This window comes from Sphingomonas glaciei (assembly GCF_023380025.1).
In the GTDB taxonomy this organism is placed as follows: domain Bacteria; phylum Pseudomonadota; class Alphaproteobacteria; order Sphingomonadales; family Sphingomonadaceae; genus Sphingomicrobium; species Sphingomicrobium glaciei.
The window spans coordinates 511403-569073 of record NZ_CP097253.1; the positions used below are offsets into that span (position 1 = coordinate 511403).

40 protein-coding genes, 3 tRNA genes and 2 pseudogenes (2 of these 45 running past the window's edge) are annotated in these 57671 nt (G+C 67.5%); 28 read left to right on the forward strand and 17 right to left on the reverse strand.

Features of this window, described 5'->3' with window-relative positions:
* The 3 genes from M1K48_RS02330 to M1K48_RS02340 form a co-directional block, all read right to left on the reverse strand.
* Window positions 1–1649 carry the 5' portion of a TonB-dependent receptor domain-containing protein gene (locus M1K48_RS02330; protein ID WP_249504280.1) on the reverse strand. It extends 1426 nt beyond the left edge of the window, so only the first 1649 of its 3075 coding nucleotides appear in the window; its start codon is at window positions 1647–1649; its stop codon lies beyond the left edge, outside the window.
* Between the two features lie 212 nt (window positions 1650–1861).
* Window positions 1862–3289, reverse strand: a complete 1428-nt coding sequence (gene ahcY / locus M1K48_RS02335) for an adenosylhomocysteinase (protein WP_406697019.1) — start codon at window positions 3287–3289, stop codon at window positions 1862–1864.
* A gap of 160 nt (window positions 3290–3449) precedes the next feature.
* Window positions 3450–6830 (reverse strand): TonB-dependent receptor domain-containing protein, encoded by a 3381-nt coding sequence (locus M1K48_RS02340; protein ID WP_249504282.1) that lies wholly within the window; start codon window positions 6828–6830, stop codon window positions 3450–3452.
* Window positions 6831–7078: 248 nt separating this feature from the next.
* Here M1K48_RS02340 and M1K48_RS02345 point away from each other — a divergent pair, with 248 nt between their 5' ends.
* The 5 genes from M1K48_RS02345 to addB are packed head-to-tail and all read left to right on the forward strand — an operon-like array spanning window position 7079 to window position 14542.
* Window positions 7079–9427, forward strand: a complete 2349-nt coding sequence (locus M1K48_RS02345) for a sensor histidine kinase (RefSeq protein WP_249504283.1) — start codon at window positions 7079–7081, stop codon at window positions 9425–9427.
* A 1-nt stretch (window position 9428) separates the two neighbouring features.
* Window positions 9429–9878: a tRNA (adenosine(37)-N6)-threonylcarbamoyltransferase complex ATPase subunit type 1 TsaE gene (gene tsaE, locus M1K48_RS02350; protein ID WP_249504284.1), complete on the forward strand. Its 450-nt coding sequence runs from the start codon at window positions 9429–9431 to the stop codon at window positions 9876–9878.
* The gene (locus M1K48_RS02355; protein WP_249505150.1) at window positions 9875–10864 is read left to right on the forward strand and encodes an aminoglycoside phosphotransferase family protein; all 990 of its coding nucleotides are present in this window, start codon (window positions 9875–9877) and stop codon (window positions 10862–10864) included. Before tsaE ends, M1K48_RS02355 begins: the two co-directional genes overlap by 4 nt.
* Window positions 10861–11625, forward strand: a complete 765-nt coding sequence (locus tag M1K48_RS02360; RefSeq protein ID WP_249504285.1) for a nucleotidyltransferase family protein — start codon at window positions 10861–10863, stop codon at window positions 11623–11625. The genes M1K48_RS02355 and M1K48_RS02360 overlap by 4 nt, the downstream gene beginning before the upstream one ends.
* Complete coding sequence (addB, locus tag M1K48_RS02365; RefSeq protein WP_249504286.1) at window positions 11612–14542, forward strand: double-strand break repair protein AddB; 2931 nt, start codon at window positions 11612–11614, stop codon at window positions 14540–14542. The genes M1K48_RS02360 and addB overlap by 14 nt, the downstream gene beginning before the upstream one ends.
* 16 nt (window positions 14543–14558) lie before the next feature.
* Here addB and M1K48_RS02370 read toward each other — a convergent pair whose 3' ends face one another.
* Entirely contained in the window at window positions 14559–14705 is a 147-nt protein-coding gene (locus M1K48_RS02370) for a hypothetical protein (protein ID WP_249504287.1), read from the reverse strand.
* Window positions 14706–14784: 79 nt separating this feature from the next.
* On the opposite strand from M1K48_RS02370, the gene addA reads away from it, so the two are divergent.
* The 11 genes and pseudogenes from addA to M1K48_RS02425 all read left to right on the forward strand — a co-directional run bounded on the left by addA (window position 14785) and on the right by M1K48_RS02425 (window position 32581).
* On the forward strand, window positions 14785–18177 hold the full coding sequence (addA, locus tag M1K48_RS02375; RefSeq protein ID WP_249504288.1) for a double-strand break repair helicase AddA: 3393 nt from the start codon (window positions 14785–14787) through the stop codon (window positions 18175–18177).
* Window positions 18178–18203: 26 nt separating this feature from the next.
* Window positions 18204–18521, forward strand: a complete 318-nt coding sequence (gene trxA, locus M1K48_RS02380) for a thioredoxin TrxA (protein ID WP_249504289.1) — start codon at window positions 18204–18206, stop codon at window positions 18519–18521.
* Between the two features lie 131 nt (window positions 18522–18652).
* Window positions 18653–21373, forward strand: a complete 2721-nt coding sequence (secA, locus tag M1K48_RS02385) for a preprotein translocase subunit SecA (RefSeq protein WP_249504290.1) — start codon at window positions 18653–18655, stop codon at window positions 21371–21373.
* Window positions 21374–21382: 9 nt separating this feature from the next.
* Window positions 21383–24502, forward strand: a complete 3120-nt coding sequence (gene putA, locus M1K48_RS02390; protein ID WP_249504291.1) for a bifunctional proline dehydrogenase/L-glutamate gamma-semialdehyde dehydrogenase PutA — start codon at window positions 21383–21385, stop codon at window positions 24500–24502.
* A gap of 48 nt (window positions 24503–24550) precedes the next feature.
* Window positions 24551–24985, forward strand: a pseudogene (locus M1K48_RS02395) (TetR/AcrR family transcriptional regulator); the annotation flags it as partial.
* Window positions 24981–25298, forward strand: a pseudogene (locus M1K48_RS02400) (aldehyde dehydrogenase family protein); the annotation flags it as partial. The pseudogenes M1K48_RS02395 and M1K48_RS02400, both read left to right, overlap by 5 nt.
* Before the next feature lie 60 nt (window positions 25299–25358).
* Window positions 25359–25958 (forward strand): TetR/AcrR family transcriptional regulator, encoded by a 600-nt coding sequence (locus tag M1K48_RS02405; protein ID WP_249504292.1) that lies wholly within the window; start codon window positions 25359–25361, stop codon window positions 25956–25958.
* 286 nt (window positions 25959–26244) lie between these two features.
* On the forward strand, window positions 26245–26673 hold the full coding sequence (locus M1K48_RS02410; RefSeq protein ID WP_249504293.1) for a hypothetical protein: 429 nt from the start codon (window positions 26245–26247) through the stop codon (window positions 26671–26673).
* Complete coding sequence (locus M1K48_RS02415; RefSeq protein ID WP_406697024.1) at window positions 26670–27947, forward strand: efflux RND transporter periplasmic adaptor subunit; 1278 nt, start codon at window positions 26670–26672, stop codon at window positions 27945–27947. The genes M1K48_RS02410 and M1K48_RS02415 overlap by 4 nt, the downstream gene beginning before the upstream one ends.
* 51 nt (window positions 27948–27998) lie before the next feature.
* Window positions 27999–31178 (forward strand): efflux RND transporter permease subunit, encoded by a 3180-nt coding sequence (locus tag M1K48_RS02420; protein WP_249504295.1) that lies wholly within the window; start codon window positions 27999–28001, stop codon window positions 31176–31178.
* 11 nt (window positions 31179–31189) lie between these two features.
* Window positions 31190–32581, forward strand: coding sequence for an efflux transporter outer membrane subunit (locus M1K48_RS02425; RefSeq protein WP_249504296.1), 1392 nt, complete (start codon window positions 31190–31192; stop codon window positions 32579–32581).
* Window positions 32582–32630: 49 nt separating this feature from the next.
* Here M1K48_RS02425 and M1K48_RS02430 read toward each other — a convergent pair.
* Window positions 32631–32705 (reverse strand) — tRNA-Asn (locus M1K48_RS02430).
* 66 nt (window positions 32706–32771) lie between these two features.
* Window positions 32772–33707 (reverse strand): NAD kinase, encoded by a 936-nt coding sequence (locus tag M1K48_RS02435; protein ID WP_257794160.1) that lies wholly within the window; start codon window positions 33705–33707, stop codon window positions 32772–32774.
* Window positions 33708–33724: 17 nt separating this feature from the next.
* Here M1K48_RS02435 and M1K48_RS02440 point away from each other — a divergent pair, with 17 nt between their 5' ends.
* Window positions 33725–34546, forward strand: coding sequence for an EAL domain-containing protein (locus M1K48_RS02440; RefSeq protein ID WP_249504297.1), 822 nt, complete (start codon window positions 33725–33727; stop codon window positions 34544–34546).
* On the forward strand, window positions 34543–35271 hold the full coding sequence (locus tag M1K48_RS02445; RefSeq protein ID WP_249504298.1) for a class I SAM-dependent methyltransferase: 729 nt from the start codon (window positions 34543–34545) through the stop codon (window positions 35269–35271). The genes M1K48_RS02440 and M1K48_RS02445 overlap by 4 nt, the downstream gene beginning before the upstream one ends.
* 1 nt (window position 35272) lies before the next feature.
* On the opposite strand, the gene mfd is transcribed toward M1K48_RS02445, so the two are convergent.
* Window positions 35273–38752 carry a transcription-repair coupling factor gene (mfd, locus tag M1K48_RS02450; RefSeq protein WP_249504299.1) on the reverse strand — a complete coding sequence of 1160 codons (3480 nt, stop codon included), beginning with the start codon at window positions 38750–38752 and terminating at the stop codon, window positions 35273–35275.
* Window positions 38749–39045 (reverse strand): succinate dehydrogenase assembly factor 2, encoded by a 297-nt coding sequence (locus M1K48_RS02455; RefSeq protein ID WP_249504300.1) that lies wholly within the window; start codon window positions 39043–39045, stop codon window positions 38749–38751. The genes mfd and M1K48_RS02455 overlap by 4 nt, the downstream gene beginning before the upstream one ends.
* A gap of 33 nt (window positions 39046–39078) precedes the next feature.
* Between M1K48_RS02455 and recG the strand changes: the two genes are divergently transcribed.
* On the forward strand, window positions 39079–41130 hold the full coding sequence (recG, locus tag M1K48_RS02460; RefSeq protein ID WP_249504301.1) for an ATP-dependent DNA helicase RecG: 2052 nt from the start codon (window positions 39079–39081) through the stop codon (window positions 41128–41130).
* Here recG and tyrS read toward each other — a convergent pair.
* On the reverse strand, window positions 41127–42362 hold the full coding sequence (gene tyrS, locus M1K48_RS02465; RefSeq protein ID WP_249504302.1) for a tyrosine--tRNA ligase: 1236 nt from the start codon (window positions 42360–42362) through the stop codon (window positions 41127–41129). The two genes, recG and tyrS, sit on opposite strands and share 4 nt — an antisense overlap.
* 46 nt (window positions 42363–42408) lie before the next feature.
* Between tyrS and M1K48_RS02470 the strand changes: the two genes are divergently transcribed.
* Complete coding sequence (locus M1K48_RS02470) at window positions 42409–42945, forward strand: DOMON-like domain-containing protein (RefSeq protein WP_249504303.1); 537 nt, start codon at window positions 42409–42411, stop codon at window positions 42943–42945.
* A 10-nt stretch (window positions 42946–42955) separates the two neighbouring features.
* Window positions 42956–44155 carry an exo-beta-N-acetylmuramidase NamZ family protein gene (locus M1K48_RS02475; RefSeq protein WP_249504304.1) on the forward strand — a complete coding sequence of 400 codons (1200 nt, stop codon included), beginning with the start codon at window positions 42956–42958 and terminating at the stop codon, window positions 44153–44155.
* A 3-nt stretch (window positions 44156–44158) separates the two neighbouring features.
* Here M1K48_RS02475 and M1K48_RS02480 read toward each other — a convergent pair whose 3' ends face one another.
* The gene (locus M1K48_RS02480; RefSeq protein WP_249504305.1) at window positions 44159–45334 is read right to left on the reverse strand and encodes a vWA domain-containing protein; all 1176 of its coding nucleotides are present in this window, start codon (window positions 45332–45334) and stop codon (window positions 44159–44161) included.
* Between the two features lie 179 nt (window positions 45335–45513).
* Between M1K48_RS02480 and M1K48_RS02485 the strand changes: the two genes are divergently transcribed.
* Window positions 45514–46929: a histidine kinase dimerization/phospho-acceptor domain-containing protein gene (locus tag M1K48_RS02485; RefSeq protein WP_249504306.1), complete on the forward strand. Its 1416-nt coding sequence runs from the start codon at window positions 45514–45516 to the stop codon at window positions 46927–46929.
* A 6-nt stretch (window positions 46930–46935) separates the two neighbouring features.
* Here the strand turns inward: M1K48_RS02485 and M1K48_RS02490 are convergent.
* Window positions 46936–47012 (reverse strand) — tRNA-Pro (locus tag M1K48_RS02490).
* A 93-nt stretch (window positions 47013–47105) separates the two neighbouring features.
* Here M1K48_RS02490 and M1K48_RS02495 point away from each other — a divergent pair.
* Window positions 47106–47180, forward strand: a tRNA-Ile gene (locus M1K48_RS02495).
* A 1-nt stretch (window position 47181) separates the two neighbouring features.
* On the opposite strand, the gene M1K48_RS02500 is transcribed toward M1K48_RS02495, so the two are convergent.
* Genes M1K48_RS02500 through M1K48_RS02515 form a run of 4 tightly spaced genes read right to left on the reverse strand, consistent with a single transcriptional unit; the run spans window position 47182 to window position 50229 of the window.
* Complete coding sequence (locus M1K48_RS02500) at window positions 47182–47511, reverse strand: hypothetical protein (protein WP_249504307.1); 330 nt, start codon at window positions 47509–47511, stop codon at window positions 47182–47184.
* Window positions 47508–47735: a hypothetical protein gene (locus tag M1K48_RS02505; protein ID WP_249504308.1), complete on the reverse strand. Its 228-nt coding sequence runs from the start codon at window positions 47733–47735 to the stop codon at window positions 47508–47510. Before M1K48_RS02505 ends, M1K48_RS02500 begins: the two co-directional genes overlap by 4 nt.
* On the reverse strand, window positions 47732–49120 hold the full coding sequence (locus M1K48_RS02510; protein ID WP_249504309.1) for a M28 family peptidase: 1389 nt from the start codon (window positions 49118–49120) through the stop codon (window positions 47732–47734). The genes M1K48_RS02505 and M1K48_RS02510 overlap by 4 nt, the downstream gene beginning before the upstream one ends.
* A gap of 38 nt (window positions 49121–49158) precedes the next feature.
* Entirely contained in the window at window positions 49159–50229 is a 1071-nt protein-coding gene (locus tag M1K48_RS02515; protein ID WP_249504310.1) for a PA0069 family radical SAM protein, read from the reverse strand.
* A 125-nt stretch (window positions 50230–50354) separates the two neighbouring features.
* Here M1K48_RS02515 and M1K48_RS02520 point away from each other — a divergent pair, with 125 nt between their 5' ends.
* Window positions 50355–50504, forward strand: a complete 150-nt coding sequence (locus M1K48_RS02520; protein ID WP_249504311.1) for a hypothetical protein — start codon at window positions 50355–50357, stop codon at window positions 50502–50504.
* Here M1K48_RS02520 and M1K48_RS02525 read toward each other — a convergent pair whose 3' ends face one another.
* Entirely contained in the window at window positions 50505–52349 is a 1845-nt protein-coding gene (locus M1K48_RS02525; RefSeq protein WP_249504312.1) for a lytic transglycosylase domain-containing protein, read from the reverse strand.
* Window positions 52342–53094: a uracil-DNA glycosylase family protein gene (locus M1K48_RS02530; RefSeq protein ID WP_249504313.1), complete on the reverse strand. Its 753-nt coding sequence runs from the start codon at window positions 53092–53094 to the stop codon at window positions 52342–52344. The genes M1K48_RS02525 and M1K48_RS02530 overlap by 8 nt, the downstream gene beginning before the upstream one ends.
* An 88-nt stretch (window positions 53095–53182) precedes the next feature.
* Here M1K48_RS02530 and M1K48_RS02535 point away from each other — a divergent pair, with 88 nt between their 5' ends.
* The 4 genes in view from M1K48_RS02535 to M1K48_RS02550 are tightly spaced (each overlapping or abutting the next) and all read left to right on the forward strand, a layout consistent with a single transcriptional unit that may run on beyond the window.
* A complete protein-coding gene (locus M1K48_RS02535) occupies window positions 53183–54835 on the forward strand; it encodes an electron transfer flavoprotein-ubiquinone oxidoreductase (protein ID WP_249504314.1) in 1653 nt (550 codons plus the stop codon).
* A complete protein-coding gene (locus M1K48_RS02540) occupies window positions 54810–56459 on the forward strand; it encodes a tetratricopeptide repeat protein (protein WP_249504315.1) in 1650 nt (549 codons plus the stop codon). Before M1K48_RS02535 ends, M1K48_RS02540 begins: the two co-directional genes overlap by 26 nt.
* Window positions 56456–57268, forward strand: a complete 813-nt coding sequence (locus tag M1K48_RS02545; protein WP_249504316.1) for a 4-(cytidine 5'-diphospho)-2-C-methyl-D-erythritol kinase — start codon at window positions 56456–56458, stop codon at window positions 57266–57268. Before M1K48_RS02540 ends, M1K48_RS02545 begins: the two co-directional genes overlap by 4 nt.
* Window positions 57265–57671 carry the 5' end (the start) of an NAD(P)H-hydrate dehydratase gene (locus tag M1K48_RS02550; protein ID WP_319941191.1) on the forward strand. 922 nt of this gene lie beyond the right edge of the window, so only the first 407 of its 1329 coding nucleotides appear in the window; it begins with the start codon at window positions 57265–57267; its stop codon lies off the right edge, out of view. Before M1K48_RS02545 ends, M1K48_RS02550 begins: the two co-directional genes overlap by 4 nt.

Sequence of the window (57671 nt, forward strand, 5' to 3'; positions counted from 1 at the left end):
ATGTAGTCGCGGAAGGCAGCCGGCAGGTTGCCACCGATCACCGCGGCGGTGAGAGCCGGAGCAGCAACGCAGTCGCGGTTGGAAGCCTGAGAAACGCAGCTGAAGCTGCCGTTCGCGTTCTGGACGACGTTGAGCGAGTTGGCGAGGCGATCCGTCAGGAACGACTCGATGTCGTAGGTCGCGTCATTCCACGACTTGCCGGCGTACAGATCGTAGCGCCAGCCGCTGAGGAAGAAGTCGCCACGAAGGCCGCCGGAGGCACGAACATAGTCAACCTGCTGGCTGGAATCGGTCAGGCCGTAGCCGATGAAGGCACGCGCGGCGATCTGCTGCCCGCTCGACGTCTCGGTCGGGTTGGCAAACAGGCCGTTGCGGATGTTCTCGGGAAGCAGCGGGCTGCCACGCAGGTAATCGAGCGAAAGCTGACGATAGAGCGGCGACGACGACTTGCGGCGGGTCGCGAGGACTTCGCCGTAGATCTCCGAGTTGCCGAGATAACCGAAGTCATAGGTGCCCGAGAGATAACCGGTCAGGATTTCGGTGCCGGTGATGAGCGGCTCTTGCTCCTGCAGCGGATCGAAGGAGTCGCGATCGTAAGTACCGACGCCCAGGTAGCCCGGGAACGGGCCGGTCGTCTGGCCGGGGGCAGGGACGAAGCGGTTGAAGTTGCCAGGAAGGCCGCTGGTGCGACCGATGCCCTGGCGGGTCGGCAGACCCAGGGTGTTGATGGTCACGCCGCCATTGTCGAGCGTGAAGCACTTGGGCTGGCCGGTCGCCGGATCGATGAAGTCGTCCGAACCAAGGGCGGTGCCTTCACCAGCGAGGAAGCCGCCGATCGGGCAGCGGAAGAACTCGCTCTGGTTACGCGCCAGCGCATCGCGCTTGCGATACTCCACCGAGCCAACGAGGCTGAGGCGAGGGATCTGGATGCCGAAGCTCGCGGCAACGCGGCGATCGACGCCCGCGCCGATCTCCGGCACGTTGACCTGCGCGTCGATGTTGAGACCGGTAAGCTTGCGGTCGGTGATGATGTTGACGACGCCGGCGATCGCGTCCGACCCGTAGATCGACGAGGCACCCGCCTTGAGCACTTCGATCCGCTCGACGATTGCGGTGGGAAGTACGTTGAGATCGGCCGCGAGAACCGAACCGCGGCTTCCGCCGGGCGCCAGTCGGCGACCGTTGAGGAGGATCAGGGTACGCGCCGGCCCGAGGCCGCGGAGGCCGAGGGTGTTGGCGCCGGTGCCGCCGTCGGTGACGAAGCCGCCGTAGGCATTGGTGATCTGGCTGGCGCCCTGCGTCACCGCGCCGCTCTGAAGGGCATCGGTCGCACTGTTGAAGCCCGACTGGGTGATTTCCTGCGCGGTGATGACCGTGATCGGCTCAACCGTGCTGTACTCGTCGCGGCGGATGCGCGAGCCGGTGACCACGATCTCGCCATCGGTCTGGGCGCTGGTGTCGGCGTTGTTGAGCGTCGCCGCGGGATCGCAGGTTCCATCCTGGTTCTCATCCGGGCAATCCGGGGTCTGCACGGTCGTCGGAGCATCCGTGACCGGCGTGGTCGCCTGGGCTGCGGCATCCTGTGCGTGCGCCGGAACGGCAAGCAGCGCGCCGAGCGCAAGTGCCAATGAGGATGTGGTGATGGTCAAGCGAGCGTTCCGCATTCGTAACTATCCTAATCGCCTTAAAGGGATGCGTCCCCCTACCGGCTGACCTCTGTCGGGCAAGGAACTTTGTTAACCTTTGGGACAGGTTGCCAAGCGGCTGTCACAACTTTGCAACAGCAAGCCGTTGCACCGCATAGAGAAAAGGCCCCGTCCTTGCGGACGAGGCCTTTTATTTGTTTTGGTCGGAACCTTTATCAGTACCGATAGTGTTCCGGCTTGAACGGACCCTGCTGCTTGACCCCGATATAGCTTGCCTGCTTGTCGGAAAGTGTCGTCAGCTTCACGCCCAGCTTGTCGAGATGCAGCGCGGCGACCTTCTCGTCGAGGTGCTTGGGAAGGACATAGACGTCCTTTCCATATTGCTCGGCCTTGGTCCAAAGCTCGATCTGCGCCAGCGTCTGGTTGGTGAAGCTCGCGCTCATTACGAAGCTCGGGTGGCCAGTGGCGTTGCCGAGGTTCACCAAGCGGCCCTTGGACAGGATGATCAGCTTCTTGCCGTCGGGGAACTTGACCTCGTCGACCTGCGGCTTGATCTCGGTCCACTGCATATTGTTGAGGGCAGCGATCTGGATCTCGCTGTCGAAGTGGCCGATGTTGCAGACGATCGCCATGTTCTTCATCGCCCGCATGTGGTCGAGTGTGATGACGTCCATGTTGCCGGTGGCGGTGACGAAGATGTCGGCGCGCGGAGCGGCTTCTTCCATCGTCACGACCTCATAGCCTTCCATCGCGGCCTGCAGCGCGCAGATCGGATCGACCTCGGTCACCAGCACGCGCGCGCCGCCGTTGCGGAGCGAGGCGGCCGAACCCTTGCCGACATCACCGAAGCCAGCGACCACGGCGACCTTGCCGGCGAGCATGACGTCGGTCCCGCGACGGATCGCGTCGACCAGGCTTTCCTTGCAGCCATAGAGATTGTCGAACTTCGACTTGGTGACGCTGTCGTTGACGTTGATAGCGGGGAAGGGGAGCTTGCCCTGCTTGGAGAGCTCGTACAGCCGGTGCACGCCGGTGGTGGTCTCCTCCGACACGCCCTTGATCGTCTCAACGGTCTTGGTGAGGTAGCCCGGACGCTCCTTGAGGAAGCGGTTCAGCGTTGCGACGAAGACTTCTTCTTCCTCGTTGGTCGGGTCGAACAGGGTCTCGCCGGCCTCGACGCGGGCGCCCCACAGCGCGAACATGGTGGCATCGCCGCCATCATCGAGGATCAGGTTGCAGGTCTCGTCCTGGCCCCAGTCGAAGATGCGGACGACATAGTCCCAATATTCCTCGAGCGTCTCGCCCTTCACGGCGAACACCGGAACGCCGGTCGCGGCGATCGCGGCGGCGGCATGGTCCTGGGTCGAATAGATGTTGCAGCTCGCCCAGCGGACAGTGGCGCCGAGCGCGGTCAGGGTCTCGATCAGCACGGCGGTCTGAATGGTCATGTGGAGCGACCCGGTGATCCGCGCGCCGGCCAGCGGCTTCGACGCACCGAATTCGGAGCGGAGCGCCATCAGGCCCGGCATTTCGGTCTCGGCGATCTCGATCTCCTTGCGGCCGAAATCGGCGAGGGAGATGTCCTTGACGAGGAAGTCGCGGGAAAGGGTGTCGGTCGGCACGTTGGGATTCTCCGGAGACATTGGAAGGCCGTCATGACGGACGGACGCGGGCGCTCCCTAGCGGAGGTCGCCGCTCAAGGGAAGCAGTGGGAGATTGGCGGCAGGCCTGCCGCCGGCCCGTCATAACGAAAAGGGGAGGCGCCTTGCGACGCCTCCCCCATTTCCTGTGCAGGACGATCGCTTAGAAGCGAACGCGTGCACCGGCGTAGAAGCTACGGCCGCGGAACGAGTAGATGGCGCTGCCTGCGCCGGTCGCCGTTGCAGCGCCCTTCGGAACACCCTTGTCGAGGACATTGTCGACGCCAATGGTGAAGTTCAGGTTCTTCGGACCCTGACCGACGTCAAAGTCGGCGCGAAGATCGTGATAGACGACCGGGTCGAACTGGATGTCCGGGAACGCGTCGACATTCGCGCGCGGCTGACCATTGAGCTCGAAGAACGAGTTGTAACCGGCGAAATACTGCTTGCCGATGTACCGCATGCGATAGCCGAGCGTCAGCGGCTTGAACCCGAGGTTCACGTCCCAGCGGAATTCCGTTTCCGGATCGCCAAGCTGTCCGAGAACCCGGGTTTCGAAGTTCGGGTTGGTCGGATCCTGGTAATTGCTGTTCTCGAAATTCTGAGTGAGCACCAGGCTGGTGTCCAGGCCCATCCTACCGATCTGACGCCGCAGCGACACGTTCACGTCGATACCGCGCCGGATACGATTGGCGAAGTTGAGCGGCGCGCTGATCAGTGAGTTGGCGAGAACGACACCCGGACGCTCGCCGGCTGGACCGTTGGCGTCGGTCAGGTTGCGCTGGAACTGGCCGCAGAAGATGTTGTTCAGCGTCGGCGAGTCATAGCACTGGTTGACCACGGTCTGCGGAGCAACGCTGGCGATGACGCCATCGACCTGGATGTCATAGTAATCGAGCGACAGGCTCAGGCCCGGAAGCGAGGCCGGCTGAACGACGACGCCGACGGTGTACGAGTCGGACGTCTCCACATCCAGGTTGGGGTTCGAACCGCTGACAATCGCAAGCGACTGGGCCGCGGTGCTGATGTTCGGCAAGCGCGAGGCACCGATTTGCGCGGTGCAGTTCGCGGCGCGCGTGCTCGACCCGTTATTGATGGCTACCGCACCGCACGGATCGACAAATCCGTTGGAGAAGTTCGGAACCAGCGGGAAGCCGGTTTCGGACACGTTCGGCGCACGAACCGCGCGGCTGTAGTTGGCGCGGAAGCGGATGTCGCGAACCGGCGCCCAATCGACACCGGCGTTGTACGAATAGACCGTACCCGCCGAGCCCTGGTAGTCGGCTACGCGTCCCGCCCCGCTCAGGGTCAGTTCGTACGACAGCGGCGATTCACGCAGGATCGGGATACGGACTTCACCAAAGGCTTCCTTCACCTTGAAGGCGTCCGGCTTGAAGGTCGGGATCGACACCGCGTTGGTGAAGCCGTCGGCGACGAACTGGTCCTGGTTGAAGTAGGCTTCCTCGCGCCGGTATTCGGCGCCCACCGCGATGCTGATCGGACCGCCGGGCAGTTCGAACAGCTGGCTCGTGTCACCCGAAACGAAGCCCGAGAGGATGAACTGGCTGAGCGACGCCTTGTTGACGTAGTCGCGGCTGAAATAGGCGATGGCCGCAGAATTGTCCTGTCCGCCGAACGGATTGTAGGGGACGCACGCAGCGATGTCCGCCGCGAGCCGGGCCGAATTGGCTGCCTGCACTTTCGCCAGGGCGTCGCCCGACAGGCCGTTGGTGCTCTGGAGGCGGACCGCAGAGGCCGGATCGAACTGCGACCGGCACTGTATCTGACCGGTTACCGGATTGCGGCCGGCATCGATCGACAGTCCGAAGCGCTGACGGTCGAGGAAACCGTAATTCTGCGTAGTTTCCTTGAACTTGCCGTAGTTGGCCGAGAGTTCGTAGGTCCAGTCTTCGTTGAAGGTTCCCCGCAGGCCGCCGACCACGCGATAGGTGTCGCGTTCGAAGCGGGCGTCGCGCAGACCGGCGTCGAGCAGGTTACGCGCAACAACGAATCGGTAGCTGCCGTCGGCGATCTGTGCGCGCTGCGCGTCTGTCAGGTTTCCAGGAATGAAGATGGGAGCGGCGGTCGTGCCGATATTGGTTCGTTCGGGGCAGGTAACCAACAGATCGGTGTTGCAGTTCGAAGCCAGGATCAGATTGGCAAGCGTGGTCCGATCCGCAGGATTGAGGAACGGGTTGTCGATCCGCGTACGCTCACGAAAGTCGGTGACGTTGCCGGTTTGGATGAACGACGGTCCGGCATTGTTGCCCTGGGCAATGACCCGGTTCCACTTGCCTTCGACGAACACTTCGGCGGCCGGCGTGATCTCGAACCGCGACAGCAGGTTGAAGTTGTAGCGTTCGTTGGACGGCAGGACGGAAACCGTCCGCCCCTCGCGGCCAGTCTGGCCGTTGCCGCCGATGATGGCCGGGTTGATGCCGGTGCCGAAGCGGCCGAGCGCGGTCTGCTGGACCAGCCGCCCTTCCGGCGTGAAGAGGTAGGTGCAGTTGAAGGCCGGACCCGTGGTCGTCGGTCCGCCGTTGTTGGAAATAGTGGCGTTGCCGCAGATGCCGGTATTCGGAATGTTGCGCTGATTGATCGGAACCAGGCCGTTGAAGTAGATGGTCGAGCTGCGGATGTCGTTGACGAAGGCGGCATCGAAGACCCCGTCACCACCGTTGAACACGCCGGTGTTCACACCGCTGTCCGCGTCGACGGTGATGAAGTTGTCGTTGCGGCGGAAGGCCGGGACGTTGGAGGCGAACACCCGGTCGGAACGCGAATATTCACCATGGACGGTGATGTTCGCGCGGCCATCCAGGAAATTCCTGCCGGCAAGAGCCGAGACATATTGCGAGGCACCGAAGCCCTCTTCGGTCACTGCCGCCTGGCCACGGATCTGGAACCCGTTGTAGCTGCGACGAAGCACGAAGTTGACCACGCCCGCGATGGCGTCCGACCCGTAGATGGCCGAATTGCCGCCGGTGACGATGTCGATCCGCTCAATAAGATCGCTCGGGATCGTGTTGACGTCGACCGACACGGCATTGTTGAGGATGTCGGACGACACGTGGCGGCGACCGTTGACCAGCACCAGGGTGCGCTGCGTGCCGAGGCCGCGAAGATCGAGCAGGTTGAGGCCGGCGATGCCGATACCCAGGCCCGGGTTCTGCTGCGCGAAGGTGCTGCGAAGCTGGGGAAGATCGTTGAGCGTGTCGCCGACGCTGTTCTGCGCCTGCTGGAAGATCTGTTCGCCGGCGATCGACGTGATCGGAACCGTCGATTCGAGGTTCGGGCGGCGAATGCGCGACCCGGTCACCGTGATCGACTGGCTGCTATCGTTCGAGGCGGCTTCGGGGGCCGGGTTGCTGTCGGGCAGCGGGCACTGCGCGTCGGCTGCGATCACGCTCCCGTCCGAGCATTCCTGGGTGGGAGGAGTCGCGGGAACCGCCGTTTGCGCCGACGCCGTGCTGGCGAAGGCAAAGGCTGCGCCAAACAGCGCGGTGTGGAGCGCAGTCGCGCCCAACAAGGTCTTCCTGTTCATTACGACACTTTCCTCTGGAGGGGAGAATCCAGCCTTGTCATGCCGCCTTGGTCGGGGAAGGCAATCGTCCGTTCACCTGCCATTAAAATTCAGCTGACGATGTCGCAACTTTGTCACAGATGCGGAATGGCCGCTTTCGAGTGTCACTAAACTGCGAAGCGGCTGGCCCCCTTTGCTCCCAGGATGCCTGAACCGCTGGCGCACGGTCGCCATTGGCTCTACCTGTTGGGTCGATGGGGGCAGACAGCGTGATCTTCGGCCAAAGCAGCGCAATCCTGGCGCTGCTTGCACTTGCCGCCCTGTGGTTCGCGGTCGGCGCCTTCCTCGCGGTCCGGGGTATCGGCGAACGGCGCCGGGCGACCCGGCTCGGCAGTCATGCGAAGGCGATCGGCGCGCTTCTGGCGGCCGCTCCGGTCAGGCCGCTGCTGGTCCATCGCGATGGCCGGCTGGAGGCCGATCCGGCGCTGCTGGGCGAACTGTCCGCCGAAGGAGCGGAGACCTTCGCCGACCTCGCCAATGGAAGTGGTTTGTCGCCTGACGATTACCAGGCGCTTTCCGCCAGCCTTGGCGAAGCCGCGCTTGGCGTAGCGACGATCGAGCGGGCAGTGACCATCCAGTCGTCCGGCCGTCGCCTCGACGTGCGCGGCGGGCCGGCTCCATCGCCCTCGCCGCCGGGATCGGTCCTGCTGTGGATCGGTGAAAGCAGCAGCGCAGAGCGGGACCGCGCCGCCATGGCCGAGCAACTCGGCGCAACGCAGCGGGCGATGGGTGCGCTGACCCAACTGATCGAGGCGGCACCGTTCCCGATGTGGGTGCGGGAGACCGATTACGGCCTGGCACTCGTCAACCGCGCGTTCGTCGCCGCGGTCGAGGCGCCGGATGCTGCAACGGTGGTCGAGCGCGGGATCGAGCTGGTCGAAGGCGGTGGCGAGGCCGGGGCCAGGGCCGGCGCCGAACAGGCGCTGAAGGAGGGGCGGGCGATCGAGCGGATCCGTCCGGCTACCATCGGCGGCGAACGGCGCACGCTGCGCCTGGTCGACGTGCCGCTGCCCGGCGGGACCGTCGCCGGCTATGCCTTCGACATCCAGGAGCTGGAGGATGCCCGTTCCGAGCTGGAACGCCACGCGCTCAGCCAGCGCGAGCTGTCCGACCGGATGACCGCCGGCGCGATCCAGTTCGATCCCGACCGCACCTTGTCCTTCTACAACCGCCCATTCGCGATCCTGTCCGACATTGAGCATGAATGGCTCGACGATGGGCCGGAATTCGACCGGCTGCTCGAACGGATGCGTGAAAACCACCGCTTGCCCGAAGTGCGCGACTTTCCCGAATGGAAGGCCGAGCGGCGGGCATGGTTCACCTCGGCCGAGGAAGTGCATGAGGAGGAGTGGATCCTCGCCAACGGGGATCATCTGCGGGTGGTCGGCCAGCCGCTGCCCGACGGCGGCCTCCGCATCATCTTCGAGGATCGCACCGAGCAGGTCCGCCTGTCGAGCGCGCGCGACACCCTGTTGCGCGTCCGCACCGCCACCTTCGACAATCTGTTCGAAGGGGTGGCGGTGTTCGCTTCCGATGGTCGGCTGACGCTGTGGAACCGCCGCTTCGGCGATTTCTGGAGCCTCGACGAAAGCTGGCTTGCCCAGCACCCACGGGTCGACGAACTGGTGCCGGCCTTTGCCGGGCGGCTGGTCAATCCGACCGCCGCGGCCCGGCTGCGCGAACTGGTCCGCGGCGCGACCGGCGAGCGGCGGGCCGAGCAGGGCCGTCTCAGCCTCGCCGACGGCCGCCACTTCGCGTTCGCCGCGGTTCCGCTGCCCGACGGCAACGCGCTCTTCACGATGATCGACGTCACCGATTCGAGCCGGATCGAAGCCGCCCTGCGCGAACGCGCCGAGGCGCTGGAGCAGGCCGACCGGGTGCGGACCGACTTCGTCGCTAACATGAGCTACGAACTGCGCACTCCGCTGACCTCGATCGGCGGCTTCGCGGAGATGCTTCGCGAGGGCTATGCCGGGGCTTTGTCGGGACCGGCCAAGGATTATGTCGCTGCGATCCTCGAAAGCGTGTCGCGTCTGTCGCGGCTGATCGACGACGTCCTCGACCTGACCCAGGGCGCCAAGGGCGACGTCGTGCTGGAGCGCGAGCGGGTCGACCTGGCCGGCTTGATCCGTACCGTCACCGTGCAGATGGAGCCCGCCGCCAAGGCCAAGGGGCTACGCTTCAAGGTGGTGATCGGGGAGGGGACGGGGAGCATGTCGGGCGACCATCGCCGGCTGCGCGAAAGCCTTGAGCATGTGCTGCGTAACGCGGTCGCTTATACCGACAAGGGCGAGGTACGGCTGATCACCCAGGGCGGTACCGAGAATGTCGAAATCCTGATCGCCGACACCGGGCGCGGGCTGGCCGAGGAGCATCAGGCCCGGGTGTTCGAGCGCTTCACCCGGTTCAGCGAACGCCGCGGCGAGGCCGCGCTGGGGCTCGGCCTGCCGCTCACCCGCCAGTTCGTCGAAGCGCATGGCGGGACGGTCCAGCTGAGCAGCATCGAGGGCAAGGGCACCAGCGTGCTGATCACCCTGCCGCGATCGGGCGGCCGCTAGGATGTGGCAGCTCGACGAGCCGGCCATGGCGCAGGCCGGTGCGGCGTTGGCAGGCGTGTTGCAAGCAGGCGATGTGGTGATGCTGTCGGGGCCGCTCGGCGCCGGCAAGACGACGCTTGTACGGGGCGTGCTCGCAGCGCTTGGCCATGAAGGCGAAGTGCCCTCGCCGACCTTTGCCATCGTCCAACCCTATGACGCGATCCGCCTGCCGATCGCCCATGCCGACCTGTACCGGATCGAGGATCCGGCAGAGCTGGAGGAACTGGGGCTCGACGACCAACTGCTCGATGGCGCGTTGCTGGTCGAATGGCCCGAGCGCGCGGGTGAGGCGGCCTGGCCACATGCGCTTCGGCTCAGCCTGCAACCGCTTCCCGATGGCCGACGCGCCTTGACTTGGGACGTGCCGAAGTCATGGGAAGGCCGATGGCCACCGCCGCAAAACCCCACATGATTCCGCCCGCCTCCTGCAATCGCTTCCTGGCCGAAGCCGGCTGGGAGGGCGCCCGGGTCGAGCCGCTGGCTGGCGACGCCAGCTTTCGCCGCTATTTCAGGGTCCTCCATCCGGACCATGGCGCCGCCGTGCTGATGGATGCGCCGCCCCCGCACGAGGATCCCCGGCCGTTCATAGCGGTTGCCGAATGGCTGGTCGGCCACGGCTTCAGCGCGCCCGACATCCTGGCCCGCGACCTCAACCAGGGGTTGCTGCTGCTGGCCGACTTCGGTGACGTCCGCCTGCGCGAAACGCTGGACGAGGCGCCGGACGAGGAACTGCGACTGTACGGCGCCGCCACTGACCTGCTGGCCGACCTCCACCGGCACCCGCCGATGCCGGGCCTGCCGCCGCACGGCCTCGCCGAATGGCTGGCCGAGCTCGAGCTGTTTCCGGACTGGTATGCGCCGGCGGTCGGTATCGAGGTCGATCGCCCCTCCTACCTCGCCGCTTGGCGCGAGGTGCTGGCGCCGGTGGCCGACGACGGGCTTGGGCCGGTCACCGTGCTGCGCGACTTCCATGCCGAGAATATCATGCTGGTCAGTGGCCGCGAGGGGCATGCTCACCTCGGCCTGCTTGACTTCCAGGACGCGCTGGCCGGACACCCGGCCTACGACCTCGCTTCCATCCTCGAGGATGCGCGGCGAGACGTGTCGCCGTCGGTCGAAGGGGCGATGCTCGACCGCTATGCCGCATCGAGCGAGAAGGGCGAGACCTTCCGCCGCGCTTACTGGGCGCTGGCAGCGCAGCGCAACACCCGCATCCTCGGGGTGTTCTGCCGGTTGTGGAAGCGCGACGGAAAGCCCGGCTACCGCCGCTTCCAGCCGCGGATGTGGGGACTGCTCGAGCGGGACCTCGCCGCCCCGCACCTGGCGCCGGTGCGCGAATGGTTCGACCGCAACGTCCCGCCCGAGGCACGGGCCGCCGCCTGGAGCGACGCCGAATGACCGCCACCATCCACCGCACCCTGCGCATCCGCCCGGACATCAGCGCCACCGTCCCGCGCTGCGCGATGGTCATGGCGGCGGGTCTGGGCAAGCGGATGCGACCGCTGACCGCGACCCGGCCCAAGCCGCTGGTCGAGGTCGCCGGCAAGGCGCTGCTCGATCACGTCCTCGATCGCCTCCGTGCGTCCGGGGTCGAGCGGGTGGTGGTCAACGTCCACTATCTGGCCGACAATCTCGAGGCGCACCTCAAGGCGCGGTGCAAGGACCTCGAGGTCGCGATCAGCGACGAACGCGAGCAATTGCTCGAGACCGGCGGCGGGCTGGTCCGGGCGCGGCCGCTGATCGATTGCGATCCGTTCCTCGCAGTCAACAGCGACAATTTCTGGGTCGACGGGCCGAGCGACACGCTGAAGCTGCTGGCCAGCCACTGGGACAGCGAGCGAATGGACGCGCTGCTGCTGTTGGTGCCCCAGGCGCGGGCCGGCAATCATGGCGGCAGCGGCGATTTCCACATGGATTCCGCCGGTCGCCTACGCCGCCGCGCGCCGGGCCGGGTCGCGCCATTCGTCTACACCGGCATCCAGATCATGGCCCAGCGCCTGCTCGACGGAGCGCCCGAGGGGCCGTTTTCCACCAACATCCTGTGGGACCGGGCGATCGAGGAAGGCCGCTGCTTCGGGGTCGTCCACCAGGGACTGTGGTTCGACGTCGGAACGCCCGGCGCCATTTCGGCAACCGAGGAAGCGCTTGCCCGCGAGTGAGCCGCGGCCCGGCCCAAGCCTTTGGTCGATACCCGCCGAAGCCAGCTTCGCCGACGCCCTCGCGCTTGAATTGATCCGCCGCCACGGGGGCGATCCGCTGGCGTTGGCGCGCGGCAGGGTGCTGCTTCCCAATGCCCGGGCGGTGCGCACCGTGACCGAGGCATTCGTCCGGGCGAGCGGGGCCGGCCTGTTGTTGCCGCGACTGATCCCGATCGGCGACCCGTCGCTCGACGAGCGTATCGGCGGCGCGTTCGAGACGCTGGAAGGGCCGAGCGTCGCGCCCGCGGTCGACCCGCTGACCCGCCAGGCAGAGCTTGCCGCCATGCTGCAGGCCGGGCGAAGCCTCGGCACGGCAGAGGCGTGGCGGCTGTCCGGCGATCTTGCCCGCACGCTCGACCAGTTGCTGGTGGAGGGCATCACCCCCGCCGATCTGCTCGCCAGGCTCGACGAAGGGGGAGAGTTGGCGATCCACCAGAAGCGCGCGCTGGAGACGTTGTCGGTGGTGCTGACGCGCTGGCCCGAACGGCAGCGGAGGGCCGGGCGTATCGACCTGGTCGAGCGCCGCAATCTGCTGCTGCGCGCGACGGCGCGGCGCTGGCAGGCGATTCCGCCGCCCGGCTTCACCGTCGCGGCGGGCATCACCACTTCCGCGCCTGCGGTAGCCGAACTCCTCCGCGTCGTTGCGCACATGCCGGACGGAAGCGTGGTGCTGCCGGCGCTTACCGACGACGCCTTGCTTGACGAGGAGCAATGGGAGGCGCTGGGGGGCGAAGAGCCGGAGGATGGCCGGCCCGAACCGACCCACCCGCAATATCACCTGAAGCTGCTGCTCCGCCGGATGCGGGTCGATCGTGCGAGCGTGCGATCGTGGCCCTCGGCAAGTGCCGCGCCCGACGGCCCCCAGCGCAGCCGGGCGGCTGCCCATGCACTGACCGCGGCGTCGTTCAGCCAAGGGTGGAGCAGGCTTGCTCCGGGGGAACGCTCGCTCGGATCGGTGCGGCTCGCGATCCTGCCCGACCCGGCGTCCGAGGCGCAGGCGATCGCGCTGGCGCTGCGGGAAGCGCTGGAAACCGAGGGGCGGACGGCCGCGCTGGTCACGCCCGATCGCCAGCTCGCGCGGCGGGTCGGGGCGCACCTTCGCCGGTGGGGGATCGAGGCCGACGACAGTGCGGGCACCCCGCTGTCGCTGCTGGCGCCCGGAAGCCTGCTGCTGGCACTCGCGGCGGCGGCGGCCGACCGGCTGGCGCCGGTGCCGCTGCTGGCGCTGCTCGGCCATCCCCTGGTGCGGGCTGGCGAAGGCCGGCGTGAGTGGCTCGACGACGTCCGCGCGCTCGACCTCGCGCTGCGCGGACCGCGGCCGTTGCCGGGGCTCGACGGGTTGCAGCGGCTGGTCGAGCAGAAAATCGAGGACAAGCGCAGCGCTGCGAGAACACTACCGGAAGTCTGGCAGCGGCTCGAGCCGGTGGTGGCAAGGATCGAGCCGTTACTGGACGGTGCGCTGACCCTTGCCGGGCTCGCTGCAGGGTTGCGCCACGGCGTGGAGATGCTGGCGGGCGAGGGGGCATGGAGCGGGCCGGCCGGGCGTGCCGCGGCCGACCTGCTGGCCGCGCTCGAAGCCTCACCAGCGACCGCCGCGCTGCCCATTACCACCAATGACGCGGTGCCGCTGCTGCGCTCCCTCCTCGACGGGGTGGCGATCCGCCCACCTTATGGCCAGCATCCGCGGGTGCGCATCCTCGGCCTGATCGAGGCGCGGCTTATCAAGACCGACCTGATGATCCTGGCCGGCCTCAATGAGGGAAGCTGGCCCGCTCCGCCCAGCCCCGACCCGTGGCTCCCGGTGACGGTGCGGCGGCAGTTGAAACTGCCGGGACCTGAAATCCGCATCGGGCTGTCCGCCCACGACTTCGCCGGCCTGCTGTGCGCGGAGGAGGTGCTGCTGACCCGCGCCCGGCGCGACGGGCGGTCGCCGACGGTCAGTTCGCGGCTGCTGCTGCGGCTCGAGGCCCTCACCGGCGGGCTGCCGCGCGACGACCGGCTGGAGGCGCTGGCGGTGGCGCTCGACGATCCCGAGCGCGAGCAGCCGGCGCTCCGCCCGCGTCCGTCACCGCCCCGGGCCGAGCGGCCCAAGCGGATCCGGGTCACCGACCTCGACCGCCTCAAGGCCGATCCTTTCTCCTTCTACGCCAAGACGATGCTTGGCCTCCGCCCGCTCGACGATCTGGGCGCGGAGCAGGATGCGGCGTGGAAGGGGACCATCGTCCACGCCCTGTTCGAACAATGGTTCGAGGAGGACCAGTGTGCACCGGCCCGGCTGCTTCCGCGGGCACGCGCATTGCTCGCCGGGAACGACATCCACCCGCTGATGCGCGCTCTGTGGGGGCCGCGCCTGATGGAAGCGATCGGCACATTGGCCGTAGAAGAAGCCGAGAAGCAGGCCAAGGGCCGCCGTCCGATCGGCGCCGAAGTCGAGGGCAAGGCCGAGGTGGCGGGGGTGCAGCTGATCGGGCGGGCCGACCGGATCGACCGGTTGCCGGGTAACGGGCTGCTCGCCATTCTCGACTTCAAGACCGGCAAGCCGCCGGCGAACAATCAGGTCGAGGCGGGCTTCGCGCTGCAGCTGGGGCTGCTCGGGCTGATCGCGGAGAAGGGTGGCTTCGGTGATCTGATGGCCCGGCCCGCCTTGTTCGAATATTGGTCGCTCGCCAAACAGGACCGCAGCGACCGGCGCGGGTTTGTCGAGGAGATCGGCCCGGCCGACCTTATCTTGGAGGAAGCGCGGCGCCACTTTAGCGAGGCGGCGGCGCGGTGGCTGACCGGCGACGAGCCGTTCCACGCCAAGCTCCAGCCGCGCTTCGCCCGCTATGGAGACTATGACCAATTGATGCGGCTGGAGGAATGGCTGGGGCGGAGCTAGCCCGCCCCGCCGGCAATTACTTCTTCTTGGCTTTGCCCGAGCGGGCATAGAGCAGCGCGGCGACCAGCGCGGCGGAGCCGACACCCACCGCGATCCCCGCTTTGAAATTGCGGTTCTCGCCGTCCTTGCCGTCGCCGCCCGGCTTGTTGCTTTCGTCCGCCACGTGTTGCTCCTCCTAGGGGGTGTTCGCGCGCCTCATAAACGCATGGCGTGGCCGAGCGGAAGCGTTATGACGGCGGGCAATGTCGCGTCCCACCGCCCTGAAGCCGCTCGACACCGACCAGGCCGCGGCGGCCGACCCGTTCATCCACGCTTCGTTGTCGGCCAGCGCCGGCACCGGCAAGACCCAGGTGCTGACCGCGCGGGTGCTCCGCCTGCTGCTCGAGAATGCCTCGCCCGAGTCGATCCTATGCCTGACCTTCACCAAGGCCGCGGCGGCCGAAATGGCGGAGCGGGTCGGCGGTCGGCTTGCCTATTGGATCGGGCTCGACGACGCCGCCCTCGGCGCCGAGCTACAGGCGCTCGGCGTCACCCCGTCGGAGGCGATGCGGGCCCGGGCGCGGCAATTGTTCGCGACCGTGCTCGACTGCCCCGGCGGCCTGCGGATCCAGACCATACACAGTTTCTGCCAGACCCTGCTCGCCGCCTTTCCGGCTGAAGCGGGCATCACGCCCGGTTTTCGTCCGATCGAAGGGCGTGAAGAGGAAGCGCTGGTCGAGCGGACGCTGGCGACGCTGGCCGAACAGTCGGATGCCGGCGACCGCGCCTTCCTCGCCGATCTTGAGACCCTCGCCTCGCGCCTCGGCGAAGGTGACGTGCGTAGCTACCTCCGGCGCTGCGCCGGATCGGTGGAGGGTATGGCCCGGTTTGACCGGCTGGAGGAGATCGAGGGCGTCCTGCGGCGGATGATGGGCCTACCCGAAGGCGACATCGAAGCGCATGTGGTGGAGAGCTGCGACGACGGGCGCTTCGATTGCGCGCTGGTCGAGCGGATCGCGCATGCGTTCCGGCAATGGGGCACCGAGAAGACGGGCATTCCCGGAGCCGATCTCCTCGACACCTTCCTCGCGGCGTCGGCGAAGGAGCGCTGCGAGCTGCTGCCGAGGGTCCTGCGCCTAGTCTTCACGGCGGACGGCCAACCCCGCAAGGATATCAAGGGCGTCTACAAGCATCTCGGCGACGACAATTCGGAGTGCATCGCCCTGGGCGAACAGGTCGCTCAGTTGCTCTTCCTCAAGCAGGCCGACCGGCTGGCGCCGCTGCTCGCCGCCGGCTTGCGCGCAGGCAAGCGCTTCGCCGATGCCTATGCGGCAGCCAAGCGCGCCGAGGGGGTAGCGGATTTCGACGACCTGATCCGCTGGTCGCGCAACCTCCTCGCTCAGGAGGGGATCGCCGACTGGATCCGGTTCAAGCTCGACCGCCGCACCGATCACCTGCTGGTCGACGAAGCGCAGGATACCAACGAAAGCCAGTGGGCGATCGTCAAGGCGCTGACCGAGGAATATTGGAGCGGGCAGGGGGCCGGGCCCGACCATCGTACACTGTTCATGGTCGGTGACTTCAAGCAGGCGATCTACGGCTTCCAGGGCACCGACCCGGCCGAGTTCGAAAAGGCCCGTAGCTACTTCCGCGATGCCGCTCTTGGCGGGGCTTTGCCCTTTCGGATGCTGTCGATCAGCCGCAGCTTCCGCTCGGCGCAGGCGGTGCTCGACGTCGTCGACATGGTCCTGGCGACCCTGTCCCACGACCGGATCGGGCTGCCCGAGCCGGCACCGCCGCACCTCAGCTTCCACTCGGGGCGCGCCGGGGAGGTCGAGGTCTGGCCGCCGTTCGAGCATGTCGATCCCGATGCGGGCGACGACGGGGAGGAGAAGTGGGAGGACGAGGCCCGCCGCCGCTATGCCAGCCAGCTCGCCGACTGGATCAAGGCCGAGATCGATCGCGCGCCCATACTGGCTTCGACCGGGCGCCCTCTCGGACCCGGCGACATCCTCGTCCTTGTTCGCAGCCGCGCCAACCTCGCTCCGTTGCTGGTCGCGAGGCTGTTCGAGCGCAAGGTCCGCACCGCCGGCCTCGACCGTCTGGTCCTGTCCGAACCGCTGGCGGTCCAGGACCTGCTGGCCGCCGTCCGCTTTGCGGTGCAGCCGCTCGACGACCTCAACCTCGCGAATCTGCTCGTTTCGCCGTTGATTGGCTGGAGCCAGGAACAGCTTTACGATCTCGCCGGGCGCGAGCGGCGGCGGCGCCTGTGGGAAGAACTTGGCCATCGCGCCGACGAGCGGCCCGACTTCCGTGCTGCCCGCGACGCGCTTGGCGACCTCCTCGGGATCGCCGGCTTCACCGGGCCGCACGTGTTCCTTGAGACGATCTTGTCGGGACCGATGGACGGCCGCCGCAAGCTGCTGACCCGGCTCGGACGGCAGGCGCGCGATCCAATCAACGAGCTGGTCGCTGCCGCCATTCAGTTCGAGGGCGGGGAGCCTGTCACGCTTCAACAGTTCCTCGGCTGGCTGTCGCACGGCGAGCTGGAAGTGAAGCGCGATCCCGAAGGCCGCGGCGATGCCGTCAGGATCATGACGGTGCACGGAGCTAAGGGCCTCGAAGCGCCGCTGGTGATCCTTGCCGACGCGACTGCCAACCCTGACGAATTGGGCGGCAACAGCCCGATCCTCGATATCCCGGGCGAACGCGGGCGCTTCCCCATCATCCGCCCCCGCAAGGACGAACTCGTCCCGCCTTTCGACGCGGTGCAGGCGGGCGAAAAGGAGCGCGACCGCAAGGAGCATTTCCGCTTGCTCTACGTCGCGTTGACCCGGGCCGGGGAGCGGCTGGTCGTCGCCGGGCTCAAGCCTGCCAAGAAGCGCATTTCAGCCGATAGCTGGCACAGCGTGGTGTCCGAAGCGATGGTCGGGCAGGGGATCGCACCTGACGCCAGCGGCATCCTGCGCCATGCGTCGGGCGAGGGTGCGGTGAGTTCAGCCGAGCAAGCGCCGCCCGCCGCCGAAAGGATTTCCGTCCCGGCCTGGGCCCGACTGGCGGCCCCGGCCGAAGCGCGGCCGCCTCGCCCACTCGCGCCGTCGCAGGCGACGGCGGACACCGACAGCCGCCCGCCGCCGACCCCCGAGCTGGCCGCGGCCGCCGAGCGTGGGCGCCTGCTTCACGCCTTGTTCGAACGCCTGCCCGCCACCGCGCCCGAGGAGCGCCGTCGCGGTGCGCTGGAGTGGTTGAAGCAGGCGGGCGGGATGCTGGACATGGCGGAGCGTGCACGGCTGGTCGATGCGGCACTGGCGATCATCGAAGCACCCGAACATGCCGAGCTGTTCTCCGCCGCCGCGCTGGCCGAGGCGCCGGTCGCCGCCACGCTGGCGGACGGAACGGTGGTCGCCGGGACGGTGGATCGCCTGCTGGTCACCGACACGGTCGTGCGAGTGGTCGACTTCAAGACCGGCCGGCAGGTTCCGCGATCCGAGAGCGCCATCCCCGCCGGGCACCTTCGGCAGATGCGTGCATACGGCCAGGCATTGCAGGTGATCTTCCCCCGTCACCGTATCGATCTGGCACTTCTCTATACCGAGGCGCCGCGGATGCTTGCGGTCCAGCTTGAGGAGTTGGCGGCCGTTACCCATATGGGCTGAAACCCGAATCAGGAGCTTTTCCCGACATGACCCAGACCATCACCGACCAGAGCTTTGCCACCGACGTCCTTGGCGCCGACAAGCCCGTGCTGGTGGATTTCTGGGCGGAATGGTGCGGTCCGTGCAAGATGATCGCCCCCGCCTTGGAAGAGCTCAGCCAGACGATGGGCGACAAGGTCACCATCGCCAAGCTCAACATTGACGAAAATCCGGACACGCCAGGCAAGTATGGCGTGCGCGGCATCCCGACCATGCTCCTGTTCAAGAATGGCGAGCCGGTCGCGCAGAAGGTCGGCGCCCTGCCCAAGAGCCAGCTGGCGGCGTGGCTGGAAGGCGTCCTCTAGTCCCTTTGCGGTGCGGGGCGGTGCGCCCTGTCTAATTGACTAGGGCGCACCCCGAACCTACATCGCCCGGCACTCGAAAACGCTCGTGCGCGGGCGCGTCTGCCCTTGCCCTGCGCCCTTAAGGAAGTCTCATGCTGCAATCGTTCGCCAAGTCGCTCTTCGGCTCGAGCAACGACCGTTATATCGCCAAGCTGCGGCGGATCGTCGACGCGATCAACGCGCACGAGCCGAGCATCTCAGCGCTGACCGACGAGGAGCTGGCCAACCAGACGGTGATCTTCCGCCAGCGGCTGGAGAATGGGACCAAGCTCGACGACCTGCTGCCCGAAGCCTTTGCGACGGTGCGCGAGGCGGCCAAGCGGACCCTCGGCCAGCGGCACTATGACGTGCAGATGATCGGCGGCATCGCGCTGCACCGCGGCGAGATCGCCGAAATGCGCACCGGCGAGGGCAAGACGCTGGTCGCGACGCTGGCTACCTATCTCAACGCGCTGCCGGGCAAGGGCGTCCACGTCGTCACGGTCAACGACTACCTCGCTCGCCGCGATGCCGAGTGGATGGGTCAGGTCCACAATTTCCTCGGCCTGACGGTCGGCGTGATCGTCCCCAACCTCGGCGAGGAAGAGCGTCGCGCGGCCTACGAGGCCGACATCACCTACGCGACCAACAACGAGCTCGGCTTCGACTATCTTCGCGACAACATGAAATACAGCCGCGACCAGATGGTCCAGCGGCCGTTCGCCCATGCCATCGTCGACGAGGTGGACTCGATCCTGATCGACGAAGCCCGCACCCCGCTGATCATCTCGGGTCCGACCGATGACAAGAGCGACCTGTATATCAAGGTCGACGCGCTGGTGAAGCAGCTGGGCGAGGGCGATTATGAGAAGGACGAAAAGCAGCGCAGCGTCGTCCTGACTGAGGAGGGCACCGAAAAGGCCGAGCGCCTGCTCGAAGAAGCCGGCCTTATCGAAGGCGCCAACCTTTACGACATCGCCAACACGCAGGTGGTGCACCACCTCAATCAGGCGCTGAAGGCGAACACCATGTTCCGCCGCGACATCGATTACATCGTCAAGGACGGCAAGGTCATCATCATCGATGAGTTCACCGGCCGGATGATGGACGGACGGCGCTGGTCGGACGGGCTCCACCAGGCGGTCGAGGCCAAGGAAGGCGTGCAGATCGAGCCGGAGAACCAGACGCTCGCCTCCATCACCTTCCAGAACTATTTTCGCATGTACCCCAAGCTGTCGGGCATGACCGGCACTGCGCTGACCGAGGCGCCCGAATTCTACGACATCTACCGCATGAACGTCGTCACTATCCCGACCCACAAGGCCGTCAGCAGGGTCGACGAGGAGGACGAATTCTACAAGAATATTAACGACAAGTTCGCCGCCATTGCCAAGTCGTTGAAGGAAAAGCAGGAGCTTGGCCAGCCGGTACTGGTCGGCACCGTGTCGATCGAAAAGTCCGAACTCCTAAGCGAATATCTGCACAAGGAAGGCGTCGAGCACGCCGTGCTGAACGCCCGCTTCCACGAAAGCGAAGCGCATATCGTCGCCCAGGCCGGCCGCCTCGGGAAGGTGACCATCGCCACCAACATGGCCGGCCGCGGCACCGACATCCAGCTTGGCGGCAACGTCGAGTTCCGGTTCGAGGACGAGCTCAGGGACATGCCGGCCGGTCCGGAGCGCGATGCCGCCGAAGCGAAGATCCGCGAAGAAGTGCAGGCCGAGCGTGAGAAGGTGCGCGAGGTCGGCGGTTTGTTCGTGCTGGGCACCGAGCGGCACGAGAGCCGCCGCATCGACAACCAGCTGCGCGGCCGTTCGGGGCGCCAGGGCGATCCGGGCCTCAGCCGCTTCTACCTCAGCCTCGACGACGACCTGCTGCGCATCTTCGGCCAGCAGACCACCTTCGCCCGGCTGATGGAGAAGAACCTTGAAGATGGCGAGGCGATCGTCTCGCCGTGGATCTCCAAGGCGATCGAGACCGCCCAGAAGAAGGTCGAGGCCCGCAACTACGACATCCGCAAGCAGGTCGTCGAATTCGACGACGTGATGAACGACCAGCGCAAGGTGATCTACGAGCAGCGCGCCGAGATCATGGATGCGGCCCACGTGTCCGACGTGGTGACCGACATGCGCGCCGACACGGTCGCAGCGCTGGTCAACGCCCATTGCCCGCCGGGCACTTATCCCGAACAGTGGGACCTCGACGGCCTCAAGGAAAGCCTGGACGCCGTGCTCGGCCTCCAGCCGCCGATCGAGGAATGGTTCAAGGAAGACGGCGTCGACCAAGAGCTGATGATCGAGCGCATCGGCGGCCAGGCCGACGAGGTGATGATCGCCAAGACCAGCGAGGTCGAGCCCGAGCGCTGGCAGGAGGTCGAGAAGACCGTCCTCATCCAGACCCTCGACCATCACTGGAAGGAGCATCTGGCGACGCTCGACGCGCTGCGCCAGGTCATCCACCTCCGGTCCTACGCGCAGAAGAAACCGATCGACGAATATAAGTCGGAGGCCTTCCTGCTGTTCGAACGGCTGTTGGTCGCGATCCGCGAGGACGTCACCAAGACCTTGATGCGCGCGCAGATCGCGATGGAGCCGCCGCCGCTGCCCGAGCTGCCGGCGTTCCTGACGCAGCATCTCGACCCGCTATCGGGGCTGGACGACACCGCCGATCTCGACGCCGCCGCACGTGGGCTGGTCGGTGGCTTTGGCCCGGGTACGAACATCCCGCAGCCCGACCTCCCGGAAGGCGCGCTGGCCGAGCCGATCAGCCGCAATGCCCCGTGCCCGTGCGGCTCGGGCAAGAAGTTCAAGCACTGCCACGGGCAGCTGGCCTGAGGATTTGAGATGAACATCGCCGTACCGGTCCGCGATGCCCTTCTCGACCGCGCGGCCGTGCGCCGCGATACCCGCCGCGACGAGGAACAGGTCGTGGCCGAGCGGCTGGAGCAGGCGCGGCTATCGCCCTCCGCTGCGCGCGAGGCCGATGCGATTGCGCGTAATCTCGTCGGCCACGTGCGCGGCGCCAAGCCGGCTGGGCTGGACGCCTTCCTTCATGCTTATGACTTGGGCTCGGACGAGGGCGTGGCGCTGATGTGCCTGGCCGAGGCCCTGCTGCGCATTCCCGACGCGCACACTGCCGATGAGCTGATCCGCGACAAATTGTCTGGCCCGGACTGGTCCGAGAAGTTGGGCGACAGCCCGTCGCCGTTCGTCAATGCCGCGACCTTCTCGCTGCTGCTGACCGGCAAGGTGCTCGATGTCGGCTACGACAAGCGCGGCACCTGGAGCGCGGCGCTGGGCCGCGCGGTCGGGCGGCTCGGCGAACCGGTGATCCGCACCGCGGTCGGCCAGGCGATGAAGATCCTCGGCGGCCAGTTCGTGTTCGGCCGCACCATCGACGAAGCATTGGAACGCGCCGCGCCCGAGCGGAAGAGGGGTCTCAGCCACAGTTTCGACATGCTGGGCGAAGCGGCGCGCACCCTGGCCGACGCCGATCGCTACGCCGAAGCTTATCGCGGCGCGATCGCCCGTATCGCGCGCGAGGCGGGGGAGGGCGTGGTCCGCTCGCCCGGCATTTCGGTCAAGCTGTCGGCGCTTCACCCGCGCTATGAACCGCTCCACGCCGACGAGGCCAAGGCCTACATCCTGCCAGTCCTGCGCGACCTTGCCGCCACTGCCAGCGCCGCCAATGTCCATCTCACCATCGATGCGGAGGAGTCCGACCGGCTCGAACTGCAAATGGACTGTCTCGAGGCGCTGGTCGCTGACGATGCGCTGTTCGCGAACGGCTGGACCGGCCTCGGCATGGCGCTTCAGGCCTATGCCAAGCGCGCGCGGCCGGTCGCGGAATTGGTGGTCGAGCTGGCCCGCAGCCACCGTCGCAAGCTGATGGTCCGGCTGGTTAAGGGCGCTTACTGGGATAGCGAGATCAAGGTCGCGCAGGTCGGCGGCTATGACGACTATCCGGTATTCACCCGCAAAGTCGCAACCGACGTCTCCTATCTCGCCTGCGCTCACGTCTTGCTCGGTGCGCCCGACTGCATCTATCCCGCCTTCGCCACCCACAACGCGACTACCATCGGCGCAATCAAAGCGCTGGCCGGCGCCACGCCGTTCGAGTTCCAGCGCCTGCATGGTATGGGCGAAGAGCTGTTCGAGGGACTGGCCAAGCTGGAGCGGGAGCTCGGGGCGCCGAAGACGCCGGTGCGAATCTACGCGCCGGTCGGCAGCCACAAGGAGCTGCTCGCCTATCTCGTCCGCCGACTGCTCGAGAACGGCGCCAATTCCTCGTTCGTCAATCGCATTGCCGACGCCGAAATCGGGGTCGACGAACTGATTTGCGATCCGGTGGTACAGCTCGCTTCGCTGTCGCCGCGTCGCAATCCTGCGATCGCCTTGCCCGGCGAGATGTTCGGCTCCGCGCGCCGCAACAGCGCCGGATGCGACCTTACCGATATCGCTGTGCGCGAGCCGCTGTTGCGGCGTCTGGCCGAGCTTGAGCGCCGAACCTGGTCGGCCGGGCAGGGGGGCGGCACCCGCAGCCAGATCCGCGCGCCTTTCGACCATGGTCACGTCGTGGGTGAGGTGACCGAGACCACCGCCGCCGAGATCGACGCCATGCTGGCTCGCGCTTCCGCGGCGCAGGGCGAGTGGGACGCATTGGGCGGGGAGGCACGCGCGCGCCTGCTCGACCGCGCTGCCGACCTGTTCGAGGAGCATCGCGAGGAATTCTATTCGCTGTGCATTCGCGAGGCCGGCAAGGCGCTGCCCGACGCCGTGCTGGAGGTCCGCGAGGCGGTGGACTTCCTGCGCTATTACGCCGCCGAAGCGCGCCGTCTGGCTCAACCGGTGCGGCTGCCCGGGCCAACCGGGGAGCTGAACGAGCTTCGGCACCACGGTCGCGGGGTGTGGACCTGCATCAGCCCTTGGAATTTCCCGCTCGCCATCTTCACCGGCCCGGTCGCCGCCGCGCTCGCCGCCGGCAATGCCGCGATCGCCAAGCCGGCCGAGCAGACCCCGCTGATCGGCGCGCTTGCGATCCGGCTGATGCACGAGGCCGGCATTCCCGCCGATGTCGTCCACCTCGCGCTCGGCGACGGCAAGGTTGGCGCGGCGCTGGTCGCGCATCGGCTGACGTCAGGCGTCGCCTTCACCGGCTCCACCGCCGTTGCCCGGGCGATCAACCGCAGCCTAGCCGAACGCAATGGGCCGATCATCCCGCTGATCGCAGAGACCGGCGGGCAGAATGCGATGATCGTCGACAGCTCGGCGCTGCCCGAGCAGGTCACGCGTGACGTCGTCGCTTCGGCCTTCCAGTCGGCCGGCCAGCGTTGCTCGGCGCTGCGGGTGCTGTTCGTGCAGGACGATGTCGCCGACACCATGCTGACGATGATCCGCGGCGCGATGGAAGCGCTGTCGATCGGTGACCCGCGGTTGCCGACCACCGATGTAGGCCCGGTAATCGACGCCGACGCCAAGGCCTCGCTCGATGCGCACATCGCCGAGCTGCGTGCCGCCGGCCAGATCGTCGTCGAGCTTCCGCTGCCCGCCAGCAACGGCAGCTTCGTCGCGCCGGTGATCGCCGAGCTGCCGAGCCTTGCCAGCCTAAAGGACGAGCATTTCGGCCCGATCCTTCACGTCATCCGCTGGAAATCGGGCGAGCTCGACAAGGTCATCGACCAGATCAACGCCACTGGCTTTGGCCTGACCCTGGGCCTGCAAAGCCGGATCGACACGGTGGCCGAGCACGTCGCCAAACGGGCTTGCGTCGGCAACCTCTACATCAATCGCAACCAGATCGGCGCGGTGGTCGAAAGCCAGCCGTTCGGAGGCGAGGGACTGAGCGGTACCGGACCAAAGGCCGGCGGGCCGCACTATGTCGCACGCTTCGCGACCGAGCGGGTGACCTGCATCGACACCACCGCGGCGGGCGGCAACGCGACGCTGATGGCGGCGATCGATTGAGCGCAGTCCATTGGACATTCAAGTAAATCGACTTATATACCGATCGATATGGTAAGTCTCATGCCTCGGGTCTGCAAAGGCCGGCCGCGCGAGTTCGACGTCGACGACGCTTTGGCGGCGGCGCTGCGCGTGTTCTGGAGCAAGGGCTATGAAGGCGCTTCGCTGACCGATCTCACCGAGGCGATGGGGATCACACGTCCCAGCCTGTATGCCGCGTTCGGCAACAAGGAAGCGCTGTTCCGCAAGGCGCTCGACCTCTACGAGCAGGAGAAGCTTGCTTACGTGGGCGAAGCGCTCGCAGCGCCGACCTCGCGCCAGGTTGCCGAGCGGATGCTGACCGGTGCGCTCGAGATGCAGACCAGCGAATGCGAACCGCGCGGCTGCATGCGGGTCATCAGCACGATGAACTGCGGCGCCGAGGCCGAGTCGGTCCGTGCGGACCTCATTGCCCGGCGGGCTTCCTCGCAGACGGCGCTGATGGAAATCGGGCGAGCTCGACAAGGTCATCGACCAGATCAACGCCACTGGCTTTGGCCTGACCCTGGGCCTGCAAAGCCGGATCGACACGGTGGCCGAGCACGTCGCCAAACGGGCTTGCGTCGGCAACCTCTACATCAATCGCAACCAGATCGGCGCGGTGGTCGAAAGCCAGCCGTTCGGAGGCGAGGGACTGAGCGGTACCGGACCAAAGGCCGGCGGGCCGCACTATGTCGCACGCTTCGCGACCGAGCGGGTGACCTGCATCGACACCACCGCGGCGGGCGGCAACGCGACGCTGATGGCGGCGATCGATTGAGCGCAGTCCATTGGACATTCAAGTAAATCGACTTATATACCGATCGATATGGTAAGTCTCATGCCTCGGGTCTGCAAAGGCCGGCCGCGCGAGTTCGACGTCGACGACGCTTTGGCGGCGGCGCTGCGCGTGTTCTGGAGCAAGGGCTATGAAGGCGCTTCGCTGACCGATCTCACCGAGGCGATGGGGATCACACGTCCCAGCCTGTATGCCGCGTTCGGCAACAAGGAAGCGCTGTTCCGCAAGGCGCTCGACCTCTACGAGCAGGAGAAGCTTGCTTACGTGGGCGAAGCGCTCGCAGCGCCGACCTCGCGCCAGGTTGCCGAGCGGATGCTGACCGGTGCGCTCGAGATGCAGACCAGCGAATGCGAACCGCGCGGCTGCATGCGGGTCATCAGCACGATGAACTGCGGCGCCGAGGCCGAGTCGGTCCGTGCGGACCTCATTGCCCGGCGGGCTTCCTCGCAGACGGCGCTGATCGAGCGCATGCAGCGCGCCAAGGACGAAGGCGACCTGCCACCGCATACCGATGTCGAGGGGATCACCAATTACCTCCTCGCCATCCTGCAGGGCATGTCGGTCCAGGCCGGCAGCGGCGCAAGCAAGGCGCAGCTTCAGGAACTGGTCCGCACCAGCCTTGCGATGTGGCCCGGAAAATAGCTGAAAAAGTTTTCTACCGGGCGGTATGAAACTCTTGACCTGAGCTGAACCTGTTTATATACCAGTCAGTATAGAAAAGAGGGAAGCTCGAGTGGCACTCCACACCAAACCGGTCTTCGATACGCGCTAGGCGCGGTCGCCGACCACTCCAGATTATCGCAGCTTGGTTGCAGGCCGACGCGCGTCATGCGTCGCAGCCACGGTCGCTGCTCATCCGCAATTTCCAGCCGACCGTGAAGCCCGTGCTTTCCGGATCGACGAGCCGCGTCTTCGAAAGGAACGACCCATGGCCTCTCTTCCCATCACTCCGTGGCCGACCGAACAGGCCGAGATCGTTCCGCTGCCCCGCCCCAGGCTCGTCGCTGTCGAAACTGCGGCCCAGCCAGCTGTAGCGGCGGCCCGCCTGTCCGTACTTGAATGGTCGATAGTCGCACTGGCCGAACGCGACAGCATTGCCAGCCTGCGCGAGCCCGGCCGCATCGCCGCCGCGCTGGAAAGCCTGTTCGGTCTCCACCGCCCCAACAAGCTCGCCAACCCGCGGCTGGAGGTTCTGCGCCGGCTGGCCGTGTTCGTCTGGCGGCAGGGCTGGAAGGTGCCGAAGAGCGAACTTCAGGCCTTCCTCGCCGAGGGCTTCACCCTCGATCATTACGAACTGGTCCAAGCCAGCATCGCCGCGAGCCGCAACCCCGCCCTCAAGCGTGGATCCATCCGATGAATGCCCCGGTGAACCCAGCCATGAATGACACTGCAACCCCCGTTCCGCCGCCCGCCGGCCTGTCTCGCCTGACCCGAGGCCAGAAGGTGGCGCTCGGCCTTGTCCCCGTCGCGCTGGTCGCCGGCATTGCCTTCGGGCGCCCCGGTTCAGGGGCGGTCGAAGCCGCGCCGCCCCCCGCAGTGGTGACCGCCGCCGCCCCGCTCGTCCGGCAGGTCGAGGAATGGGACGAATATTCGGGCCGGTTCGAAGCCAGCCGCTCGGTCGAGGTGCGTCCGCGCGTGTCGGGCGCGATCGTCGGGGTGCACTTCCAAGATGGCGCCGTGGTCCGCCAGGGCCAATTGCTGTTCACCATCGATCCGCGCCCGTTCGCCGCCTCCTTGGCCGAGGCGCAGGCCGCCGTCGGCGGCGCGCGCAGCGAGCTCAACCTCGCCCAGGCCGACCTGTCGCGGGCACTTCGCCTGCTCGACGTCGATGCCGTCGCGCGCAGCGACGTCGATCGGCTTCGTGCCCGTGTCCAGGCCGCGCAGGCCTCGCTGGCTGCGGCCGATGCGCGGGTTCGCTCGCGCCAGCTCGACGTCGGCTTCACCCAGGTCCGGGCGCCGATCAGCGGGCGCATCTCGGACCGGCGGATCGATGCCGGCAACCTCGTGTCCGGCGGTCCCGCCGGGGGCGAGGCGACCTTGCTGACCACCATCAATTCGCTCGATCCGATGTACTTCACCTTTGACGCGTCCGAAGCCCTGTTCCTCAAGGCACGGCGGGCGCAGGAAGATGGCAAGGCGCCGAGCGAGGTCCAGGTCCGCCTGCAGGATGAGACCGACTATCGCTGGCGAGGGCGGCTCGATTTCACCGACAATGGGCTCGATACCCGTTCGGGCACGATCCGCTTGCGGGCGGTGGTGCAGAACGGGCGTCAGTTCCTGACCCCCGGCATGTTCGGCAACCTGCGACTGTCGTCTGGTGGCACGACGGCGGCGCTGCTGGTTCCGGATTCAGCGGTCCAGACCGACCAGGCCCGCAAGGTCGTGACGGTCGTCGGCCGCGACGGGAGCCTGGCGCCCAAGCCAGTGGTGACCGGTCCGCTGATCGATGGTCTGCGGGTGATCCGCTCCGGACTCGACCCCCGCGACCGGGTGGTGATCAGCGGGGCGCAGCTCGCCATGCCCGGCATGAAGGTTCAGGTTCGGCCCGGCGCGATCAAGGCGCAGGCGCCCGCGGCGCAAGCGCCCCGGGCGGCACCCGTCTCCGGCACCGCTACCTTCGCGACCCGCTAAGATACCCCTTATCCCAACCGCCCGGCCTCGCGCCGGGCGGGGAGAACAGCCATGCGCTTGAGCCGCTTCTTTATCACCCGCCCGATCTTCGCGGCGGTTATCGCGGTGCTGATCACCGTCATGGGTGGCATCGCCTACCTCGGCCTGCCGGTGTCGCAATATCCCGAAATCGTGCCGCCCACGGTGACGGTCAACGCCAGCTATCCCGGCGCCTCGGCCGAGACCGTGTCGAACACCGTCGCCGCGCCGATCGAGCAGGAGATCAACGGCGTCGACAACATGCTCTACATGTCGTCGCAGTCGACCGGGGACGGGCGCCTGACCATCACCGTGACCTTCAAGCAGGGGACCGACCTCAACGCCGCGCAGGTGCTGGTGCAGAACCGCGTCGCGGTCGCCACGCCGCGCCTGCCGCAGGAAGTGCAGCGCCTCGGCGTCATCACCCGCAAGACCTCGCCCGACTTCCTGATGGTGGTGAACCTCGTCTCGCCCGATCGCTCGCTCGATCGCGGCTACATGTCCAATTACGCACTGACCCAGGTCCGCGACCGCCTGTCGCGGCTCGACGGGGTGGGCGACGTGCAGCTGTTCGGCGCCCGCGATTATGCGATGCGGGTGTGGATCGATCCCAATCGCGCCGCCGCGCTCAACCTCACCGCCGGCGAAATCGTCGCCGCGCTGCGCGCCCAGAACGTCCAGGTCGCCGCCGGCACGCTCGGCCAGCCGCCTTATGCCACCGGCGGCGCCTATCAGCTCAACGTCGAGGCGCAGGGCCGGCTAACCGATCCGCAGCAGTTCGCCAACGTCATCATCCGCAGCGATGCCGACGGCCGCCAGGTCCGCGTCTCCGATGTCGCGCGGGTCGAGCTTGGCGCCGCCGACTATGCATCCAACACCTACCTGTCGGGCGAACCCACCGTGCTGCTGGGCGTGTTCCAGCGCCCCGGCTCCAACGCGCTGGCCGCCGCCGAGCTAGTCAAGAAGGAGATGGAGGACGCCTCCAAGTCCTTCCCCAAGGGCCTGGAATATAAGGTCATCTACAACCCGACCGAGTTCATCGCCCAGTCGATCGATGAGGTCGGCAAGACCCTTCTCGAAGCCATCCTGCTGGTCGTCCTCGTGATCATCGTCTTCCTCCAGCGCTGGCGCGCGGCGGTGATCCCGGTGGTCGCCATTCCGGTGTCGCTGATCGGCACCTTCGCGGTGCTGCAGATGGTCGGCTATTCGCTCAACAACCTGTCGCTGTTCGGGCTGGTGCTGGCGATCGGCATCGTGGTCGACGACGCCATCGTGGTGGTCGAGAATGTCGAGCGCAATCTCGCCAAGGGAATGTCGGCGCTCGACGCCGCGCGCACTTCGATGGACGAAGTGGCCGGGGCGCTGGTCGCGATCGTGCTGGTGCTGTGTGCGGTGTTCCTGCCGACGCTGTTTCTCAATGGCCTGTCGGGCGCCTTCTACCACCAGTTCGCGGTTACCATCTCGGCCGCGACGCTGATCTCGCTGCTGTTGTCGCTGACCCTGTCGCCGGCGATGGCCGCACTGCTGCTGAAGCCGCACGGGCATGAACCGCCGAAGAACCGCCTGGCGGCAATGGCCGAGCGGGCAGGCGATGCTTTCAATCGCTGGTTCGAGCGGTTCAGCGAGTCCTACTCGCGCCTGACCCGCCGGCTTGTCGCCGCGCCCAGGCGGATGATGGCCGCCTATGCGGTGCTGATCGGCCTGACCGTCGGTCTGTTCTCGATCACTCCGACCGGCTTCATCCCGGCGCAGGACCAAGGCTACTTTCTGACGGTGGTGCAGTTGCCGCCTGGATCGTCGCTCGAGCGGACCGACGAGGTGCTGCGCAAGGTTGCCGATCGTATCCTGCCGATCAAGGGCGTCGAAGGCGCGGTCATGCTGGCCGGGTTCGACGGCGCCTCGCAGACTCAGGCGCCGAACGCCGCCGCCGCCTACGTGCCTCTCAAATCCTTCGAGGAACGCAAGAAGCTCGGCGTCGACCTCGCGGGCATCATGGCCGAGGCGCAGAAGAAGACGGCGGACATCAACGAAGCGCGGCTGCTGATCATCCCGCCGCCGCTGATCCAGGGCATCGGCTCGGCCGGCGGCTACCGGATGATGGTGCAGGACACCGGCGGGCACAGCTTCGCCGAACTGTCCGGGCTGTCGTGGGGGATCATCGGCAAGGCCAACCAGACCCCTGGCCTGAAGCAGGTCTACACCCTGTTCGACATCTCGACCCCGCGGGTATTCGCCGACGTCGATCGGGCCAAGGCCGACATGCTGGGCGTGCCCCCGGAACGGATCTTCGAAGCGCTCCAGGTCTATCTCGGCTCGGCCTTCGTCAACGACTTCAACCTGCTCGGGCGGACCTACCGCGTGACCGCGCAGGCCGAAGCCGACGCCCGCGCCAGCGAGTCCGACATCGCCAACCTGCGCGCCCGCTCCAATTCGGGCGCGATGGTGCCGATCGGCTCGGTCACGACATTCCAGGACAAGACCGGACCCTATCGCGTGTCGCGCTACAATGGCTTCCCGGCGGTCGAGATCGATGGCGACACCGCCCCGGGCTATTCCTCGGGCCAGTCGCTCGCGGCGATGGAGGAGATCGCCTCGGCGCAGCTGCCCGCGGGCTTCCGCACCGAATGGACCGGCATCGCCTATCAGGAGAAGGCTGCGGGAAGCACCGCCACGCTCGTCTTCGCGCTGGCCGTGCTGTTCGTCTTCCTGGTGCTGGCAGCGCAGTTCGAAAGCCTGGTGCTGCCGCTGTCGATCATCCTGATCGTACCCATGTGCCTGTTGGCGGCGATGGCGGGCGTCAACCTGCGCGGCATGGACAATAACGTCCTGACCCAGGTCGGCCTGGTGGTGTTGATCGCACTTGCGGCCAAGAACGCCATCCTGATCGTCGAATTCGCCCAGCAGGACGAAGCCTCCGGCATGTCGCCGGTCGAAGCCGCGGTGCGGGCAGCGCGCGATCGCCTGCGGCCGATCCTGATGACCAGCTTCGCCTTCATCCTCGGCTCGCTGCCGTTGTTGATCGCGGAAGGGGCAGGGGCGGAACTTCGCCAGGCGCTCGGCACCGCGGTGTTCTTCGGGATGATCGGCGTCACCGCCTTCGGCCTGATCTTCACCCCCACGTTCTACGTCGTCTGCCGCAGCCTTGCCGACGGTATCGCTCGGCTGCGCGCCCGCCGTGCGGCTCCGGACGCGCTTCCGGCACCGGCGGAATAAGGAGACTTCCCATGACCCCGCGACTTCTGCTGATCGCCGCCTCGGCCCTTGCCCTCGCCGCCTGCGCGAGCGGCCCGGACTATGCTGCCCGTCCGGTCTCTCCGACCGCCGCCGCGCCCTTCCTTGGCTCGGCCACCCCGTTGGTAACTGCCGCCCAGCCGGCGGGCGACTGGTGGCGCCTGTACCGCGACCCGGTACTCGACGGCTTGGTCACCGACGCCCTGGCCGCCAACACCGATGTCCGCGTCGCGGTCGGCCGGCTCGAACGCGCACGGGCCTTGGTGCGCCAGTCTCGCGCCGCACGTGAGCCGCAGGTCGGGGCAAGCGCCGGTGCTCAGGTCGGCCGCTCGCCCCAGGCGATCGCCGCCGGTCAGGATGGCACCGATCTCCAGCTCGATGCCGGCCTCAGCGTGGCCTATGAGGTCGACCTTGCCGGACGACTGCGCCGCTCGATCGAGGCCGCGCGGGGCGACGCCGCCGCCGCGGCGTTCGAGGCCGACGCAGTCCGCGTCTTGGTCGTGGCCGATACCACCCGCGCCTACGCCGACGCCGCCGCAGCTGCCGAGCGCATCGCCGTCGCGCAGCGCATCGTCACCTTGCTTGACCGTTCGCTTGCCCTGACCGAGCGCCGCCGCGTGGTCGGCCTGGCGACCGGTCTCGACACCGCCCGCATCGCCGGGCTGCGTGACCAGCGCCAGGCGGAAGTGCCGTTGCTGGAAGCCGAGCGCACCGCCGCTTTGCTGCGCCTCGCGACCCTCACCGGGCGCGCACCACGCGAACTGCCGTCAATCGCTGCAGCGCGCACCGACACGCTTGCACTCGACAGTCCCATCCCCGTCGGCGACGGCGCCGGCTTGCTCGCCCGCCGCCCTGACGTGCGCGCGGCGGAGCGGCGCCTCGCTGCTGCCACCGCTCGCATCGGGGTCGCCACCGCCGACCTCTACCCCAGCATCTCGCTCGGTGGCTCGATCGGTGGAAGCGGGACGAGCGTGTCGAACCTGTTCAACCCGGTCAGCTGGCTGGTCGGCCCGTTGCTCAACTGGACGGTCAATCGCTCGGCCACCCGCGCTCGCATCGCCGTGGCGGAGGCCGACAGCCAGGTCGCGCTGGCGCAGTTCGACGGCAGCATCCTCACCGCTCTGCAGGAAACCGAGACCGCGCTGTCCGCCTATCAGCGCGCCCAGCAGCGCCGAACCGCGCTGGCCTCTGCCCGGACTCAGGCCGAAGCGGTCGTCCGCCGTACCCGCGCCCTCCAGCGTGAAGGGCAGATAAGCTCGCTCGAACTGCTCGATGCCGAGCGCACCTTCGCCGACGCGGAAGCGACGCTGGCGGAAGGCGAGGCGCGGATCGTCAGCGCGCAGATCGACCTGTTTCGCGCACTCGGAGGCAATTGGCGGGGCTGAACGCCCGGGCCCCCTTAGGGTCGCTGAGAGCGCGACCGCGGCTGTAAAATGGCTCCCCGAGTTGGATTCGAACCAACGACCAAGTGATTAACAGTCACCTACTCTACCGCTGAGCTATCGGGGAACGATGCTTGGGCGAGCGGGCCTATGGCGCAGCCTGCCGGGCTTGGCAAGCCTCTAGCGCGTTCATTCAGGTTGCAAATTGCTCAGCGGCAATCCGTTCGTCGAGCGCCTGGTCGGGATCGAACAGCAAGGTCAGCGAGCGGCTCCGGTCGAGCGCGATTTCGACTTCCTCGACGTCGCGCACCTCGAACTGGTCGGCAACCGCGGAAACCAGCCGATCGGTCGGCTCCAGCACGCGAAAGGAGATCCGCGCCTCGTCCGGCAGGATCGCCCCGCTCCACCGCCGCGGGCGGAATGGTGCGATGGGCGTAAGGGCGAGTAGGGGAGCGGACAGCGGCAGGATCGGTCCGCGCGCTGAGAAATTATAGGCGGTGGAGCCTGCCGGGGTCGCCACCAGCACACCGTCCGCAACCAGCTCGGGCAGCACTACGCGGCCGTTCAGGCTGACCTCGATCTTAGCCGCCTGCCGCGTTTCGCGGAGCAGCGACACTTCATTGATGGCCGCATGGGTCCATTCGTCGCCGTGCACGGTGCGCGCGCGCATGGTCAGCGGGGCGACCGTTACCGCCTTGGCTTCGGCGACCCGCTCGCCCAGGCAATCCAGCCGCCATTCATTCATCAGGAAGCCGACGGTGCCCCGGTTCATCCCGAACACCGGCCGCGCTTCGCCACCGTCGAGCATTTGGTGTAAGGTGTGCAGCATGAAGCCATCACCGCCGAGCGCCACCAGCACCTTTGCCTCGCGCTCCTCCGCGAAATGGTAGCGGCGGCGCAGCATGGCCGCAGCCGCCTGCGCCGCTTCGCCGCGGCTGGCGACCAGCGCGATCCCGGCCCCGGTCAGGTCCTGGCGGGCAGGGCGGCCTTGTGGAACTTCAGCGCTCAACCCCTGGCACTCCCGTCGCCCCGGACCGGGCGCCGCCAAGTCATAGCGGGGGACGTGCCCCGCCGCCACCGTCCCGATACGGAGCAGCGGCAGGCCGGGCCATGCGCTCGTCGCGGTCATGGCCTAGGAGCATGACGATGGTACCACCTACAGCGTCAGCCGCCCTGATCCCGGCCCGCCGGGGAAGCGATCACCCCGTCAGCACCCAGCCGTCCGAAATACGCACCGATCTTGCCCTCGAAGCGCTGCTGGCCGAGGATACGGTGACCATCGCCTACCAGCCCCAGCTCAGCGTCGCGACCGGCGAGGTGATCGGGGTGGAGGCGCTTGCCCGCGATCCTGGCGGCATGACGCCAGACAAGATGTTCGCCCGGGCCGCCGCGGCGGCGCTTGGCGAACGCCTGTCGCGCGCCGTCCAGCGCAAGGCCCTGCGCGAGATGGCGGGCTGGACCGGGCCGCTCGCCCGCCTGCGCCTGTCGCTCAACCTCCTGCCCGAAGATCTTGCCCGTCCCGGCTACGAACGCTGGCTGCTGGACGAGATCGCCGCCGTCGGCCTCAAGCCCGAAAGGGTGACGGCCGAGATCACCGAATCCAGCCTGATCGCCGATCCGGTCGCCGCCGCCGCCCGGTTGGCCTGCCTGCGCTCAGCCGGGGTCCGCATCGCAGTGGACGATTTCGGCACCGGCTATGCAAGCCTCGCCTGGCTGACCACGCTGCCACTGGATATGATCAAAATCGACCGCGGCCTGATCACCGACCTGGTCGGCGGCCGCCGCGCGCAGATCGTGGTCAAGGCGCTCATTGCACTCGCCCGCGAGCTTGAGCTGCAAGTGTTGGTCGAAGGCGTCGAGGACCCAGACCAGCTGGCACTGCTAAAGTCCTGGAACTGCGATTATTACCAGGGCTTCCTCGGCGCTAAGGCGATGGGCGAGGAGGAGTTGGCGGCGTTCCTGGCATGAAGTTCACCGACCTCTTCTCCGGCCACGCCTCGCTCTACGCCACCGCCCGCCCAAGCTATCCGGAGCGGGTGATCGCGGAGCTGGCGTCACTGGCTCCCGAGCGATCGCAGGCGTGGGACGCTGGCACCGGCAATGGCCAGTCTGCCCTGCTGCTCGCCCGCAGCTTCGAACATGTCCACGCCACCGACGCCAGCGAAGCCCAGATCGCCGAAGCCTTTGCCCACGAGCGCGTTCACTATGCGGTGGAGCCGGCGGAGCAATGCAGCCTGCCCGTTGCCAGTTGCGACCTTGTCCTCGCCGCACAGGCCGCGCACTGGTTCGACCCGGACCGCTTCGGCGCGGAGGTCCGGCGCGTACTCAAGCCGGGCGGGATCGTCGCCGCGATCGGCTACGGCTGGTGGTACGTCGATCCGCAGGTCGACGCGATCATCGGTGAGCGTCTGCTGAAACCGATCGAGCCGCACTGGCTGCCGGGCAACTGGCTGTTGGTCGATGCCTATCGCGACCTGCGGCTACCGGGAGAAGAAGTCCGCCTGACGCCGGCTGCCATCCACCTCGCCTGGGAGCGGCACGATGTCGAGGCCTATGTCCTGAGCTGGTCGGTGGTGCAGAAACTGGGGACTGACGTCACCGTCGACGCCTTCACCGCATTGCGCAAAGTCTGGCCGGATGGCGAGAAGCGGCACGTCACCATGCCGATCGTCAGCCGCGTCCACCGGGTCTGAGCTAGGCCGCGACCTTTTCCCGCTTGCCCGCTGCGGCGACCCGCGCCAGCCCTCGGCTCAGCTGCAGTGCACCGTTCAAGCGCTGCCCGGGGCTCGCCCAGTCGCGGCTGACCACCAGTTTCTGGTCGGGCCGCAGCTTGGCCGAGCCCTTCAGCCGCGCGATATAGTCGAACAGACCCTTCACGTCGGGGAAGCCCGACGGCGCAAAGGTCACCACCGCGCCGCGCAGGCCCGCGTCGAGCTTGGCGATCCCGGCGGCGCGGCAGTGAATCTTGGTTTCCACCACCTGCAACAGGTTGCTTGTCTCCTCCGGCAGCTTGCCGAAGCGGTCGATCATCTCGGCCGCGAACTCTTCCACTTCGCGCGGGCTCTCCAGTTCGCCCAAGCGACGGTACAGCCCCATCCGGAGGTCGAGGTCGGGGACATAGTCGTCCGAGATCATGATCGGGGCTTCGACATTGATCTGCGGGCTAAATTCGTCCGGCTTGTCCTCGCGCTGCCCGCCCGCCTTCATGTCGAGGATCGCGTCCTCCAGCATCGACTGGTAAAGCTCGAACCCGACTTCCTTGATGTGCCCCGACTGCTCGTCGCCGAGCAGATTGCCCGCGCCGCGGATGTCGAGGTCGTGGCTGGCGAGCTGGAAGCCCGCACCCAGACTGTCGAGATTGCTCAGCACCGTCAGCCGCTTCTCGGCGGTTTCGGTGATCTGCCGGTCGGGCGGAGTGGTCATGTAGGCATAAGCGCGCGTCTTTGACCTCCCGACGCGGCCGCGCAGCTGGTACAGCTGCGCCAGACCGAACCGCTCGGCCCGGTGCACGATCAGCGTGTTGGCGCTGGGAATGTCGAGCCCGCTCTCGACGATAGTGGTCGACAGCAGCACGTCATACTTGCGGTCGTAGAAAGCGCTCATCCTTTCCTCGACCTCGGTCGGGGCGAGCTGGCCGTGAGCGACGATCGGTTTCACCTCCGGCACTTCTTCGCGCAGCCATTCCTCGATGTCGGGCAGGTCGGAGATGCGCGGCACCACGAAATAGCTCTGCCCGCCGCGATAATGTTCGCGCAGCAACGCTTCGCGAATGACGACCGGGTCCCATGGCGTGACATAAGTCCGCACCGCCAGGCGATCGACCGGCGGGGTCTGGATCACCGACAGCTCGCGCAGCCCGCTCATCGCCATCTGCAGCGTGCGCGGGATCGGGGTCGCGGTCAGGGTCAGCACGTGGACGTCGGCCTTGAGGTTTTTCAGCCGTTCCTTGTGGGTGACGCCAAAGCGCTGTTCCTCGTCGACGATGACCAGGCCCAGCTTCTTGAACTTGATACCCTTCGCCAGGATCGCGTGGGTGCCGACGACGATGTCGATCTGCCCTTCCTCGAGCAATTCCTTGGTCCGCTTGGCCTCGTTGGACGCGACCAGCCGGCTGAGGCGCCCGATCTCGATCGGAAAACCCTTCATCCGCTCGACGAAGTTCGAATAATGCTGCCGGGCCAATAGGGTAGTGGGGCACACTACCGCGACCTGGTAACCGGCCATCGCCGCCACGAAGGCGGCCCGCAGAGCCACCTCGGTCTTGCCGAAGCCGACGTCGCCACACACCAGCCGGTCCATCGGCCGCCCGGCGCCAAGGTCGTCGAGCACGTCGCCGATCGCGCGGTTTTGGTCGTCGGTTTCCTCGTAGGGAAAGCGATCGACCATCGCCGGATAAGCGCTGTCGGGCTCGGCCACGACGCCTTGCCGCATCGCCCGCAAGGCGGCGGTCTTGATGAGCTCGCCCGCAATCTCGCGGATCCGCTCCTTCATCCGCGCCTTGCGCCGCTGCCACGCCTCGCCGCCGAGACGGTCGAGCGCCACCCCATCCTCGCCGCTTCCGTAGCGGCTCAAGACGTCGATATTCTCGACTGGGACGTAGAGCTTGTTGCCGCCGGCATATTCGAGCGCGACGCAATCGTGCGGCGCGCGGCCGACCTTGACCTGGGTCAGCCCCTCGTAGCGGGCGATCCCATGCTCGGCGTGGACGACGAGGTCGCCGGGGGTGAGTGTGGCAAGCTCCGACAGGAACGCGTCGGCGCTCTTCTTGCGCTTGCGCCGCCGCACCAGCCGGTCGCCAAGCATGTCCTGCTCGGTCAGTACCGCAACGTCCGGCGTGGTGAAGCCGTGGTCGAGCGGCAGCACCAGCAACGCGGTAACGTCCTGCGCGCCGAGCGCTTCTTGCCAGTCGCCGACCATCTTCTGGCCGGTCAGGCCATGGTCCTTGAGCAGACCGGCAAGCCGCTCGCGAGCCCCGGTGGTATAGCTCGCCAGAACCACCTTCTGCTTGGCTTTCCGTAGCTTGGCGACGTGCTTGACCACGGCTTCGTAGATATTGTCGTTCTGCGCCCGCTCCGGCGCGAAGTCGCGCGCGCCGGTCACACCGAAGTCGATCACCCGGTCCGAGGCGGGCTCGGGGAAGGCCGAGGCGAGGTGCACCGGCTTGTCGGCCAGCAATCCCTCCCACTCCTTAACCGACAGGTAGAGTTCGGACGGGGCAAGCGGCCGGTAGCTGCCGGGCTCGGCGACCATCGCCCGCTCGCGGTTGGAGAAATAGTCCTGGATCGCCTCGCGCCGCGAAGTCACCGCGCCATCGACCCCGCCGTCGCGCAGGATCAGATCGTCGGCCGACAGATGGTCGAAGAAGGTTTCGAGCCGCTCCTCGAACAACGGGAGCCAATGCTCCATTCCCCCCAGCCGCCGTCCTTCGCTGACCGCCTGGTACAGCGGGTCGCCGGTGGCATTGGCACCGAACTGTTCGCGGTAGCGGGTGCGGAAGCGCTTGATGCTCTCCTCGTCGAGCAGCGCCTCGCTGGCCGGCATCAGCGTGAACGGCTCGGCCGCGCCGATGGTGCGCTGGTCGGCAGGATCGAACGCCCGTATGGTCTCGATCTCGTCGCCGAAGAAGTCGAGCCGGATCGCGTGCGGCAGCCCCGAGGGATACAGGTCGAGGAGACCACCGCGCACCGCGAACTCGCCCGCGTCCGACACGCTGTCGGTGCGGTGATAGCCATTGGCGGTCAGCAGGGTGATCAGCTTGTCGCGCTCGATCCGCTCGCCCTGCGCAAGCCGTCGGGTCAGCTGGCGGATTCGGAATGGCGTCAGGGTGCGCTGGGTCGCTGCATTGGCCGTGGTCACCAGCAACTGGGGCTTGTCGGCCTGTTCCTGCAGGCGGTTGAGCGTCGCCAGCCGCTCGGCCATGACCCGCAGGGCAGGGGAGGCGCGGTCGTAGGGCAGGCAGTCCCACGCCGGATAGGTCAGCACTTCCAGCTCGGGCGCGAAGGCCGGGGCATTGTCGGCCAGCGCGCGCATCGCTGCCTCGTCCGACGTGACCACTACCGCCCGGCCCCTCGCGGCGCGCGCGAGATCGGCCGTCAGCCACGGCAGGAAGCCCGCCGGCACGCTGGCCAGCGTCAGCGGCTTATCCGCCTTCAGGATTCGCTGAAGTTCGCTCACCGGTCGATCGGCAGGTAATCGAGGCGCTGCATGGCGGTCATCATCTCGCCCTCGAAGCGCTCCGGCACCTTCTGGGTTCCGATCGCCCACGCCATGATGTCGACGTCCTGCTCTTCGAGCAGCGCCTCGAACAGGGCTTTTTCCTGCTCATTCCAGCCTTCGTGATGGCATTCGAAGAAGCCACCGATCATTCGGTCCGCTTCCTTGGTTCCACGGTGATGCGCGCGCCAGCGCAGGCGCTTGGTGATCAGGTCGTCGAGCATCGCCGCCATGTAGCCAATGACGCCACGCATTGCGAGCGGCGGTCACCCAAGTAGAAGGACGGTATGCGGCCCGAGCTCCTCAATCCCCTGTTCGCCGAAGTGGAGACGCTGAAGGGCGTTGGTCCGCAGGTCGCCAAGCAGCTCGCCAAGCTCGGGCTTAACCGTGCGGTCGACCTGCTCTTCCACCTGCCCACCGGGGCGATCGAGCGCATCCAGGCGCCTGGCGCCTCGCCTGCGTTGCTCGGCCGCCAGGTCATCCTCGACGTCACCGTTAGTGAAGTCCGCCTCAGCCGCGGGCGCGGCCCGACCCGGGTCCACGCGGTGGATGGGGAGGGCAATACCTTGACCCTGGCCTTCTTCAACAACGGCGGATGGGCGGCCAAGCAGCTTCCGGTCGGGCAGACCCGCACCGTCACGGGCAAGCTCGAGGCCTATGGCGACGAGTGGCAGATGATCCACCCGGAGGTGACCGAGCCCGGCAAGACCGGTCCCTCGCTGCGCGAAACCGTCTACCCCCTTACCGAAGGGCTGACCTCGCGCCGCCTGCGCGAACTGGTCACCGCTGCTTTGGAACGCGCGCCGGTCTTGCCCGAATGGATCGAGCCATCGGTGCTGGGGCACAACGGATGGCGCGACTGGCGCACCAGCCTGGCCACCATCCATGCCGAGCCCGCCGACAGTGCCGCGCGCAAGCGGCTTGCTTACGACGAGATCTTCGCCAATCAGCTTGCGCTTGCGCTGCTGCGGCAAGTCAGCCGCCGGCGCCGCGGCGTGCCCCTGCGCGGCGATGGGCGGCTCACCGACGCCCTTGACCTTCCCTACGCTCTGACCGGTGCCCAGCGCCGCGTCGCACAAGAGATCCGCGACGACATGGGCCAGGAAGCGCCGATGCTGCGCCTGCTGCAAGGCGACGTCGGATCGGGCAAGACGCTGGTCGCGCTGCTCGCCATGCTGGAGGCGGTCGAGGCGGGCGCCCAGGCGGCGATGCTGGCCCCGACCGAGATCCTTGCCAGGCAACATCATGCAACCCTTCTCAAGCAATTGGATTCGCTTGGCGTTCGTGTGGCCATCCTGACCGGGCGGGAAAAGGGCAAGGCGCGCGACAGTACGCTGATGGGGCTGGCCGACGGCTCGATCGACATCCTGGTCGGCACCCACGCCATCTTCCAGGACAAGGTCGCCTATCGCCGCCTTGGGCTGGTGGTGATCGACGAGCAGCATCGCTTCGGAGTGTCCGAACGCCTGCTGCTGACCGCCAAGGGGGCGAGTACGCCGCACCTCTTGGCGATGACCGCGACCCCGATCCCGCGCACGCTAACCCTCACCCAATATGGCGAGATGGACGTCAGCCGCCTCGACGAAATGCCCCCCGGCCGCACCCCCGTCGAGACCCGGGTCATCGCCGAGGAGAAGATGGTCGACGTGGTCGAGGGGCTCGGCCGCCACATCGCCGCCGGCGGCCAGGCCTATTGGGTGTGTCCGTTGGTGGCCGAGAGCGAAACCAGCGACGCCGCGGCCGCCGAGGAAAGAGCCGCTACGCTCGCGCTGCGCTTTCCAGGGCAGGTCGGGCTCGTCCATGGCCGGATGAAAGGCCCGGAGAAGGACGCGGTGATGGCCGAATTCTCCGCCGGTCGGCTGGCGGTGCTGGTCGCCACTACCGTGATCGAGGTCGGGGTCGACGTTCCCAATGCCGCGCTGATGATCATCGAAGGGGCCGAGCGCTTCGGCCTTGCGCAACTTCACCAATTGCGCGGCCGGGTCGGACGCGGTGCCGCCAAGTCGACTTGCCTGTTGCTGCGCGGTGCGACGCTCAGCGAAACCGGCCGAGCGCGTCTCGCCCTGATGCGCGAAACCAACGACGGTTTCCTGATCGCCGAGGAAGACCTCCGCCTGCGCGGGCCGGGCGAAATCCTCGGCGTCCGCCAGAGCGGCGAAGCCCAGTTCCGTATCGCCGCGCCCGAGCAGGTCCAGCAACTCGCCCCGATGGCGACCCAGGACGCGCGCCTGCTTCTCGACCGTGACGGCGGTCTGCAGGGCGAGCGCGGAGAAGCGGCGCGGCTCTGCTTGTACCTGTTCGAACGCGACCAGGCGGTCGACCTGCTCCGCTCGGGCTAGGGCAGCAGCAGCCCGTGCTTCTTCTTGCCGAGGCTGAGCTTACGCTCGGAAAGCACTGAAAGAACGGCTGAAATATCGCTCATCGTCTCGCCGTCGAGCTTCACCGCGCCCTCAGCCACCTTGCGTTTGGCTTCCCCGTTCGAGGCACAGAAACCAAGTCTCACCAGCGCCGCCAGCAGCCCGATCTCGCCGCCGGTCGCGACACTCGGCAGTGCCTCGCCCGATCCGCCGCCGGCAAAGGTCGCCGCAGCGGTCGCCCCCGCCGCTTCGGCCGCCGCGCGACCATGCAGCAAGGCAGTGGCCTCTGTCGCCAGCACGATCTTGGCCTGATTGATCTCGGCCCCCTGCAACGCTTCGAGACGGGCGATCTCGTCGAGCGGCAGGTCGGTAAACAGCTTGCAGAACTTTGCGACGTCGGCATCGGCGGTGTTCCGCCAGAATTGCCAATAATCGTAGGCGCTGAGGCGATAGCTGTCCGGGCCATCGGCGTTTAGCCACACCGCGCCCTGCGCCGTCTTGCCCATCTTGGCCCCGTCGGCGGTGGTGATCAGCGGGGTGGTTACCGCGAACACCTCGGTCCCGTCGGCGCGGCGGCACAATTCGACCCCGTTGATGATGTTGCCCCACTGATCCGACCCGCCCATCTGCAGCCGGCAGCCCTGCCGCCGCGACAGTTCAAGGAAGTCGTAGGCCTGCATGATCATGTAGTTGAATTCGAGGAACGACAGCGACTGCTCGCGCTCCAGCCGCAACTGCACGCTGTCGAAGGTCAGCATCCGGTTGACCGAGAAATGCCGCCCCACTTCGCGCAGGAACGGAAGGTATTCGAGCTTGTCGAGCCAGGCGGCATTGTCGACCAGCACCGCATCGGTCGGCCCATCGCCGAAGTTCAGGAAGCTTTCGAACGCCTTGCGAATGCCAGCGATGTTGGCCGCGATCGCCTCTTCGTCCAGCAGCTTGCGTTCTTCCGCTTTGAAGCTCGGATCACCGACCTTGGTGGTGCCGCCGCCCATCAGCACGATCGGCTTGTGCCCCGCCTGCTGCATCCGCCGCAGCATCATGATCTGCACCAGGCTGCCGACGTGAAGGCTCGGCGCGGTCGCGTCGAAGCCGATGTAGCCGGTGACGATCTCCTTCGCCGCTAGCGCATCGAGGCCGGCCGCGTCGGTCGTCTGGTGAATGTAGCCCCGCTCAGAGAGGAACCGCAGAAGATCGGAAGAGTAGGTCGTCATGCCTTGGCGCTTAGCTTACGCGCCGCGATGACGTAAGGTCCCGGTCATGCGCTTCGAACTCGCACCGCACCCAACCCACCGGCCGCCGCCGCCCTACACCCTTTGGGCCTCGGCCGAACGCTCGGCCGCCTTTGGCGAAACCGCTACCCTCAATCTGTGGTTCGGGGTTAGCGCTCCGATCGGCCGCTTTCTCATTCCCCCGGTATCGCCCGAGCCGGCGCGGCGCGACAATCTGTGGCGCTCGACCTGCTTCGAATGCTTTCTGAAGGGCGAGGGCGAAGAGGCCTATCAGGAATGGAATTTCGCGCCGTCGGGCGACTGGGCAGCTTATGATTTTACTTCCGAGCGGGAGGGCATGGCTCCGGCCGAGGTAGCCAGTCCGCCTTATATCCGCACCGAGGACAATCTGACTTGGTGGGGGCTCGGCGCGACGCTCTCCATCCCCGCCGACATCCGCTTCACCATCGCACTTAGCGCCATTGTCGAAGAAACCAGCGGCGAACGTCTGTTCTTCGCTCTTCACCATCCGTCCGAACAGCCCGACTTCCACCATCCGGATTGCTTCACCGCGCGACTGGCTTAGGACGGCTCCCATGACCCTGTTTGGCATCGACCGGCTGCTCGCCGACCCGCAACTTCGCCGTCCGCTCGAAGGCCGCCGCGTGGCACTGATCGGACACCCGGCCTCCGTCACCGCTGACCTCACCCACAGCATCGATGCGCTGATCGCTTCGGGCTTCAACGTCACCGCCGCATTCGGGCCGCAGCACGGCCTCAAGGGCGACAAGCAGGACAATATGGTCGAAACGGCGGACGAGACCGACGCCCGCCTCGGCATCCCGGTGTTCAGCCTCTACGGCGAGGTGCGGCGTCCTTCCGGCCAGATGATGAGCGCCGCCGACGTCTTCCTGTTCGACCTGCAGGACCTCGGCTGCCGAATCTACACCTTCGTCACCACCTTGCTCTATGTCCTCGAAGCCGCCGCCGAGGCGGGCAAGGAAGTGTGGGTGCTCGACCGCCCCAATCCCGCCGGACGTCCGGTCGAAGGGACCTTGCTCGAGCCCGGCTGGGAGAGCTTTGTCGGCGCCGGCCCGATGCCGATGCGCCACGGCCTGACCATGGGCGAGATGGGGCAGTGGTTCATCGACCATTTCAAGCTCGACGTGGCCTACCGCGTCATCGCCATGAAAGACTGGCAGCCCGACGCCGCCCCCGGCTTCGGCTGGCCGGGCGACCGGATCTGGATCAATCCCAGCCCCAACGCCGCCACGCTCAACATGGCGCGGGCCTATGCCGGGACGGTGATGCTCGAAGGGACCACGCTGAGCGAGGGCAGGGGTACCACGCGGGCGCTGGAACTGTTCGCGGCACCCGGCCTCGATGCGCGCGCCCTCCATGCCGGGATGGAGCGCATTGCCCCGCACTGGCTCGCCGGCTGCGCGCTGCGCGAAATCTTCGTCGAGCCGACCTTCCACAAGCATGCCGGCAAGCTCTGTTCGGGCCTTTTCATCCATGCCGAGGGCCCGCGCTACGACCATCACGCCTTCCGCCCGTGGCGGCTCCAGGCGCTGGCCTTCAAGGCGATCCGTAACCTGCTGCCCGACTACGAACTGTGGCGGGACTTCCCGTACGAATATGAATTCGACAAGCTGGCGATCGACGTGATTAACGGCGGGCCGGCGCTTCGGGCGTGGGTCGACGATCCCGCCGCAACCGCGGACGACCTCGATGTTCGCACGCGTCCCGACGAGCAGGCATGGGAAGAGCAGACGCGGGGCGTCAGGCTCTACTGACCCTTATCGCTTGCGGCTGAGTGTCCGCATTGCATCCTCGAGTCCCTGAAGACTGAGGGGGAACATCCGGTCGTCCATCAGCTTGCGGAGGATCGCGGTCGACGCCGAATGGCCCCAATAGGCCTCGGGCGTCGGGTTGATCCAGGCCGCGCTGGCATAAGCGTCGGTCAGGCGCTTGATCCACACTGCCCCGGCTTCCTCGTTCATATGCTCGATGCCCCCGCCCGGATGGGTGATCTCGTACGGGCTCATCGCCGCGTCGCCGACGATCACCAGCTTATGGTCGGCCCCGAACTTGTGGATCAGGTCGAACGTATTGATCCGCTCGGTCCACCGCCGCCGGTTCTCCTTCCACACGCCCTCGTAGATGCAGTTGTGAAAGTAATAATGCTCGAGGTGCTTGAACTCGCTCCGGCAGGCGCTGAACAATTCTTCGACCAGCCGCACATGCCCGTCCATCGACCCGCCGATGTCGAGGAACAGCAGCAGCTTGACCGCATTGTGCCGCTCCGGCCGCATCCGGATGTCGAGCCAGCCGCGCCGAGCCGTGCCTTCGATCGTCCCGTCGAGATCGAGTTCGTCGGCCGCCCCCTCCCGCGCGAACCTGCGTAGCCGGCGCAGCGCAACCTTGATCGCGCGCGTCCCGATCTCCCGCCGGTCGTCGAGATCCTGGAATTCGCGCTTTTCCCATACCTTGATCGCGCGGCCGTGCTTGCCGGGGCCGCCGATCCGCACGCCCTCGGGATTGTAGCCGCCGTGCCCGAACGGCGAGGTTCCGCCCGTGCCGATCCACTTGCTGCCGCCCTCGTGCCGCCCCTGCTGCTCTTGGAGGCGCTTCTTCAGCGTCTCCATGATCTCGTGCCACGAGCCGAGCGCCTTGATCTTCTCCATTTCCTCCGGGCTGAGGTACTTCTCCGCGACCAGGCGAAGCCATTCCTCGGGGATCGGTGGCGTCTCGTCGCCGGGGCTCACCAGTCCCTTGAACACCTCGCCGAACACGCGGTCGAAGCGGTCGAGCTTGGTCTCGTCATGGACGAAGACCGAGCGGGCGAGATAATAGAATTCCTCGGGCGACTGCTCGATCACGCCTGCATCCAGCGCCTCGAGCAACAGCAGATGTTCCTTGAGACTGGCGGGAATGCCGCCCCTGCGCAGCGCCTCGACGAACGAAATGAACATGGAAGAGGCGGGTAGCAGATCGCAGCCGGTCGGCGAAGATGGCGCGGGAGTTCCCGCTGCGGCCGCCGCTGTACGTCACAGTCCCGTTATGGGATGCTTAACACGTTCGGCCTTCCCTCTCTGTTAACGGACGTCCATTTGCCAGCACGTGACCATCCGCGCGCGAAAGATCTGTCCCCTTGCGGTATGACGACCGCCTGGCAACCGTGCTCGGCCAGCCCGCCGCGGATGCGCGGGGACGGGCGGTGCAATGGCGTCAGCTGGTCGAGCTGCTGGCTCGCGGCGGCGAAGTCAGTACCGACCTCGCCGACAAGGCGCTGGGCCGCATTGCGCGGCTGATGCATGACCTTCCCGACGACCTTCTCGCGGCCACCGCGCGAGCCATCGCGGGCAAGGCCGTGCCGGCCGAACTGGTGGCCCTGTTTGCCGCGAGGGGTGCCGCTGCCTCGGCCGCCCTGCTCGCCGCTGCGGACCTCAGTCCTGCCGGGTGGAATGCGGTGAAGACCGTCGCCGCCGACGACGTCAAACCCCTGTTGTCCGCGCTAGGTCCGTTTGCCGACCCTGTCGCTCCGGGTCTGCCGCGACCGGTCGACCGACCGATCGACCGACCGGCGCAGGCGGTCGATTCGGAACAACCAGTCGCCGAACCGGCTCTGCCCGCCGGCCTGTTCCGCTGGGAGACGGGACCCACGGGGGAGATCGACTGGGTCGAAGGCGCCCCGCGCGCCGCACTGGTCGGACGCAGCCTTGTTGACAGTTTTGCTGACAATTTCGCCGCACGGCTGCCGTTTGCCGATGAAGCCCTGGTGCTGGCTGATGAGGGCGTGCTTGCAGGGGAGTGGCGGTGGAGCGGGGCCCCAGCCTTCTTCCCCGACACCGGCCGCTTTGCCGGCTATCGCGGTGTCGCCCGGCGCGAAGGCGTCGCCGGTCCGGTGGCCGAAGCAGTTCCACCCTTAACGCCCACCGAGAACGACGGCCTGCGTGAGTTGATGCACGAATTGCGCACCCCGCTGAACGCCATCATCGGTTTTGGCGAGATCATCGAAGGCCAGTATCTCGGCCCGGCGCACCGCGGCTACCGCGAGCGCGCGACCGAGATCGTGCACCAGGCGCGCAGCCTGTCCGACGCGGTCGACAATCTCGATCTCGCCGCGCGGCTCCGTTCTGGCCGGCTGCAGGGAGAGACGACGACCGGCACCGACGCCATTCGCAGCGTCATCGCCGACCTCCGGCTGCAGGCCGCGACGCAAGATTCGCGTATCGTCATCGAAGATCGGGCCGGTCACGCCAACGTCGCCCTGCCGCGGGAACTCGCCGAGCGCCTCGTGGCGCAGTTCGTCGGCGCGATGACGGAAGCGGCGGCGACCGGCGAGCAACTGGGGATCATCGTCGACCGGCTCGATGGCAATCTCGCTATCGGCGTCGATCGGGCGATCGCTCTCCGGGGCTTGTCGGAGCAGCAGATCCTCGCCGACCGGGGCCGCGCAGGCATGCGTTTCGCGATTCGCCTGATACAGGGACTGGCCGCGATGACCGGCGGCCGCCTCGACATCGGGGCCGACCGCCTGATCCTGCTGCTTCCATTGGCGGAATGATGAAGGTGGTCGGGGAGACAGGATTCGAACCTGCGACCCTCTGCTCCCAAAGCAGACGCGCTACCAGGCTGCGCCACTCCCCGACTTGGAGCGGCGCCTAGCAGAGCGAATGCGGCAACGCCACCTCTAGCTCGGCCGCTTGGCGCCGCGGCCGGCAGCCTCTATGGCGCCGGCCGGGGCCTGTAGCTCAATGGTAGAGCCAGCCGCTCATAACGGCCAGGTTGGGGGTTCGAATCCCTCCGGGCCCACCACCTACTGCTTGTTGGCGGGCGCGGGATTGTCGCGCGATTCCTCACGCACGCCGCGGGCGGCGCCCTCGGCACCGGCTTCGATCTTGTCGCCGGCGCGATTGGCGGCATTGCCGACGTCGCTCGCCGCATCCTTGATCGCAGGCGCTGCCTCGTCGGCCGCCTGCTTCACTTCGCCCGCTGCGCTTTCCAGCAGATTGCCGGCCTGATCGACCGTTCCTTCGACCTTCTGGTCGTTGATGCTGATCGCGGTGGTGTCGTTGCCGGCGTCGCGCTCGACATTGCAGGCGGCAAGCGACAGCGGAAGGACGAGGAGGGCGGCGTGGCGGATCATGGTCTTACCTCGTTCGTGGTTTCGGTGGCAGAACGGGCAGGAGCCGGTTCGGTTTCGGCCCGGGTTGCCGCACTTGCCGCCGCACGCTCGGCTTCGGCCATCAGGGCATTGCCGGTCTCGGCCGTCTGGTCGGGCAGCGGCGGGACGTCGTCGCTGGTGTCGCTGCGGGAACAGGCGCCGGTCAGCAGCGCCGCCAGCACCAGCAGGCAGCGAGCCCGCTTCACCGGCCGCGACGCCGGGCGGCGGGACGCGCCTCGACCGTCCCGGCGAGCACCGCCACCGCGGTGGTCCAGGCCGCGACATTCTGCTGCATCTGCTTCTTGTCGACCATCGCCAGCGTGTCGTCGGGGGTGTGGTGGATGTCGAAATAGCGCGTTCCGTCCTGCGCCAGCGACGCGCCGGGCAGACCGTCGGCGACCATCGGCCCGATGTCCGACCCCTCGGTCTCGGTCAGGCTGCCGGGAACGATGCCGAGCGGCTGAAGCATCAGTTGCAGGCGCTTGGCTTCGGCCTCGCGCTCCTTGCCCAAGCGGCTGTCAACCTTCCACACCCGGTCGGCGCCGAAGTCGCTCTCCATGATCGCATGATGCGGCTGCTTGCCATATTTGGCGCGATAGTCGAGCCCGCCGAACAGGCCGACTTCCTCCGCGCCGAACCAGACGATCCGGATCGGCCGGGCCGGCATGCCTGCCTCCATCACCCGCTTGGCCGCCGCGGTGACGATGCCGCAGCCCGCCGCATCGTCGAGCGCGCCGGTCCCGAGGTCCCAGCTATCGAGATGGCAGGAGACGAGCACGGGCGCAGCGTTCTGATCGCGGCCGGGGACTTCGGCGATGACATTGCCCGAGCGGCCCTGCGCCACCCGCGATTCGAGGGTCAGGCGAAGCGTCGGGCGCTGACCGCGGGCGAGGATCCGCTCCAGCTGGTCGGCGTCGGGATTGGACAGGGCGCCGGCGGGGATCGGCGTGGCGCCATCGGCGTAGGACATGGTGCCGGTGTGTGGATTGCGATGCTCGCGGTCGGTGCCGATCGAGCGGACGACGATCGCCGCTGCTCCCTTCTGCGAGGCGACCGTTGGCCCCTGGCGCCGGGGCGCGCCGAAGATGCCATAGCCGCTGCCGTCCTGGGTCCGCGGCATGTCGTGGCCGATGTAGACGATCTTGCCGCGCACCTTCTCGGCCGGCGCCGCGCGTAGCGCTTCGACATCGGTGAAGGCGACAATCTCGCCGGTAACGCCGCCCGCCGGGGTCGAGGCGCTGTTGCCGAGTGCCGCCACGACAAGCTTCTGCGGATAGGGGCCGAGCAACTCGGCAGCCTCGCGGCCACGCTGCCAGACGGGCATGGCGAAATCGTCGATCCGGACGTTGGCAAAGCCGAGCGCGGTCAGGCGGCGGACGGCCCAGGCGCGCGCCCGGGCCTCGGCCTCGGTCCCGGCGAGCCGCTGGCCGACTTCGGTCGTAAGGTCTTCGGTGATGCGCCAGGCATGCTCGTCGCTCAGCGCATCGGTGCGGAGCGCGGCGATTATCTGGTCCGGGTCGGGTCGCGCGGCGGGCTGGGCGAGGGCGGGAAGGGCGGCAGTGGCGAGAAGGCCGGCGAGGAGGATACGCATGGCGGTGGTTTAGACCCCTCGGAGGCAAGCGCAACGCCCTAAAGCAGGCGCATCTGCCTGCCCTCGGGCGCCCGAAACAGGTCGCGCCGCAGCTTCAGCCGACCGGTGCCGAGCCCGGCCTTGCGGGTCGCGGCCGCGAAGCGGGTGCGCAGGAGGTCGGCCCACGGGCCCTGTCCCTGCATCCGGGTGAAGAAGCTTGGATCATTGTCCTTGCCGCCGCGCATCGACTGGATGGTGGCCATTACCTTGGCCGCGCGGTCGGGATAATGTTCGTCGAGCCAGGCCCGGAACAGCGGCGCGACCTCGTGCGGCAATCGCACCGGCAGGTAGAAAGCTGCGCGTGCACCCGCTTCGGCTCCGGCGGCAACAATGCGTTCGAGCTCATGGTCGGTGATCTGCGGCACGATCGGAGCGACTGCGAGGAGGGTCGGCACTCCCGCCTCGTTTAATTCCCGGATCGCTGCGATACGCTTGAGGCCGGCGGGTGCGCGGGGTTCCAGCGTGCGGCTGATCGACGGGTCGAGCGAGGTCACCGACATTGCGACCGCCGCTAGCCCGCGATGCGCGGCCTGTGCGATGAGATCGAGATCGCGCAGAACGCGATTCGACTTGGTCGTGATGGTGAAGGGGTGGCCCGTCTCCGTCAGCAATTCGATGATCGAGCGGGTGATTCGGAACCTCCCCTCGATAGGCTGATAAGGATCGGTGTTGGTGCCGAGCGCGATCGGCGCGACGTCATAGCCAGGCCGTGACAGCGCGGCGTGAAGCAGCTTCGCGGCATCTGGCTTGATGAACAGCCGGCTTTCGAAATCCACGCCCGGCGACAGGTCGTGATAGGCGTGTGTCGGCCGGGCGAAGCAATAGATGCAGCCGTGTTCGCACCCACGATAAGGGTTCACCGAGCGATCGAAGCCAATGTCGGGCGAGCTGTTGCGGGTGAGGATCGACTTGGGCCGTTCGACCGTGATCGTGGTCCGGCGTGCGGTGACGCCATCGAGCGCCTCGACCTCGTCCAGCCAGTCGCCTTCGGCCAACCGCTCGGGCAAGTTGAAGCGCGTCGGCACAGCATTGCGGGTCGCCCCGCGCCCCTGGATCGACTCGATCGGCATCGAGCCAGTCTACGCTTCGTCGAGAACGAAGCAAGAACGCCGGTGCGAGGCCGCAGCATTTTATCGAAATGATCCCGCAACATAAGTGCGGGCGTGTCGTCATTCTCGGCCGCTAAGACCAGGCCATGGAGAAGAAGGACCTTGTCCGGAAACCACCAGTTCCCGCCCCCCGCCTCAGCATGGCGGAGGAGCAAAGGCTGGCGTTCGAGGACGATCAGCGCCGGATCAAGCAGGGCACCCAGATGCGCTGGCCGGGCTTCCTGTTCCGCAACTGATCAGCGCATGGCCGGGAAGCTCGGCCAGCTGTGCTGCGCAAGTTCGCTCATGGTGAGCGTCGGCTGCCCTTCGAACCCCTGATAGACCCACAGGTTACGCATCACCGCGGGCACGTAGAAGCGGGTCTCCCAGTAGGGCATGGATTCGATCCACAGCAGGGGATCGCCGCGATCGTTGACCTGCCAGCGGCCGACCGGAAGCGGGCCCGCGTTATAGCTCGCGATGATCTTAGGAAGCTGACCGCCGGTCGCCTGGTGCGTGCGCATCCATTCGATCCAGGCCTGGCCGAAGCCCATGTTCACGCCCGGGTTCTTGAGGTCTCCGGGCGCGAGGCCGCGGGCGCGGACGATCAGGTCGCGGGTCGACGGCAGCACTTGCATCAGGCCGACCGCCCCCGCCTGACTCACCGCCTCGGCACGGAAGGACGATTCCTGCAGCGTGTGAGCGAGCGCCAGCGCAGGATCGATCCGCCAGCCTTCGCGCGGCACCCAGCGCGGGGCTGGATAGCGGGCAGCCGCAGGGACCCGGGCACCGGGTTGACCGAAGTGGCCGAGGAAATGCTGGGTGGCGGCCAGCTCGAGCTTGGCGGCGACGGCGACCAGCGCGGTCTGCTCGGCCGGAGTACCGATCCGCGCCTGATGGCGCAGCAGTTCCCCGGCGAGGTCGCGTTCGCCGATCCGGACCAATTCTTCCGCGCGGGCGATGTTCGGCAACCGAGCGATGGACGTGGCGGCAGCCGTGTTGAGCGGCATGACCCGTGTCTCCTGCCCAAGCGTACGGCGGGCAAGCAGGCCATAGAAGGTCTCGGTGTTGCGGGCGGCGGCGCGCAGCAGCGGCTGGACGGCGGCCGGGCGGCGGCAGGCCATCTCCGCCCGCGCTGCCCAATAATGCCCGGCGGCGGCCAGGCTCGGTTCGGCCGAGCGCTCTCCCACCTCGCGGAAAGCGCGGGAGGCGGTGTTGCAATCGTTGAGGCGCCAGCTGGCCAGCCCGCTGACCCATTCCGCCTGCTGCGCCCACGGCCCGGTCGGAGCGCGGGTGACCGACAGCGACGGCGGGGGAGGCGGCGGAGCGGCGGGTGACGTCACCGGACCGATCGCGAGCGGGTCCATGACGGGCGGCAGGATGATCACGGGCGGCGGTGGCGGCGGCGTGTAAGCCGCTCGCGCCATTTCGGCGACGCGCCGGGCATCGGCGTCCTGACCACGAACGTAATAGATCCACGCCACGCGCTGGCCGAGCTCCGCCCGCGCCTCGGCACTGATCAGGGGGAGCGACGCCCGCAGCAGCGCTTCGGCGCCCGCGGCATCGTCGACCTTGACCAGCGGCTCCATCGCCTTGCGAAGGCGATCGACCTCGGGCTCGCCGGTCACCGGGCTGGCGCGGCCACGGCGCGGGGCACTGCCGATCGGGACCAACGCTGCGCGGCGGGGAAGCGAGGGCGTGGCAGTAGCGCCGCGGGCCAGCGCCATGCGCTGCAACTGGTCGGCCTGGGGCAGCTCGGGCGCTTCGGCGAGCAACGTCAGCAGTTGCTGCACGCTGACTGCCGGTGAGCCCTTGGCCGTATAAAGCTGGGCCTTGGCGAGCGGCGCCAGCGGCGAAGCGGGTAGGGCGGCGATGCCCGCCGAGGCCGCGGTCCATTGGCCCCCGCGAATGGCCGCGAACACGCCCGGCCAGTCCTTCGGCACCATCACCACGGGAGATGCCGGCGCGGTGGGCGGCGGAGGCGTCTGCGCGTCATGCGGCTCTTCGATCGGGGCGAGGGGGTCGTCCGGCGGCGTGACCGGCTGATTGGTGGACAGGATGAGAGCGGCGGCGAAAGCAGACGGAGTTAACAAATCAGGCACCTGTGATCAGCAAGAGGTCGGCCCAGGCCAAGGGCTTGTACCCGTTCTTTCCCAGCAATTGGCGAGGTGGAAAAGTAACGGCGGTGGGGATTCCGGCAAGTCGATGCAGCTTGCCGCGTGCGCTGGCCATCGGCTCGCCCAGCAGCAGCTTGGCGGGCTGGTCACCGAGCAGAAGCAAGCGCTTGGGTGCGGCCAGCGCGATCTGCGCCAGGATCGTATCGCGGCAGGCCTCGCTTTCGGCCGCCGAGAAACGCGTGCCCATGCCCGAGAAGCATGTCAGCGCCGCGACATAGGCCTGCTCCGGGACCAAGCCGACGGCGCGGAGCATGCGCTCGGTCAGCGTCCAGGCCGCGCCGCCGATCGGCTTGCCCTCGGCCGTGTCCTCGGGCGCGGGGATGCCGGTTAGCAGCATGAGGTCGGCTTCGGCCGGTCCGTGCGGTAGCGCCCGCGCGGCACCTGCCCTGAACAGCGGCAGGTCGGCGCTCTCGGCCAGCCAGTCGTGAAAGGCCTCGAGGGTCGCGGGAAGGGCGCCGCTACCGCTCGGCCGGGACGGCTCGGGCGAAAGCGCGGGGGGAACGGGCGCCTCGGCCGAGGCTGCAACTGGTGCTGCCACCGGCTCCGCCCTCACCCGCCAGTCGCGCGGCTCGTCCTGGATCGCGACATCGACGCCCGCCTCGATCCACCAGGCAAGCAGGCTCATCGCCTCCGCCCGGGTCAGATCACTTGGCCGCAGTCGCTCGTTCATGGCATCCAGCATAGACCTCCCGACCATTGACGGAAGTGGCAGCGGAGGCCAAGTCCGCCCTAACGAAAAGAAGGACTTGTTGCAGGCGATGAGCGACCGGGAGTCGATGGAATATGATGTCGTGATCGTGGGCGCGGGGCCGGCTGGCCTGAGCGCGGCGATCCGCCTCAAACAATTGGCGAACGAAGCCGGCCGCGAACTCAGCGTCTGCGTGCTCGAAAAAGGCTCGGAAGTCGGCGCCCACATCCTGTCGGGCGCGGTGATCGATCCCAGGAGCCTCGACGAGCTGCTTCCCGACTGGCGCGAGGACAGTTCGTGCCTACTCGGCCGGGTCCCGGTCACCAGCAACCACCATTGGGTGCTGACCAAGACCAAGAAGTACAATCTCCCGCACCTGATGATGCCGAGCTTCCTCGACAACAAGGGGACGTTCACCGGCAGCCTCGCCAACCTCTGCCGCTGGCTTGCGGGCAAGGCCGAGGAGCTGGGGGTCGAGATCTTCCCGGGCTTCCCAGCGGCGGAAGTCCTCTACAACGACGACGGGTCGGTGAAGGGTGTAGCGACGGGCGCGATGGGCGTTGCCCGTGATGGCAGTCACAAAGGCGACTACCAGCCCGGGATGGAGCTTCACGCCCGCTACACCTTCTTCGCCGAGGGCGCGCGCGGCTCGCTGACCAAGCAGTTGAAGAAGCAGTTCGACCTCGAGGCCGAGTGCCAGCCGCAGGTCTATGGCATCGGCATCAAGGAATTGTGGGACGTCGACCCGGCCAAGCACAAGCCGGGCACCGTCATCCACACTCAGGGCTGGCCGCTCGACGATGCGTGGGGCGGGGGGTGGATCTACCATCAAGACAATCATCAGGTGTCGATCGGCTTCGTAGTCGCGCTCAACTACAAGAACCCGCACCTGTCGCCGTTCGACGAGATGCAGCGCTACAAGCAGCATCCGGCGATCCGCCCGCTGCTCGAAGGCGGGCGCCGCGTTTCCTACGGGGCGCGGGCGATCAACGAGGGCGGGTGGCAGTCCGTTCCCAAGCTCGCTTTTCCCGGCGGCGCGCTGATCGGCTGTTCGGCCGGCTTCGTGAACGTCCCGCGGATCAAGGGCACGCACACCGCCATGAAGTCGGGCATGTTGGCGGCTGACGCCGCTTTCGCCGCCATCGCCGCCGACCGCCGTTCGGATGTTCTCGCCGACTATGAGCCTTCGGTCAGAAATGGCTGGATTGGCGAGGAATTACGCAAGGTCCGCAATGCCGAGCCTGCCGTCGCCAAGTTCGGCGCGACCATTGGCACGATCCTGGCCGGGGCTGACCTGTGGATGCAGCATCTGAAGATCGGTTTGCCGGTCACGATGAAGCATCATCCTGACCACGAGACGCTGTGGCGCCGCGATATCGCCCCGCCGATCGACTATCCGCGGCCCGACGGCGTGATCAGTTTCGACAAGCTGTCTAGCGTGTTCCTGTCGAACACCAATCATGAGGAGGACCAGCCGGTCCACCTTCAGCTCAAGGACCCCACGCTCCCGACCCGGGTCAACCTGCCGCAATATGACGGGCCCGAGCAGCGTTATTGCCCGGCGGGGGTCTACGAATATGTGCTGGAAGGCGGCGCGCCCAAGCTGCAGATCAACGCGCAGAATTGCGTGCACTGCAAGACCTGCGACATCAAGGATCCGTGCCAGAACATCAACTGGGTGACCCCGGAGGGTGGCGGTGGGCCCAATTACCCTAACATGTAGCCTGGCGCTCGCGCTCGCCGCCGCGGCCCCCGGTCAGGCGCGGGTCGACTTCCTCCGTTCGGGTGCCAGCACCTTCGTCGCGGCGCGCGCGGCTGCCACTGCCGGCGACGCGCGTCGGGCGGCGATGCTCTACGCCAGCCTGGCTGCGGCCGATCCGAACGACCGGCTGGCGGCGCGCAGGGCAGTAGGCCAGGCGATCCTCGCCGGCGACATGCCCCAGGCGCTTCGCCTGGCGCAGCGTCAGCCGCGTGACGAGCTTGCGGTCGACGCCCGGCTGCTGATGCTCGGCGAGGCCCTGCGCAAGGGCCGGGTCGACAAGGATATCGGCACCGAATTTCCGCAGCAGTTCGAGTTCATGGCTCCATTCCTCGGGGCGTGGCGGCTGTCCGAGCGGGGACGCTGGCAAGACGCGTTGAAGCTGCTCGATAGCGTGGGGGCGAGCAGCCCGCTCGGCCAGTTCGTTCCCGAGCACAAGGCGCTGATCCTGCTTGCCGCCGGCCGCAGCGCCGAGGCAAGGCCGTTGATCGCCCCGGCTCTGGCGGCTGCGAAAGGCCGTGCCAACCGGCTGCGCATCGCCTTTGCGACCGGTCTGGTGGCACGGGGCGAGCGAGACGCCGGCCTGGCCCTCCTTGCAGGGCGTGACGTCACTCTTCGTACCGCCGCCGCAAGGGTTGGCGCCGAGCGGCGCCCGCGTCTCCCGATCGCTACCGCCGCCGAGGGTCTGTCGGAGCTGGTGGTTGCGCTTGCCGTCAGCCTCGACGCGGAGGACAGCGGTTCACTCCCGCTTGGCCTCGCCCAAGTCGCGCGGCACGCCGATCCACGCAACGAGCAGGCGACACTGCTGACGGGCTTGCTGCTCGATCGCAGCGGGCGCGGGGATGACGGGATCGCCGTGCTGCGCTCCTTGCCCGACAATTCGCTCTTCCTCGCCGAAGCCCGCGACGCCGAAGTGCGGATCCTGCTCGGCGGCAATCGCCAGCAGGAAGCGCTGGCGCGGGCCCGGGCCTTTGTTGCCGGCGGCGATGCGCAGGCCGCTGACTGGCTCCGGCTCGGCGACGTGCTGGAGGCGATGAAGCGCTATGACGAGGCAGCGGTCGCTTATGGCGGGGCAGCCGCAGCGGTGCAGGCGGGCGGCGCGGGACCTGAGCCCTGGTCGATCCATCTGCTGCGCGGAGCGGCGCTGGAGCAGGGCGGCAAGTGGCCGCAGGCGGAAAGCGCGCTGGAGCTCGCTCACAAGCTGGCACCCGACAATCCGGCGGTGCTCAATTATCTCGGCTATGCCCGGCTCGAACGGGGCGAACAGCTCGACGAGGCCGAGGCGCTGATCGCCGAAGCCAGCCGCCGCGCCCCCGACGACGCGTCGATCACCGATTCGCTCGGCTGGGCGCAGTTCAAGCGGGGCAAGGTCGCCGCCGCGATTCTAACCCTCCAGCGCGCCGCCGCTGCTGATCCCGCCCAGTCCGAGATCCACGAGCACCTTGGTGACGCGCTTTACACGGCGGGCCGCAAATATGAGGCGCGCTTCGCCTGGCAGGCCGCCCTGGTCACTGCCGAGGACGATGTCCGCAAGCGCGTGCAGGACAAGATCGGTGCTGGGCTGAACGCGGCGACCGCGGCCCCGTGACCGTTCTTCCAGCGACCGAGATTGCGCCGGCCAAGGTCAACCTTGCGCTCCACGTTCGCCGCCGCAGAGACGACGGGCGGCACGACATCGAAACGATCTTCGCCTTCTGCACCGATGGCGACCGGCTGACGGCGGAGCCGAGCGACGACCTGTCGCTGACCGTTACCGGGCCGTTCGCGGCGATGCTCGACGATGGCAGCGACAATCTGGTTCATCGCGCGGCCACCGCACTCGCTGCCGAGGCACGGATCGGCAAGGGGGTGCGGCTGACGCTCGACAAGCGGCTTCCGGTCGCTTCCGGGATCGGCGGCGGCTCGGCCGATGCGGCGGCGGCGTTGCGGCTGCTGACCTCCCTGTGGGGCATCGACCCTGCGATGGCAGAGCGGATCGCACCGACGCTGGGCAGCGATGTGCCGGCGTGCCTGCTGAGCATGACCGCACGCGGCGAGGGGGCGGGCGACGCGCTGACCCTGGTCGACGCCGGGGTGGCGGGTCGTCCCGTGTTGCTGGTCAATCCGCGCCTGCCGCTGTCGACCGCAGCGGTGTTCTGCGGCTGGGACGGGCAGGACCGAGGCGCGCTCGGCGAGTGGCGCGAGGGTCGCAACGACCTCGAGGCGCCGGCGCGGTCGCAGGTTCCGGAAATTGGCAGCGTGCTCGATTGGCTGCGCTCCCGCGAGGGAGCGGAGACGGTGCGGATGTCGGGCTCGGGTGCGACCTGCTTTGCGCTGTTCGACAGTGAGGAAACACGCGATTCGGCGGCCGCCGCCTGCCCGCCGACGTGGTGGCATCTGGCGAGCTTTCTGCGGTGATCGCTTCTCGCCCGATCCTGACCGCGGCGGCGATGCGAGCGGCCGAGCAAGCCGCCCCATGCGGCCTCCCCGAATTGATGGAGCGCGCCGGTCGCAGTCTGGCCGAGGCGTCGCTGCGCTTCGCCGGGCCGATTCCGGCGCTGGTGCTCTGCGGGCCGGGCAACAATGGCGGCGATGGCTATGTCGCCGCGCGCATACTGCGGGAACGCGGCTGCGAGGTGCGCGTCGCGGCATTGGCCGAGCCGACGACCGATCTTGCGAAGACGGCACGCTTGCAATGGGACGGACCGGTAGAGGCGCTGAGCGAAGCCGAGCCGGCATCTCTGCTGCTCGATTGTCTGTTCGGCACGGGTCTCAAGCGAGCGCTCGAAGAGCCTGTGGTGCAATCACTTTTCCGGTTCGC

Excerpts from the sequence above, each read along its gene's own strand:
- tyrS (WP_249504302.1), bottom strand. The coding sequence starts at position 42,362 with ATGACGACCTACTCTTCCGATCTTCTGCGGTTCCTCTCTGAGCGGGGC.
- M1K48_RS02480 (WP_249504305.1), bottom strand. The coding sequence starts at position 45,334 with ATGTTCATTTCGTTCGTCGAGGCGCTGCGCAGGGGCGGCATTCCCGCC.
- M1K48_RS02410 (WP_249504293.1), top strand. The coding sequence starts at position 26,245 with ATGGCCTCTCTTCCCATCACTCCGTGGCCGACCGAACAGGCCGAGATC.
- M1K48_RS02435 (WP_257794160.1), bottom strand. The coding sequence starts at position 33,707 with ATGACCGCGACGAGCGCATGGCCCGGCCTGCCGCTGCTCCGTATCGGG.
- ahcY (WP_406697019.1), bottom strand. The coding sequence starts at position 3,289 with ATGTCTCCGGAGAATCCCAACGTGCCGACCGACACCCTTTCCCGCGAC.
- M1K48_RS02425 (WP_249504296.1), top strand. The coding sequence starts at position 31,190 with ATGACCCCGCGACTTCTGCTGATCGCCGCCTCGGCCCTTGCCCTCGCC.
- M1K48_RS02475 (WP_249504304.1), top strand. The coding sequence starts at position 42,956 with ATGACCCTGTTTGGCATCGACCGGCTGCTCGCCGACCCGCAACTTCGC.
- M1K48_RS02440 (WP_249504297.1), top strand. The coding sequence starts at position 33,725 with ATGGTACCACCTACAGCGTCAGCCGCCCTGATCCCGGCCCGCCGGGGA.
- M1K48_RS02445 (WP_249504298.1), top strand. The coding sequence starts at position 34,543 with ATGAAGTTCACCGACCTCTTCTCCGGCCACGCCTCGCTCTACGCCACC.
- M1K48_RS02355 (WP_249505150.1), top strand. The coding sequence starts at position 9,875 with ATGATTCCGCCCGCCTCCTGCAATCGCTTCCTGGCCGAAGCCGGCTGG.
- M1K48_RS02510 (WP_249504309.1), bottom strand. The coding sequence starts at position 49,120 with ATGCGTATCCTCCTCGCCGGCCTTCTCGCCACTGCCGCCCTTCCCGCC.
- secA (WP_249504290.1), top strand. The coding sequence starts at position 18,653 with ATGCTGCAATCGTTCGCCAAGTCGCTCTTCGGCTCGAGCAACGACCGT.
- M1K48_RS02530 (WP_249504313.1), bottom strand. The coding sequence starts at position 53,094 with ATGAACGAGCGACTGCGGCCAAGTGATCTGACCCGGGCGGAGGCGATG.
- M1K48_RS02535 (WP_249504314.1), top strand. The coding sequence starts at position 53,183 with ATGAGCGACCGGGAGTCGATGGAATATGATGTCGTGATCGTGGGCGCG.
- putA (WP_249504291.1), top strand. The coding sequence starts at position 21,383 with ATGAACATCGCCGTACCGGTCCGCGATGCCCTTCTCGACCGCGCGGCC.
- M1K48_RS02515 (WP_249504310.1), bottom strand. The coding sequence starts at position 50,229 with ATGCCGATCGAGTCGATCCAGGGGCGCGGGGCGACCCGCAATGCTGTG.
- M1K48_RS02360 (WP_249504285.1), top strand. The coding sequence starts at position 10,861 with ATGACCGCCACCATCCACCGCACCCTGCGCATCCGCCCGGACATCAGC.
- M1K48_RS02520 (WP_249504311.1), top strand. The coding sequence starts at position 50,355 with ATGGAGAAGAAGGACCTTGTCCGGAAACCACCAGTTCCCGCCCCCCGC.
- M1K48_RS02455 (WP_249504300.1), bottom strand. The coding sequence starts at position 39,045 with ATGCGTGGCGTCATTGGCTACATGGCGGCGATGCTCGACGACCTGATC.
- M1K48_RS02420 (WP_249504295.1), top strand. The coding sequence starts at position 27,999 with ATGCGCTTGAGCCGCTTCTTTATCACCCGCCCGATCTTCGCGGCGGTT.
- addA (WP_249504288.1), top strand. The coding sequence starts at position 14,785 with ATGTCGCGTCCCACCGCCCTGAAGCCGCTCGACACCGACCAGGCCGCG.
- recG (WP_249504301.1), top strand. The coding sequence starts at position 39,079 with ATGCGGCCCGAGCTCCTCAATCCCCTGTTCGCCGAAGTGGAGACGCTG.
- M1K48_RS02470 (WP_249504303.1), top strand. The coding sequence starts at position 42,409 with ATGCGCTTCGAACTCGCACCGCACCCAACCCACCGGCCGCCGCCGCCC.
- M1K48_RS02340 (WP_249504282.1), bottom strand. The coding sequence starts at position 6,830 with ATGAACAGGAAGACCTTGTTGGGCGCGACTGCGCTCCACACCGCGCTG.
- M1K48_RS02500 (WP_249504307.1), bottom strand. The coding sequence starts at position 47,511 with ATGATCCGCCACGCCGCCCTCCTCGTCCTTCCGCTGTCGCTTGCCGCC.
- M1K48_RS02405 (WP_249504292.1), top strand. The coding sequence starts at position 25,359 with ATGCCTCGGGTCTGCAAAGGCCGGCCGCGCGAGTTCGACGTCGACGAC.
- trxA (WP_249504289.1), top strand. The coding sequence starts at position 18,204 with ATGACCCAGACCATCACCGACCAGAGCTTTGCCACCGACGTCCTTGGC.
- tsaE (WP_249504284.1), top strand. The coding sequence starts at position 9,429 with ATGTGGCAGCTCGACGAGCCGGCCATGGCGCAGGCCGGTGCGGCGTTG.
- M1K48_RS02415 (WP_406697024.1), top strand. The coding sequence starts at position 26,670 with ATGAATGCCCCGGTGAACCCAGCCATGAATGACACTGCAACCCCCGTT.